This window comes from Leptospira abararensis (assembly GCF_016918735.1).
GTDB lineage: Bacteria > Spirochaetota > Leptospiria > Leptospirales > Leptospiraceae > Leptospira_A > Leptospira_A abararensis.
Window position 1 is genome coordinate 1 of sequence record NZ_JAFFPR010000009.1, and the last position, 57,671, is coordinate 57,671.

Genomic DNA, 57,671 nt, shown 5'->3' on the forward strand with positions numbered 1-57,671 from the left:
GTCATTGGGCAGCTCATAAATTAGAATATCTAACTGAGTTTTCTTTGCGTCATGGAGAAGCCGTTGCCATTGGGATGGCTCTAGATACCGTCTATTCCTTTCAAAAAAACTTTTTATCCAAAGAGGATATGGACCGTATTTTGGAACTCTTAAAAAAAATAGGATTTGTCATATATCATCCCAAATTAGCAGAAAACGAAAAGCAGAATTTATTTATGGGCTTACAAGAATTTAGAGAACATCTCGGAGGAAAACTCACTATTATGTTGTTAGCTGGGATTGGTTTTCCCCGAGAGGTTCATGAAATTGATGAAACAACTTTAGCAAACGCAGTGGATTATTTAGAACAGTTTCTATGAAAACAAAATATGGTTACTTAACCTATTGTTCCAATATCCATCCGGGGGAATCTTGGGAGGACCATTTTTCTCATCTCAAAGAAAACTTACCAATCATAAGGAAATCGATCTCTCCTGATGCACCCATGGGTTTGGGCCTTCGTTTGGCAAACGAAGCATCCATAGAGTTACTAAATCCCAAAGTCATAGGGCAATTTAAAATATGGTTAGAAAAAGAAGGTTTCTTCGTTTTTTTAATCAATGGGTTCCCTTACGGAGGATTCCATGGAACAACTGTTAAAGAAAATGTCTACAAACCCGATTGGGTTACCAAAGAACGTTTTGAATATACCCTTCGTCTTTTTTCGATTTTATCAGAACTTTTGCCTGCGGGAATGGAGGGCGGAGTTTCTACACCACCTTTATCTTATCATTTTTTTGACAAAAATGATTCTGATCGCAAACTACGGATCGAATCATCAACAAAACAAATATTAGGTGTTCTTTTCCATTTGATTAAAATCCAGATAAAAACAGGCCAAATATTACATTTGGATATAGAACCTGAACCCGATGGAATTTTAGGAACTGTGAGTCTATGGGTGCAGTGGTTTTTAGATTTATTTCTTCCTTTGGCTGTTCCTGAAATACAAACCAAGTTGGGACTCACAAAGGAGGTGGCAGAACAAACGATAAAGGAACATATCCGGATTTGTTTGGATGTTTGCCATGCTGCAGTTAGTTTTGAGGAAAACAAAACGATTTTGAATCTATTGAAAAAACATTCAATTCAGGTGGGTAGGATTCAAATCAGCTCGGCTCTAAAAGCCGATTTTGTGAAACAACCAAATGAAACATTGGATTTACTTGCTAGTTTTGATGAACCCACTTACCTCCACCAAGTGGTCATTCAATCAAATGGTTCGCAGTTAGAATCATATCCAGATTTAAATTTTGCGCTACAAAGAGGATTCAAACCTTCTGAAGAATGGAGAATTCATTTTCACGTTCCTGTATTTTTAGATTCTTATGGGCTTTTGTCTTCCACCCAAAACGAAGTTTTAGAACTCTTGGATCTTCAGAAGGAATTTCTTTTTACCAATGCTTTGGAAATCGAAACTTATACTTGGGGCGTTTTACCTAAAGAACTACAAATTCCGATGGCGGCTTCCATAATTCGCGAATTACAATGGGTAAAGTCAATTCTAGAAAAATAGACAAAAGAGAAGGATTCAAATATGAAACAAACAAAATCCAATAAGTTCCAGAAAACAGTTGTGATTGATATTGTAGGACTTAGCACTCATTTGGTGGGTGATTTTACCCCTTTTTTAAAAAAATACTTAGCAAACAAAAATACTCTACTCATTGAACCCATGCTTCCTGCAGTCACTACAAGTGCACAATCAACTTATATAACAGGGAAATGGCCAAAGGAACACGGGATCGTAGGGAACGGTTGGTATGATCATGAAGATGCTGAAATCAAATTTTGGAAGCAATCAAACCATTTGGTAGGTGCAGAAAAGATATGGGAAAGGGCTAAAAAAATAGATCCAAACTTTACCTGTTCCAAAATGTTTTGGTGGTATAATATGTACTCTACAGCTGACTATTCCGTGACACCAAGGCCACAATACCATGCTGATGGAGTGAAAGCTCCCGATTGTTATTCCCACCCACCTGAACTTCGTGATGAATTACAATCGAACTTAGGCAAGTTTCCTTTGTTTCATTTTTGGGGACCAAATGCCAATATTAAATCAACAAAATGGATTGCAGATGCCACTGTCTTTGTCGATAAAAAATACAATCCAACATTAACTCTGGTGTATCTTCCCCATTTGGATTATTGCCTTCAAAAGTTTGGACCGAATCTTTCTTTGATAAAAAAAGAGCTTTCTGAAATTGATCTGGTTCTTAAACAACTCATCGAATATTACGAAAGAAATCATACGAAGATCATTTTACTTTCCGAATATGGGATTACTCCAGTACATCGGCCCATCCATATCAATCGGATTCTAAGAGAAAATGGTCTCATTTCTGTTCGCAAAGAAAGGTGGTATGAACTTTTAGATCCAGGTGCATCCAAAGCCTTTGCTGTTTCTGACCATCAAATTTCTCATATCTATTTTAATGATCCCAGTGTTAAAAACCAGGTGGTAAAGATTTTAGAAAAAGTTCCAGGCATTGATCTTGTTTTAGACAAAAAAGATCAAAAAAAATACCATCTGGAACATAAACGATCGGGGGATATTGTAACGGTCGCTGATTCAGATTCTTGGTTTACATATTACTATTGGTTAGATGATAGGAAGGCGCCAGATTATGCCCGTTTGGTGGATATCCACCGAAAACCTGGGTATGATCCTTGTGAGATGTTTATGGATCCGAAAAAGCCGGGGATCAAATTTAGGGCGGGGCTAACGTTACTCCGTAAAAAACTTGGATTCCGTTATCTAATGGATGTAATTCCCTTGGATGCAAGTTTGGTGAAGGGTTCTCACGGTTCCATTCATAGAAAAAAGGAATTTTTTCCAATTTTTGCCTCTGAAAAACCACATCCAGGAAAAGAAATTTCTGCTAATAAAGTGTACGATTTGATTTGGGATCAGATGACTTCCAAGATTTAAATGTTTGACTAGTAACCTTCAAAGACAATATTTTAAACTCAGTGTCCGCAGAAGAAATCAAAGTTGTCAATTATTCCAAAGGTGCTGCCATTGTTGTGCAGAACTCCATCAATACAGGAAACTTTTTTATTGTAAGATCTGGTCGTGTGTCTGTTGATTCCGAACATATCGTGGTTGACCATGAACTTGCTTTTTATGAAGCAGGGGATAGTTTTGGACTTGTTTCCGCCCTTACCGAACATCGATTTTTAGTGACTTTGTTTGCCGATACTGACGTAGAGTTAGTGCAAATTCCCATCAGACTTCTAGGATCCTATCTCAAAGAACGCAAAGAGTTAGCAATGAAGATTTTGGGTTTGTATTCTAGGGAACTCAGAACTTTACAAAAACATCTTTCTAAGGCAAACAAACCTGCCGATAGAGAATACCATCCAGAAAGATTGTTACTCAATGCTCGTACTTATTTGTCTTGGCAGAAACCAAATTTAGCAGTTTACTCCCTCCAAACCTTTCTTAAATGGTCAAAGGAAAATAACTCAACCGAAAATCTAACAGAGGCAACCGAACTACTTAAATCTATAGGTTCTAATTACAAACCTTTTGTTTGGGATAGTATGCAGTCTAGTTTGGAAGCTGGTGAAATTCTTTTTGTCGAAAGTGAAAAGAATAACGAGATCTACGTTGTGTTAGAGGGGAATGTTAAACTATTTGGAATTGTCCGTGGTTATGAATATGTGATCGATGTTTTGGGCCCTGGAGAAATTTTTGGGGAGATGTCGTTAATCGATAATGCCCCACGAATGGCATCTGCAATGACTGAAACAAAAAGTAAAATCCTTCGTGTCACGGCAGAAAACTTATTTGAATCCGTAGGTCCTTCCTTATTGCAAAAAATCTTCGAAAGTATTGCCAGAAGGATTTGGTTTTCGCACCAACGTTTGGTCATCCTTAGACTAAAAACACCCGTGATCCGACTTTATGCTTATTTGTATAATTCGATCCGAGACCAAGACATTCGGTTGGGTAGGAATTTGGATGAAAGCCTTGCCAACGCTCATACTATATACATTCAAATGGAAGAACTCTGTAATATGTGCGGAATCATTAAGGTCAAACAAGATACCATCCATGAATTTATGACAGACACAAATTTGGTCATCGAACCCACCCGCATTACAATCAAAAGTCGCAAACGTCTGGAAGAGAAACTTGGCCATTATAAATCAAAAGAGGGGCAAATTGTCGCCTAATTTGCCATTGAATCTATCGCCTGGGGATAGGGGCCAAAGAATGAGGTCGCCATTTTTCTAACGGACTAAAATTTGTAATGATTTTTTTCTCCCCTATGTTTTATTTCGGTGATGAAAAAATTTCTCGTGTACTCTCTCGGGGCATTCTACATAATTGCAGGAACCAATCATTTTTTCTCTCCTGAATTTTATTTGGAAATGATGCCGGATTATCTTCCCTTTCATGAACTTTTAAATGTGACCAGTGGACTTGTGGAAATTACCTTGGGTTCCCTCGTGCTTTATGAACGAATGAGGAAAATGGCAAGTTACGGAATCATTCTGCTTTTACTCGCAATCTATCCAGCTAACATCAATATGTTGTTAACTGCATTGGAAGGTAAAGATTATGGGGTTCCTATTTGGGCTTTATATGCTCGGTTGCCATTTCAATTTTTATTTATCTATTGGGCATGGCTCGTGAGGGATTTTAAGTGGTCAGAAGAAACAACCTAACAAGATTGAGTTAGATTGTTTCTTTTCATTTTTTTGAATTTATTGCCTAATTCTGTTTTTAAATACAAAGCATGACAAAAGAGTTAAAACAAAAACCAAAAGATATAACTAAAAAAGGCGGTCAGTGGACTTTTCTTTCGAACCATGCACATGTCTTGATATGTTTGAGCAAGGATCCAGAGATGCGTTTGAAGGATGTTGCCTTACTTGTTGGTATTACGGAAAGGGCAGTGCAGGCCATTGTTAAGGATTTGGTAGAGGCTCAAATCTTAGAGAAGAGTAAAGATGGACGTCGAAACCAATACATCATTCAAACCGAACAAAAATTAAGGCACCCTTTAGAATCTAGCCATCCCATTTCCGAACTACTTCGGTTAGGTAAGTAAACAGAAATTCATTTTTTGATTTTTTGATTCTCTTCAATCTTTTTGATCGTGGAAACAATCCATTGATTTGTTGGTGTAGGAATTCCTAATCCACTCGCAATTTTGACCACCTCCCCATTGATATAATCAATTTCTGTCTTTCGACCATGATCCAAGTCCTGAACCATGGAAGTTCGGATTCGATAGTATTTCAAACCAAGAAAAATAAGGATCATGTGACGAATCCAATTAGGTAAAGCACCCACACCTCCTCCTAATTTTTGAATGGGGAATGATCCTGGAACAATTTGTTCTGTAATGTTCATATGGTTCATTACTGATTTAATTTCGGTTAGTGTTTCTAATGCTGCCATTCTAGAATTTTTACTTAGAAATAGTTCTCCTAAACTCAATTGTTTGGAGGCAGCAAGTCCATTAATAATCGAATTGATTGCCAATTTATGCCAACGGTAGCCTACCAATTGGTCCGTCAAAACCAATGGTATATGAGGTGAGAGGAGCTGGTTCCAAATCGGATCTGGTATTGTGTTAGAAACTTCACCAAGAATTAAGCTACCCACATTTGCTTGGTAATAGGTTCCGTCTGGAAGCATTTGGGTATTCCATCCAACCACTCCACCTAGGATTTTATTTTTGTCGAAATCCAAGTTTGATTCTGGAATCCCGTTTTGTATCAATATCCATTTCCCATTGGGTTTTAGAAATGGTTTTGTTTCTTTCAAGTAACCTTCTAAGTTCTGATTTTTGCATCCAACAAAAATAAAATCAAAACTCTCTTTGTTATCTTGATTCATTGTTAGGTGATTTTTAAGGTCTATGGTAATTATATTTCCTTTAGGTCCCTGGAACCTTATGGGATTAGAATGTAACGTTTGAAATCTAGTTTGGTTTTGGCAAAGGACTCTAAAGGGAATCTGATTTTTATATAATGCCTGAATGATGGTCACCGAAACGGAACCAATCCCAATGATTGCAATAGAGGGATAAAATGTAGTCATATCTTTGAAAAGTCTAGAGCTCTTGGTGGAAAAATCTTCTCTTTTTTGTTGACGGTACTTCGTTTGGTGATAAAAAACTCAGTTATAGTTGCAGGGGGCACGATGAAAAAATTTTTCACTCGAGTTTTTGTTTTAGTGTTAGTTGGATTTGTATTTGGAAATTGTATTTATACAGAACTCCGGTCTCCAGGCTTAGCTGCCAATATGACACAGTATGTTATGACATCGGAGGATTATCAAATCCTTGGACCCGTTGAAACCCAAGGAGAATTTGTTTCTTGGTTCCTACTCGTATTTACTGGAGAGACTGGTTATAGTGAACTTTTGAAACAATCACGAGAGAAAGGTGGGGATGACATTATCAATTATCGTTTTGAAGTCCGTCAAAAGAGCATACTTTTGGTTGTATGGAATCGCGTGATTTGGAATGCTTCTGCTCTCGCTATAAAGTATAAGGATAAAATCAAAAAATAAACGATACTTTTTAAATCGCAAATTGGGTAGGATTTGAAAACGGGAGGGAGTTTATTTCCCTCTCAGTGTAATGACCAGTTTTACTTGATCTAATTTTTTTCCTGTCTTATTAAAATAACTCTCTTTGAGTTCTTCTAGAACTTTTGTTTCTAGTTCTTCGTTCATTTCCACGTCTGTGATTTCCCCTGTCTCTTCATTGAGAGCATGGTGATGGGGACCTATATTGGAATCAAAATGTGTAACACCACTTTTTAATTCCAATGTCCCAAGCATTCCCTTCTCGGCAAAGAGTTTGAGGTTATTAAAAATGGTCGCCCGTGATGCATGAGGAAAGTGGGAATTGACCAAATGGAAAACTTCTTCCGCAAAGAGGTGTTGGTGGCGTTCTAAAAGCAAGTGCGCCATTTCCAATCTTTGTGAAGTGGGTCGAATCCCATGGGATTCGAGGAGTTCCTTGGTTTTTTGGTAACTTAAGTCCATTTCAGTTTCAGCTTCTCTGTATGCCTTTTTTTGTCAATAATTAGACTAAGTCTAAAAAATCATTTACTTAGAATCAGTATTGATTCAGATAAAATCTAATCTCTGATGGAGGAAGAAAGCCCCAAAATAGAAGTGAGGCTGAGCAGGGATCAGCGGGTTTGGATCTCTGGCACCATCGAAGGGATCCTAGGCTCTGTAATCAGGGAAGGAAAAAAAAGGAAACAGACTTTCTTCTTGTCCTGAATGGTGGAATGGTCTCTTTTCTAGAGAAAATCCCTTTCCTTTTGCCAAAACAAAATAAGTTCATTCAGATGAAAACAAGAGGAAAACCCCCTTACTTTTAAGATATAACCTAATGAATGTTAATCAATAAAAACGATTGCTAAAAAAACTGGATGTGGATTTTCAAAGCCAAAACTAGGGTGGGGAGATGGTAAACGACCAACACTAAAAAATTCTTGCACTTCTGAAAGTATTCTATTCAATCCTTTCGGTGTTCTCTAGTGATTATATGAAACATCATGATTTCTTATTTTTTTTCCAAAGAAGTTTTCTTTTCCTTGAGATGGGCCAATGAAACTCGTTTGGGTTTTGCTATTCCTTTTTAGTCTATCACTCAACGCAGAGGTGGTCTCTTTAGAATCGGGATGGACATTTCAATTGGAGGCAGAGACAGATTCTAGGCCAGTGTTAGTTGGTGTTTCTTTAGTAAGTCAAGGATACCGAGTTCCTATTCGTGGAAAGTATCGATTAAAAATTCCCATACCCATTTTTCCTGAATACTCGCAGGCCATCTATATGGATCGAATTCATTCCGCAGACCAAACTTTTTGGAACGGAAAAGCCATTGGTTCGACAGGAAGTTTTACACCCGACTATTATCCCTATTGGCATAAGGTTCGTTATTATGAGATTCCTATTTCTCTTCTGAAACAAGGGGAAAATGAACTAGTTGTAGAAATAGAATGTCGGGAAACACAGTTTAGGTGTGGTTTGTTTCGATCGATTCCTCTCTTTGGTTCTCAAGATGAAATTAAAGACAAAATGGTTTTTGAGGATGTAAATCAAATTCTCATTGCGGCATTATTTTTTGGAATTTTTCTTCAACAAGCCATTGGTTATGCCTTAAATCGATCCTCGAAATCCGGGCTATATTTGGCGGGAACTGCTATCTTTTTTGTGGGTTGGCGATTACCAGTTCTGAATAAAATCCATTTTTTAATGATCCATCCTGAAGTTTTGGTGAGATTATTATTTTTTTGTCAGTTCATTTTTCCCGTCTTTATTATGTTATTTGTCCATACTCTCTTTGATAGACGTATTACAAAACTAGCGGTGATTACTTTTTTTCTCGATACTGTTCTTGCTTTCATTCAATTGTTTCCTATGGATCCGGATAGCCGATTTTATTTGGTATATATCTGGTATGTCCTACTTGCAATTAAGGTTCCTATTCTTGTGCAACTTTTGGTAAGGAACTATAAAAAAACAGCCGAAGCAATTGTAGTTTCGTTAGGTGCCCTTGTGGCAACATTCTTTGGAATTGCAGATGTCATTACTGATGTTCTGACCGGAAAAAATGCTTATTTAACACAATATGGAATTCTAACTTTTCTATTTGCCGGAGTTCTTGCCATCGCCTTACAAAGTGCTAGGACCAGAAGAGAATTACGTAATCTAAACGAATCTTTAGAAATGCTTGTTACTCTTCGCACTCAGGAATTACACAAACAATATAAATTGTTACATGATGATTTGGTAATGGCCGCAGGATTACAATCAAAGTTAATCCCCCCCATGGAATTCAAACACCATACTCTGAGCGTAGCCTCTGTTTTTATGCCAATGGAGAAAATTGGAGGTGACTACTTTGATTACTATATTCATGAGGATGGCTCCATTAGCTTTTTATTATGTGATGTTCTTGGGCATGGGATTGCAGCAGCTCTTATAGCCAGTATGTTAAAAGTTAATTTTTTAGAGATTGCACCAAAAGAAAAAGATCCTGCCGTTTTTTTATCTGAATTAAATCTGAAAATGTTACCTGTGGTTGAAAAAAACTATATTACAGCAGTTGCGAGCCATTTTGATTTAGAAAGATCGGTAATGAAATATTCGGTGATGGGCCATCCAAGTCCTTATTCTATGAATGTTGTTTCTAATTCCCTGGCACCTCTTAGCGGGAGAGGACCTATCATGGGTTGGAAAAAAGATGTTTTGGTAGAAACCTTCTCTCGGGACCTGAAATCTGGAGATCGTTTCTTTTTTTATACGGATGGGATTACTGAGAGCCAAAATAAAAATAGGGAATTGTACGGAGAATTGCGATTGAAAGAACAGCTAACAGCCGGCTTGGATCTTTCTCTTTTTGAATTAAATGAAAAAATCAAAAAGGATATTCGAAATTTCGCATTTCGTTTGTCAGATGACGTAACATACTTTACGATCGATATCAAATGAAAGCCTTACTTGACAGATTGGGAATTCGGTGGTTACTCAATTTGGGCGTTACTGAACATTTGGGATTAGAATCCTCTGTTCGTGTACAACTTTCTAACTTAATTGCTATCTTGGGAATTTTTTCTAATATTCAGTATTCTATTTTCTTTTTTATTGCGGGTGCTCCCCATTACCAAATCATGAATGTCATTCATTGTTTTGTGATTTCAGCTTTAGTTTTAGTTTTGTACTTAAATACAAAAGAAAGATATTCTCTTTCACGGATTATATTGGTTTTTACAATTTCTGTTCCTTTGTTTTTTGTTTCGACCATTAGTTTTGGCACTTCTGGTGGATTCTATTATTACTTTTTAATGTTCGCAATTGTTCCCTTTGTACTTTTCTCTTATGAGGATAAGTGGTGGATTTTGTTTGTCTTTTTAATGAATACCTCTTTTTATATTTGGTTCGAGTTTTTTGGAAGTCCCGGTGATTTTATTAAAGGAACCCTTTTGTATCACAAGGCAGTGCAGGATATGTTCCGAATCAATTCTGTGGTTTCCTGTTTATCTTTTGTTGCATTGTTTATGTTTTATTTTTTAAGAAACATCAATCGAATCCAAAAAGAAATGATTCGAATCAATGATCATAAAGATCGTATTTTTTCTATCCTGGCCCATGATTTAAAAGGACCCATAGGAACGATGAGTAACTATTTAGGTTATTTAACGAATTCCTTACCCGAAAGAGAAGAGTTGGTTTTTGGTTTGAAAGAACTTAAAAAAAGCACAAACCAAACTTATTTAGTATTAGAAAATTTGTTGGATTGGGTTCGAAATGAAACCAAAAAAACTCAATACAATCCTTTGAATTTGAATCTCTCTACAATCATAAAAAATGCAACCGATATACTAAATATCCAAGCGAAGGACAAAGAAATATCTTGGGAAACAAAAATTTCAGAAGATCATTGTATCTATTGTGATGAACGAATGACGGCTACTGTTTTGCGTAATATCTTATCCAATGCAGTAAAATATTCTCATCCTAAGGGTAAGGTTTCGATTGAGGCAGAACCTCATTCCCATTTTATGGAAATTCGATTTCAAGACCGGGGAGTGGGAATGTCCGTGGAGCTTTTAGAAAAAATTATGGAAGGGAAACGATTTCCTTCTCGATTCGGTACGGTTGGTGAAAGAGGAACGGGCCTTGGTTTACTTGTCTGTATGGAGTTATTAAAAGAACAGGGAGGCTCCTTACAAGTCATTAGTAAACTCGAAGAAGGAACAAAAATTATTGTCCGTCTTCCTCTCGCACGTTAAAATCATTTCTTTTTTTTAAACTTCTAGTCCAATTTTTAAGTATGTGGCCTTCCTCTTATTTTCGTTGGTTAACCAAATCTGTCCCGACAGGGGCTGTAGAAATTTACCCTAAATTATCAGATTCCTATGAAACGAATCTTCCAAATGTATTTATCATCGGAGACCTAACGGGCCTTCCACTGTTGAGATTAGCGGCGGAAAGTGGAGTGAAAGTTTGGAAACACATCCGGGAAAAGAAAACCGATTGTTTGGATGCAGTGATTATTGGGTCCGGTCCTGCTGGTTTGTCTTGTGCCTATGAAGCAAGTCGTTTGGGAAAAAAATATGTCTTACTCGAAGCAAACCTTCCCTTCCAAACCATTCAAAGTTATCCTAAACAGAAACCAATTTTTGCTGAACCTAAAAACTTAGAGACTCGTTCCAAAATTAAAATTCAGGATTCCACCAAAGAAGATTTGTTAGAATATCTGAGTGAGTTATTGAAAAAAGAACCGATGGAAATACAGACCGGAAAACGAGTCTCTTCCATTCAGTTTGATGGTTTTCTTTATACAGTAAAAACGGAAACAGGTGAATCTTATCTCACCAATTCGGTAGTCATCGCTATTGGAAAATCTGGTGATCCGAAACGGTTGGGTGTGAAGGGTGAATCTAATCCTTCTGTTTTCTACCGTTTGTTCGATCCTTATGATGCAAAGGGGAAGTCTATTGTGATTGTTGGCGGAGGTGATAGTGCCGTGGAAGCTGCGATCGCATGTTCTCATTATGCGAAAGAAGTAAACTTGGTTCATCGGGGCAAAGTGTTCCAAAGACCCAAGGAGGAAAATCTAAAAAGTTTAGAAAAAAAAGTCCAGGAAGGAAAAATAAAAATTCTAAGAGAAGCCGAAGTAACAGAAATCTCCGAACAGAATGTTTTTGTGAAAACTCACCAATCATCCGTTAAACTTAAATCCGATTTAGTTTATATTTTGATCGGCACTACACCACCCATTTCTTTTTTAAGAAAAATAGGAATCAAAATTCAAAATGAAAAATCATTTTCTGATTGGGTGGGATTCGCTTCTCTTTTTTCATTTGCAGTCCTTGCGTATTTCGGAAAGGCATCTTTTTATGGGCCGGGATGGTTTTCTCCATTGGCCACAGCTTTTCTTTCAGTTTCAATTCTTTCTTTGTTATCGTTTGGTTATTTGAAGTGGAAACAAGGGATAGGATCTTTTCGGCCATGGAATTTTATCAGAAACAGCTATCTTCTTATGGCTTTCTGCTATTTTATTTTTGTCTATTTAAGCGCGACATATTTTGGTTATACGCTATTCGATAAGTATCCTTCTTTCCACTATACTATGTTATACTCTCTAACCATTTTGGTTTTTGGCATTCGCAGGATTTTGGTTCGAAAAACGGAATATATTTTTTACCAAACACTTAGTTTAATTTTTGTCCAAATTTTCTTTTTGTTTTTATTGCCTGAGCTAATATTACCTGCTCTTGGGGATTTTGGTTATTTAGGAAATCCCGATGGATACATTCGAACAGAAATTTTTCCAAATGATGCTTATTGGAAAGCCTACGGTTTTATATTGGCTTGGCCCCTGAGTATGGGAGTTTTGTATGATGGAGGGATCACAAACTTTTGGTTAGGTTATGGAATCCTATTTAGTTTTGGATTCATTCCGTTGTTGGTTTATCGATATGGTAAGGGTGCCTATTGTGGCTGGATTTGTTCTTGCGGGGGCCTTGCGGAGACATTAGGCGATGAACATAGACAAAAAATGCCCCATGGAAAATGGGCCTATCGGTTAGAACATTCTGGACAATATATCCTTCTCGTTGCCTTTTTACTCACTGCCTTGAAACTAATCGGTGTGTATGGTAAACTCAGTGATCCAAGTTTGGCGATTAGTGAGTCCCTTGCTGATTCCATAAAATGGATTTATGACATAGTTGTAGACATTGGGCTTGCTGGTGTGGTAGGGGTTGGTTTTTACTTTCTCTTTTCTGGACGGATATGGTGTCGTATGTTCTGTCCATTGGCATCCCTTATGCATATTTATGCTAAGTTCAGTCGGTTTCGAATTTTTTCTGATAAAAAGAGATGTATCTCTTGTAATATTTGTACAAAAAATTGTCACCAAGGAATTGATGTTATGGGATATGCTAACCGAGGTATTCCAATGGATAGCGTACAATGTGTAAGATGTTCTGCTTGTGTCTCTCTTTGTCCTACCGATGTATTGGAATTTGGACAGTTGACTTCCTCTGGGATTCATTATGATTCTCTCCAAGCAAAGCTACGGAAATAAAATTTGAATTCGCTAAGGGAAGATATTGAAACTTTATATTGGGAGGGGGTCAAAATGGCAACTCCAGACTTTCTCTCTTCGGAATTTTGGTATCAACATTCAGACCTTCGCAAAGTTCTAAACAATTCGAATAAGAAGAATTATGTTTTTGCATTAGGGAAAGCAGCCTATGCCATGGCAATTTCGTTTCAGGAATATGTTTCCGTTGATCAAGGTTTTATTCTCACAAAGTACAAACATCTTCCCGAAGAGATCAGATCCAAAGGGCAAATGGGAATCTGGAAATGTAGAGAGGCTTCGCATCCAATCCCTAATGAACATTCCGAGTTGTATTCACGCGAAGTAATGCAAGATCTTTTAGGTTTGGATGAAACCCACCAATTGATTATTTTGTTATCAGGGGGTGGATCCAGTTTATTTGAGATTCCAGAACAAGGATTTTGCTTAAATGATTTGATCCAATTAAATCAGGATTTGTTAAAAAAAGGTCTTTCTATTCAAAAAATCAATGCAGAAAGAAAAAAATATTCTGCAGTAAAAGCAGGAAAGTTATTAAAACAACTGAATCCAAATTTAAAAACATATACTTTTGCAATATCAGATGTGTTAGGTGATGATCCAAACATCATAGCTTCCGCCCCAAGTTATCCGGGAAGTGAATATTATATTATGGGAAATTTATCTGCTTCCCTTGTCGGTATACAAAAAAAAGCAGATTCTTTAGGTTATGAGGTAAGGATTCTTTCTGATTCTTGGGACCAGTCAAGTGAAGTTACTGCAGAACTTATGTATAACGAATTGATCAATGCAAAGAAAATAGATAGTAAACAAGCGATACTAATTGGCGGAGAATTGGTTTGTTATGTAAAGGGGGATGGACTTGGAGGACGTAACCAAGAGACAGCACTGCGTATGGCCATTCTTAGTAAATCGATAGAAACAGATAGGGAGTGGCTATTTTTATCCTGTGGAACCGATGGAACAGACGGACCCACTGATGCCGCTGGTGGGATTGTCGGAGGAGAGACTTGGGAGGAAATGAAGGCAAAAGGTTGGGATGCAGAGAAAGAATTAAAGAATTCCAATTCTTATCCCATACTAAAAGACACGAATGCCCTTCTTTTTACAGGTGCTACTGGAACCAATGTAAACGATCTCTTGATTCTTTTATTAGCGGAAAGGAATTCCTAAGTTCCGATTTTGTCCAGACCAGTAGATTTGAAAAATTGGATTTTGCCATCGACTCCTTCCTATTTTGGACTGAATCAATTCTTCATCCACCTTCTTTAGTATGTTTACATGATCTTTTAAGAATCGCCATTGGATCTCTTCTTTTTTCTGCAGGGGAAGATGTTCTTTGGAGAGATTAAAAACTGATTCTTGTAATCCAATCAAAGCCGGAACTAACATCGATCGTACGGCTTGGTAATCAAAATTGGATTTTCTTGCAATTGATTCGTGTAACCACCATAAGGTTTCCGAATACGATTCATTAGATAACAAACTTGAGGAACCCACGAAATTTTTTGTTCCAAAAAAGAAAGGTTTGAATAAACTCAAACAAGGAGTGGAAGTTCCTGTATAAAACACCCGGAGAGGATCTTGGTTGGTTTCCGAAGTATCCCATTCAACGATAAGGCTACCGTTGGTTTGGTTGGGAGTGGTTGGTCCTGTTGCATGCAAACATAGAGACTTCATCGAAGAAGAGGAAGGTTCGAATTCATCAATCTCAATGGAATGTGTTTTTAAAGTTTCCATTGCTTCTTTGGTTGTATACCGAGAGTTTTCTTCTTCTAAATTTCCAGCTGTTTCTTCGTGTAATTTTCTTCTGTCTTTACAATGGCTCATATATGTATAAAACTGATCACTGAAATGGTCTTTAAAAGAAAACTCACGATTGGAATTTTTTCTCAGTTTATCAATTAGGTTCGGTGAGGAGTATTCAAAGTCAGAACCAATAGTGAGACCATTGGAGATCGCATAAAATGTATCTATTTTTTTTGCTACCCAATAACGGTCTGCCGTTTCTAAAACATAACCATCTGTGCGATCTGCTATAATAAAACTATTATGATAGAAAAAAGACTTATTTTCATACCCACCGCAAGCGTCCTGTCCGTAGTTTTCTAATAATTCTGTGATGAGAAACAATGCATCTCGGGCAGACTTACACCGCTCCAGTCCTAACCGAATTAAATCCATTCCCGTTAAACCATCGTTTTTTTTAGGTTTTTTCAAATGGGTGAAAACGGCTTCGTTTCCTATGCATAATCCAAACTCATTCACACCCATTTCTGCTCCCCACATATGGAAGGGTTTACTTAGAAACACTTCATAAGTAACGGGAGTTTGCGGAATTTCAATATATGTTGTGCGTAACTGGGATCCTTTCTCATATTCCATACGAGGAACGTGCAGTATAGATTGTGCTTCGTTTGGTTCTCGGTCAGAGTTTTTGGCAAAGATTCTTTTTTGTGTCTTGGTAAATTTTTCAGTGGCAAGAGAGGTATCGCACATTCTAGAATGTTAATCAGATTTCTTTCAAAAAACAAGACCAAATCAAATAAGAATATGCATTCGATTCCAAAACAAATTTCAGAATACATCCTCATGGGGCTAACCCAGGAACAAGTCAGAAAAAACCGTAAGCAGTATGGTGCCAACGAAATCAGCTCTTCCCAAAAAAAAGGAATCTTTCAGATGTTATTGGGAGTGGTCACGGAACCAATGATTTTGCTTCTCATTTCCATAAGCATCGTTTATTTACTTTTAGGCGATCGTGGAGAGGCGCTCTTGTTATTGTTCTCTGTTGTGGGGATCATAACGATCACATTTTACCAAGAGAAAAAAACAGAAACTGCAATCTCTGCTTTACGTTCCCTAGCCAGTCCCAGGACCAATGTCATTAGAGACCAGCAAATCATTCGTATTGAAGGCAAGGATGTAGTATTTGATGATTTACTGATTTTGAATGAAGGAGACAGAATCCCTGCGGACTGCGAACTCGTTTCTGATCGAATGTTTTCTTGTGATGAGTCACTGCTAACGGGAGAATCAGTGCCTGTAACCAAATCACAGTCAAATCCAGTATTTTGTGGTTCGTTAGTTGTTAGTGGAGAAGGGGTTTGTCGTGTTAAGGCAGTGGGAAACCTCACTGAGATTGGTAAAATTGGTCGTAAGATTGCAGATGAGGCTATTGGTAGAACTTTACTTGAGGTAGAGGTGGCTCGATTGGTTCGCAATTTATTTATCGTTGCCGCTTCCTTATGCGTGATTCTTGCTCTCTATTTCGGAATTGTCAAAAGCCAATGGTTACAAGGTCTACTCTCAGGCCTTACACTTGCCATTGGACTTATGCCAGAGGAACTTCCTTTAGTGATGACCATATTCTTTGCATTAGGTGCATTTCGTTTGAGTACAAAAAATGTTTTGGTGAGACGTTCTTCTATTATTGAAACATTAGGTGCCGCGACTGTTCTTTGTTCTGATAAAACAGGTACGATCACTCAAAATAAAATGAAAATTGGTATTGTTGTAACGAAGTCGGAAACTGTTGCATTACAATCTGATTCTCATCTTTCTGAAGAAACCAAAAAAGTACTTCATATTGCTTATTGTGCCTCCAAACATCCTAGTTTTGATCCAATGGATATTGCGATCTCTGATTGTTTGACTTTATACCATGAAAGAGAAGAGTCCGCTTTACTATCGGTTCAAGATTTTCCTTTAACGCCAGACCACTTAACAATGGTTCGTGTTTTAAAGGAAGAAGATGGTTTTGTTAGTTACGCAAAGGGATCACCGGAAGCAATCTTTGATTTGTGTCAATTTGATTCTTCTGAACTGAAATTTTGGACAAATAAAACCGATGAATTTGCAAAACAAGGGTTTCGGGTGCTCGGTGTTGCAAAATCCAGTTCTCCTCTAAGTGAGATCCCCCAGGAAAGAAAACAAATTCATTATTCATTTTATGGCCTATTGGCATTTTTAGATCCAATTCGAGAGATAGTTCCTTTAGCTGTCAAAACTGCTTACGATTCTGGGATTCGAGTGATTATGATCACCGGAGATTATCCAGAAACAGCAAAGAATATTGCTGATCAAATTGGATTAAAGCATTCTCACTTAGTATATACAGGGAAAGAATTTTCCAGTTTAAGCGAAGAGGAGATGCAGAGAGCAATTCGAGAATGTAATATTTTTTCAAGAGTTAGTCCTGAAGACAAATGGCGGATCGTTCGCATGTTAAAAGCGGATGGTGAGATTGTTGCCATGACTGGCGATGGTGTAAACGATGCCCCTGCATTACGTACAGCAAATATTGGTGTGGCAATGGGAGAAAGGGGGACCGATGTCGCTCGTGAGGCGGCCGATATAGTATTGTTAGATGATTCATTTTCTTCCATATTAGAATCTGTTCGAATCGGTCGGCAAATTTTTGATAACTTAAAAAAAGCCTTGGGTTATCTTATCGGGGTTCACATTCCCATTGTAGGAATTACTTTTTTCCCCATTCTTTTCGATTGGCCAATCATTGTTTTGTCTGCAATCCATATTGTATTTATGGAAATGGTGATCGATCCCACCTGTACCATTGTTTTTGAAAGGGAATCTGTTGAATCAGATTTAATGAAAAGAAAACCAAGGGAAACCTCCGAACCACTTTTGGATCGGGAATTGTTTATCAACTCATTGATACAAGGTGCATTTTCCTTAATATCCGTTGTATCCTCCTATTGGATCACCGAAATCTTTCTAAAAGGAACATCTTCATCAAAGGTAGTGAGCACGGCGAGCTTTGTTACATTAGTATTTTCTAATTTATTTTTAATCCTAGCCAACAGGTCACTCCATGAGTCCATGTGGAGTCGGATGCGAATTGCAAATCCAATTATACCGTATGTCTTTGCTGGAACTATTGGTGTATTGGTTTTATCTATGTATTTACCCGGAATGAATGCAATGTTTCGATTTGTGCCTCTCAATTTTACTCAATTTTCCTCAGCGATCTTGGTTGCATTTGTGGGAGTTTTGTTCTATGATATGACAAAAGTTTTAGTTTCAAAATTACTTCGTGGCTGACATGGACGGAGTCTGTTTCTAAACTTAGCAAAAGCTTATGATAGAACTCTTCTTCCCTAAAAAGTATTCTGCCCTTTGTTTAAAATCTGCCTTTTTTGGTTTTTTTGCCCACACTGGATTTGTGCGTGGGCTACAAGAAATTGGTTTCAAACCATCCGTGGTTACAGGTTCTAGTTCGGGTGCTATGATCGGTGCCTTGTTTGCAACGGGTCGCGAGATGGTGGAATTTGAAGCTTTAGTTTTGGGATTACAAAAGAAAGATTTTTGGGAAGGAAATTCTCTGACTATGCTTGGTCGATTGTTACGAAAGGGACTGAATGGTTACAGTGGGGTTTTGACAGGAAAGGCTACCCGTAAGATTTTGTATCCTTACCTTGGGAATAAAAAATTTTCTGACCTGCCCATCAAACTAGGAATTGCTGTTTCTAATCTTTCCAAAAATAAACGCGAATTGATTACCGAAGGAAACGTTCTCGATGCGGTAATGGCTTCGATTGCCTTCCCCTTTTTATATGAAGTTCAAGAATTCCAAGGCCAAGAGTTTTTAGATGGCGGCATCGGAGATGGCGAACCAATCAAAGAACTGATTTTGGATCCAAGTATTGATCGAATAGTCATTCACCAGGTGAATAACCACAGGCCCGTAAGTCGAAATACCATGAAACGTGCATTAGATGCTTCCGTCCAAATTATTGAATCGGAAACAGAGGACTTAAAATCTTTACTAGCAAAAGAAAAAGGAAAAAAACTAATCCGATTGGAAACAAACACTCCCTATTTATCTCCGAATGACTTTTCTAAAGGTAAGTTTGCACTTGCGGAAGGGAGAGGAACCGCCTACCGCAACAAGGCAGAGATTTTAGGTGATTTGGAATTACCTGTATTTAATTTTTTTAATCAGTAACTAAGCCAATGGACATTCAAAAGAAACTCAATGTTTTGATTGTTGAAGATTCTCTTGCTTCTTATAAGGCTATAGTATCTGTACTTCAAAATTTTGGGTTTTCTATTTTTGCAGAAAGAGCCGAATGGAAATCTGAATTTGAGCAAAGAATCAAAGACGAAACTTGGGACATTGTTATTTCTGATTTTTACCTTCCCGATTTTGATGGTCGATATGTAATCACTAGAGTCAAAGAAATCTATCCCGATTTGCCAGTGATTTTAATCACAGAATTTCTTCCAGAAGAAGCCGCTTCTGAATTTCTTAAGTTAGGTGCGGCAGAATTTTTGCCTAAGTCATCTATTATTAAATTACCGTTTGTTGTGAATCGAGAGTTAGAAGCTTACCGATTGAAAGTTTCTCAAAAAAAAGCTTGGGATATGTTGGTTCACGGGGAAGAACTTTTGACCCGTTCGCAAAAAATTTCTCACCTCGGTCATTTCGAAGTTATTTTTCCCGAAAACAATACCTTATGGTCTTTGGAATTATATCGAATTTTAGGTTTTGACTTCGGAGAAATTCCCCTCATGGATAAGGTGTGGTCACTTTTAGAGGAAGCAGAACATGATCATATAAAGGTCGTATGGGAGGATCTTCTAAAAGATAATCATTCCAAAGAAATGATTGTTACTTTGAATACTAAGGTTGGAAGAAAAAAAGTTAATCTTTGGTTGGAGGCAGAGAGGTTCGAAGATTCGAGGTTTCGCATATTTGGAACCATTCATGATATATCCGATCTTTCTGAACTAGAACATTCAATAGAACTCAACGAACAGTTGTTTAAAGGCATTTTTAATAATTCATCACAAGCAATTTTTCTTTTGGACCTACAGGGTCACGTGATTCGTATGAATCGTAATGCTGTATTGTCTTTTGAACGAGATGAAACGGATGTTCAAGGTTTGGAATTAATTCGTTCAATTTTTTCAAATTCTGATCAAGAATCGATAAAAAAATTAACCTATGGAATGAAACTTGCGTTGAAAAACCAAAGTTTCGAAGTTTTTGTGAGTTATAGTTTGTCCGACGGAAGAGAAAAATACTTTGATTGTGACTTTTATTCGCTTACAGATCCTTCTGGGAAAATTTTATATATCGTACTCGAGGCAAAGGATATTACTGAAAAAATTGTATTGGAAAGAGCATACGCGCAGTCGCAAAAATTGGAAGCACTTGGAACATTTGCCGGTGGGATTGCCCATGACTTTAACAATCTTCTCACACCTATGTTGGCTTATGTTTCTTATTTGAATGCGGAATGGTCTAGGAACGAAACAAACGAAGCGATCCAAAAGTCTTTACCTGCCATTGAAGGAATTTCAAAATCTTTAGATAGAGCTAAAAATTTAATCCAACAGATCTTAACCTATTCTAAAATTGATAATTCTATATCCAAACAACTAGACCTTCGAGAACATCTTTTACAAGTTTTAAAAGAAGTGAGGGTAGTATCCTCCAATCAAATCGTATTGTTTACTGATTTAGGCAACGAACCTGCTTATGTGAATGCAGATCCAATTCAGATTTTTCAAATTCTTTCCAATCTATATGAAAATGCTGTCTTTGCGTTGCAAGAAACTCCGAATCCAAAAATTACAATTTCTCTATCAAGAGTTTTATATGAAAAGTCTGAGTTACTACATGTGGGTTTTATGAAGAACACGGAGTATTGGAAATTGGGTTTTACTGATAATGGTTCTGGAATATCTCCCGATATTGTCGAAAAAATCTTCGATCCTTTTTTTACCACTAAAGGTGGCAAAGGAACGGGACTTGGACTTCCCATCATATATGGAATTATGGTAAAGATGGGTGGGACAATTCTTGTGAATTCAAGTCTTGACAAAGGAACTGTGTTCGATTTATATTTTCCCGCTTGGAGGACGATGCTTTAATCAATTGACAATTTCTTTTTCTAAAGAAATTGCCAATATTGTAATGTCATCGTCAGAGCGTTTTGACTTTTGAAATTTTTCCACTTCGGTGATGACATGATCACAGATAGTCTGTGGATCATTCTTAGCCAAAGTTTGCAGTAAGTTAAAAAATCGTTCTTCACCAAATAACTCTCCAGTGGTTGCATTTCTTGCTTCAATCACACCATCAGTAAATAATACTAACGTTCCTGAATTGGGAAGGGGAAGTGTTTTCTCAATCATCTGTGATTCAATGTACTCATTGATTGCTCTTCCATACGTAGTCAAATGTTCTAGATTCCCATTTCGGTCTAGGTAAATCATGGGATGGTGTCCGGCATTAGCAATCTTCATGATTTGGTTTTCGGGATGTAAATAGACAAAAAAAGCACTTAAAAAATGCCCCGAAAGGGAACTGAGTAAGGATAAACGAATTCGTTCCGCAGCATAAGCTGGTCGATCCAAGGAATCGTCCCAAATCTGTAAGGAAACTTTGGTCATGGATGCAATCATTGCTGCCGGAATTCCATGTCCAGAAACATCACATAAAAACAAACCAATCTCATGATCTTTTACAATGATTTGCACAAAATCGCCGCCTATATCGGATGCTGGTGAATAACGAAATCCTAAAGCATGGCCGTTGGCATGGGTTCGTTTTTTGGGCAAAAGACCGTTTTGTAGTTTTTGCGCAATTTTCAATTGTAAGTCAATTTCCTGTTTCTCTTCTGTTGCCTTTCTGTAATCAGATACTTTTAAAACTAAGGCCATAGATAAAAAGAAAACTTCTATGGCTGAACCTAATGGAAGCGAGTAAGAGGACAAATGAATTGGTCGAATCAATCCTTGGACTGTTAGGGAGTTTAAGGCACCTCCGATAAGAATAGAGCCGAAAGCAAATAAGAAGAGAATTACTTCTAGTTTCTTTTTGCTTTTGAAAAAAGCCATCATAGAAATCGATAGCGCAAGGGTTATCGGAATAATAACAAGTGTTACGCCTAATTGAATAAAGTTTCTAAGTTCTAAGAAAAATATTGAAAATATTAAAGAAATAAATAAGAGAATAAATCCTTTTGTTAGTTTAGTTGCTTTTGGAAAATTTTTTTCGGTCTCTAGAAATTCGATGGTGAATAAGAGTCCAAATACGGAAGTCAAATAGATAGTGATTGGGAAAAGATAATTTTTCCATGTATGAGAATTCCCAAGCTCTATATACTGCATAAACCCAGTGGAAAAAGAATTGATTAAGAGAACTGTTGCTAAGTAAAAGAAATAAAAGAAAAATTTCCTGTAACGTAAGGTATGTGCTAAAAACAAACTAAACAGAAACATCATAAATCCCGCACCAAAGTAGGCGGCAAAAAATATATCCTGTCGTTTGGAAAAAGCGATAAAACTTCTTGAGTTATAAATTGAGACAAAATTGAAGATTGGGTTGGCCGAACTTATCTTTACATAGATGGTTCTCGTTTCATCTGGTGATAGTGTGATCGGGAAAGCGGGAATATGAGAATAAATGGGTTTATTTTTTTGGAGAACTTGTTCTCCCGACCATTGAGTCATCCAATTTCCTTTCACTTGCGCATGGAGTTCAAAAACATCTACCACTGGGCTTGAGAAGTGTAAAAAGAATGTATGGGGTAAGTCTCCATAGTGGATCAGTGTGATCCTTATCCACAAAGGATCTTTTAGGCGAGGAAAAGAAATCGTCGCTTTGGGATTGGGCCTCCAGATGGTGTCCTCTCGCAAAATCCGATCTAAGCTCGATTCTCTTTCGGGAACCACCACATATTCAAAATACTTTCCAATGTCCCGGTAGTTTTTGGATTCTTCTATGGATAAGGGATAAGACTGAAGGGAAGAATTCAAAACTAAGCTACTTACCAGAAGAAAAAGACAAACAAAGAAATTTCTCCCAAGAAACGCTGTTTTCTTCTTTTCTCGATTCTTTTCCGAGTCTGCAGTCCTCCCTAGAGAAAAAGCAGGGGAAAAAGGGAAAAAAGAAAGCCAGTTTCGAAGCATTCGCACTATCATAGGACGAGGATTGGAGAGAGAAAGTGATTTTCCTTAAAAAAACTTGTAAGAAGAACGAAGAATTGGCAGTCTAACGATCAGAGTGCTAAAATAGGGGAAAAGCTATGAAACAGTATGATTCCAACGTCCAAGGAGCTTTGGACATTGCGCAAACGGAAGCGATGAGAAGACAAAATACAGAAATCACTCCTTACCATTTGGTCTGGGGGTTTATGACTCTGCCGACTTCAGTTTCGGGAAAAACATTAATTAAATATAAATCTACCGTGGATGAATTTTTAAAGAAGCATGCGCGGGCATCTGGAGAGATTCCTTTCGATTCGCTCAGAACTTCTCCAAAACTGGCCCAGTGGTTCACTATGGCATCGTCAAGGGCAGCAGAAAATGGACGGGAGGAATTGAAAGAAGCAGACTTCTTGAAGTTTTTACCACAAGTGTTACCAGAATTAAAAATCAATTATGAGGACTTACAAGTAAAGGAAACGGATGAAGAGGTTCCCAATTTTCTTGTGAATTTGAATGATTTGGCTCGCGAAGGAAAACTCGATCCTGTCATTGGGAGGAGTAAAGAAATCCGTTCTGTGATGGAAATTTTAGGCCGACGGTCAAAAAACAATCCTGTGTTAGTCGGTAGTGCGGGTGTTGGAAAAACAGCCATAGTGGAAGGCCTTGCCGAACAAATCGTTAAGGGACGTGTCCCCGATGTATTAAAAGGAAAAACAATTTATTCTTTGGATATGGGTCAACTCATGGCAGGAACAAAATACCGTGGTGAGTTTGAAGAAAAGTTAACAGCTATGCTTCGTTATATCAAAGGCCAATCAGGAGAAGCAGTTCTTTTCATTGATGAAATCCATCAATTGGTAGGTGCAGGAAAAACAGACGGAGCCATGGATGCTGCCAATCTTTTGAAGCCGGCTCTTGCTCGGGGAGAATTACATTGTATTGGAGCCACCACCCAAGATGAATTTCAAAAGTATATTTTAGGTGACCAAGCATTAGAAAGAAGATTCCGTGCGGTTCCCGTAAACGAACCAAGTAAGGAGGATGCGATTGAAATCCTTATGGGAATTCGTGATAAACATGAAATCCACCATGGGATAAAAATTTCCGATGAAGCCATCTATGCCTCGGTGCTTTTATCAGACCAGTACATCACTGATAAATTTTTACCAGATAAAGCTATTGACTTAGTCGATGAAGCGGCCTCTGCCTTAAAACTTTCTGCAGAAGCAATGCCTACAGAACTTGTGGAACTAGAGAGCGAAATTCGCTCTAAAAAAATCTATGCCCAAGTGGAAAAGAAAAACGAAGAGATCTTAAAGGAAATTGAGGGACTAGAAAAAAAATTCCAAAAAGGAAAGGAAGTTTGGGAAAAGGAAGTCAATTCTTTGAAACAAATTGCTTCGATTAAAAATAAAATGGATCGAGTGAAGTTTGATTTGGATGCAGCGCAACAAAGAGCCGATTATACAGAAGCATCAAGGTTAAAATATGCAGTTTTACCTGAACTAGAAAAAGAATTAGGAAACTTTCAAAACAGTTGGATTTTAGAAAGAAATCATATAGCAGCTGTGATCGCTAGGCAAACAGGAATTCCTGCAGACAAGATTTTGAAAACAAAACAAGACAATCTCCTCCATTTGGAAGATGACCTCAATACAGTAGTTTATGGGCAAAAAGAATCCATTCGCGAGATTGCTGATACGTTACTCACATCCTATGCAGGAATATCTTCTGAGTCTAGGCCCCTTGGATCTTTTTTACTAAAAGGACCGACTGGAGTGGGTAAAACAGAAACCGCCAAAGCGATTGCAAAATTTTTATTCGATCAAGAAACTAATTTGGTTCGTTTGGATCTCAGCGAGTATTCTGAAAAACATTCTGTTGCCAAATTGATTGGTGCGCCGGCGGGATACGTTGGTTATGAAGAAGGGGGAATCCTCACAGAAGCAATTCGAAGGAAACCATATTCAGTGGTTCTTTTTGATGAAGTGGAAAAGGCACATCCCGATTTTTCCGATATCCTACTCCAGATTCTGGACGAAGGTAGATTGACGGACAATAAAGGTAGAACGATTAACTTTAAAAATACGATCTTAATCCTGACAACAAATTCTAAAAATATAGAAGCGGATTTCAAACCAGAGGTACTAGGAAGGTTAGATGCCATTTTGACCTATCATTCGTTAGATTCTTCCATTATGGAAAAACTAATCGAAAAACAACTCAGGCAGTTGAATGAAAGGTTAAAAGTGAAAGGGATTGTGATTGAACTTTCGGAAAGTACGGAACACATTCTCAGAGAACAAGGATTTGATCCAAAATTTGGAGCAAGGCCTTTGGGCAGTGTTTTTAACCGAGTTGTCAACCGACCTTTGGCAAAAGAAATTTTATCGGGAACCATCGGTGAAGGTAGGTTTCGAGCTGATTGGAACGGAGAACAATTACAATTTGCAGTCATTCCGGAAACAGTCGGATCAAAACGATAAGTTTTACTGATTTGGCGAAATTGTAGGATCAAGACAAAATTTTTTAGATTTTAACCAAGAGACACACGACTATAGTTCAACTATGGTTGTGTGTCTTTAGTCTAACGATTACTTTATGTCAAATCTTAAGATCACATCCACCTTAGAATCCAACCAATCGATCTCCGTTCCTCAGTTGGGACTTGGTGTTTGGAAATCCCGACCCAAAGAATGTTTGGAAGCTGTCAAATCAGCTTTGTCACTGGGTTACCGGCATATTGACACCGCAGCTATTTATGGTAACGAAGCCGATGTTGGGACTGCCATCAAAGAGAGTGGAGTGAGCCGCAACGATATATTTCTCGTTACAAAACTTTGGAACGCTGACCAAGGGTATGATACCGCCTTACGTGCGATAGATGTATCATTGAAGAAATTAGGGACAGATTATGTAGATATGTATCTGATTCATTTTCCCGTTTCTGGAAAACGGAATGAATCTTGGAAAGCTTTAGAAAAAATAAAAGCAGAAGGCAAGGCAAAATCCATAGGTGTCAGTAATTTTATGGTACCCCATCTTGAGGAACTTTTAAAAGAAACGGGAACGGTTCCTGCGATGAACCAAGTGGAATACCATCCCTTTTTACAAGACACAAAACTAAAAGAATATTGTATCCAAAAAGGAATTTTACTCGAAGCCTATAGTCCGCTTGCTCATGGACAAAAGTTGGAAGACTCCCGTATCACAAAACTAGCGAATCAATATAAAAAATCAAATGCGCAAATTTTGATTCGTTGGTCTTTGCAAGCAGGCCATGTAGTCATTCCAAAATCAAAAAATCCAGAACGCATTCGAGAGAATGCGGATGTATATGATTTTGTTTTATCAGAAGCAGATATGAAGGAAATTGCTGGTTGGAATGAAGATTTTCGAACTTGTTGGGATCCCACTACTGTAGAGTAATGGAAATCCCAATTCTAATCTCGATCTTAGACTTTTTTTATTTCTTTTCGAAGACGAGGACAGCCGACTGACGGTTGTCCTTAGTACCTAAATAACCATAACCAAAAGGAAAAGGTAAGGCTGTATCATTTGTCATCTCACTAAGATTTTTCAGTTCTGGTTGGACGTCAGGGACAACTGCCCCAGATAAATTCCAAGATTTTTCATACCTTCCAAAAATTTGCCGTTTCCAGCTCTCTTCTGGAAAAAACCGAATCGGAAAACCGGACTCATCTTGAACTACAAATTCTGCATTTTTTAGCAGGAGATCACGGAATAATTTTCTTTTTTCCCCATGAAATAAATACTCCGCTGATTTTGTGAAAATTCCTACTTTCCCTAGTTCTGAAAAATATTCGTATAATCCGTCACGAGCAACCCCTTCGTTACCAATTAAGAATATTTTAAAGTAAGTTAGTGTTTCATGTTTTTTTAGTTTAGTGTCATAGAGTGAGATTGTGAATCCTTTATAAGTAATTCCTTTCCCAACGATTTCTTCTTCTTTGGAATCTAGGATTTCTTTTCCCATTCGTCGAAGAAAGGCAACAAAAACAGGATAGGCGCCGTTTAATTCCTTTTTTTTAGTTTCTTCCTTCATTTTTCGGTAAGTGAAATAGTTTCTTCCCGCTAAGTGATCCGACAGGTTTCTAATTCCTTGTTTTACGATTTGTTTTTCTTTATCAGTTAGCGACGTATACTGGTTGGGATAACCTGGATCTTCCAAGCCGAATAACACATAACGATCACAATCGGGATAAAACGAAAATAGATTCAAAACATCGATTCCACTAAAAGGATAAATGACTGTTTTGACTTTGGGCCTGTAATTTTTTCCTTTGAGATATTGAATGATTGTATCCTTTCTCTTTGTTAGTTGATTCCAACTGAGATCCATTTCCTTTTTATGGAGTGGATCGGTTTCACTTAGTCCTGCCCATTCATCGTAAACTTCTGTTTCACGGTATGCAGTTTCTGTTTTTTTTTCTTGGATTTGGCATTGGAGGGAAAAAATAAATAGGAAGAGAATGATTTTTTTTGTCATAAGATTCGGAAGGTATCAGGGCCAATCTGTAAGAAGACCGTTTCCAGACATCCTTTTTCATAGAAGGACTTCGATTTTTCTTTGTGTAAGCGGAATTCGCTTCGTTTGATTTGGCAAAAAAAAACCGGCCCGGGAAACCCCGAACCGGTCAATGGTTCCTAAAAAGAAAGCCGTGTTTGTCTATTCTCCGACAGCAACATCTCCGTCTGCTTCGGTGGAGAAACTAACTGGTTGTTTTGATTTTGTTTCTTTAGTTTCTTTCGGATCCCTTTCAATGGATTTCACTTCTCTTGTTTGGATCTTTGCTTGGTCCACAAGAGGAAGTCCATTGAGGTCTCGCACTTGGTTTTCAATTTTGAATGCAATGTCTGGGTTTTCGAGAAAGAAAAGTCTGACTTGTTCTTTTCCTTGTCCAATCTTCTCTCCACCATAGGAATACCAAGAACCTGCTTTTCCAACGAGGTCATGGCGAACGGCAAGATCAATGAGAGAACTTTCTTTGTTGATACCGGTGGCATACATGATATCAAACTCGGCTTGGCGGAAAGGTGGAGCACATTTGTTTTTCACCACTTTCACGCGAACTCGGTTTCCCACAGGTTCTTCTTTTTCTTTCAGAGTCTCAATACGACGGATGTCCAAACGGATCGAAGCATAGAATTTTAAGGCGTTCCCACCCGTAGTGGTTTCTGGACTTCCAAACATCACACCGATTTTCATACGGATCTGGTTGATAAAGATAACCGTGGTATTGGATTTAGAAATGGTTCCTGTGAGTTTTCTGAGGGCTTGGGACATGAGCCGGGCTTGCAAACCCATATGGGAATCTCCCATATCACCTTCGATTTCCGCTTTCGGAACGAGAGCGGCAACCGAATCGATGACAATGAGATCAATCGCATTAGAGCGAACCAAGGATTCACAAATTTCGAGAGCTTCTTCCCCATTATCCGGTTGGGCTACTAGAAGGTCGTCGACGTTCACGCCCAGTTTTTTGGCGTAAGAAGGATCGAGGGCATGTTCCGCATCGATAAAGGCGGCAATCCCACCTTTTTTTTGCGTTTCTGCGATCGCAGAAAGCGTGAGTGTTGTTTTACCAGAAGACTCTGGTCCATAAATTTCTAGAATTCTTCCGGAAGGAAACCCGCCTATCCCCAAGGCGATGTCTAGATCCAAAGAACCTGTGGATACTACGTTCATTTCTGACATACGTGTATCGGCGCCAAGGCGCATAATGGAACCTTTACCAAATTGTTTTTCGATTTGGCCTAGGGCAGCGTCAATGGCCTGCTTTCTTTGGTCGGTTTCTTTTTCTTGAGCCTTGTCAGCTTTCTCTTTTTTCATGAATCAAACGTTCTCCTAAAATCGGTGTTCCGAAAGACTAGGTAGGGGAATAAGCCGGATGGTTTTAAAAAACTTACCTGACCGACTCTTTCAAGGATGAACCCATCCCTTCCGAATTCCACTCTTTTTCTCTTCCAGATTGACTCCAGTATGCATGAGACCTGGGACAAATGAGACGAGGGAGGGAATTTTTTCTGGATTATGTCTTTTTTTTCCGTTTTCAACACTAAACAAAATGTAAGTACTTGTATAGTATTTTTTTGCCCTAGGAGAAAGAAAACTTTGCCGATATTCTTTCTGTATGACCCTGCCAGCTCTTGAAGTCCAAATCCCCGACCATTTCCCACAAGCCATGGCTGAACTCTTTCGCAGTTACCGGACTTATTTAAAGATAGAAAAAAATTATTCGGAACATACTCTTTTTGCCTATCTGCGTGATTTGAAATTTTTCTTTGAGTTTTGTTTGAAAGAAGAAATCGATATCTTGACAGTCGATGTTTTGGATGTGCGGGCCTACTTTGCAGATTTGAAAGCAACAAAGAAACAAGACAAACGAACCCAGAGTCGTAAACTATCTTCACTGCGCACTTTTTATAAGTTTTTATTCCGAGAAGAGAAAATTGGAGCCAATCCCATCTTGCAGGTAAGTTTTCCGAAAACCAAAAAGAAGTTACCTAAAAATTTTACACAAATTGAAACGGAAGACATTTTGGATTACGAAGATGGAGAGAAAGCAGAAGTTTTAGGTAAACGAGACAAAGCCATTGTAGAAGTATTGTATAGCACGGGGCTACGTGTGTTTGAGTTAGTGAATGCTAAGTTAGGTGATCTAAATCATGAATTAACTTCCCTAAAAGTAATGGGGAAACGACGTAAAGAACGTTTTGTCTTTATTGGTGACGAAGCACAAGTTGCGTTAAGAGAGTATTTAGAAGAAAGGGGCACCGCAGGCCCTGAAGAAATTTTCCTTAACCAACGTGGTGGAAAATTAACAACCCGAGGGATTCGTTATATTTTATCCGAACGTAGAGTGGTGATGGGAATGGAAAAAGCTATCACTCCGCATAAATTTAGACATACCTTCGCTACCGATTTATTGAATGCGGGAGCCGATATTCGCGCGGTACAGGAATTACTCGGTCATGCTTCTTTGTCGTCTACCCAGATATATTTAAGCGTATCAAGGGACCGTTTGAAGGAAGTGTATCGGAATGCACATCCTCATGCGAAGAAATAGGGATTGGATTTAGTTTCCGCGCGGATATAATCTCCCCGCCCTGAATTGGGTGGGGAACTAGACCCGCCACCCAATGGCTTCCTTCTATCACAAAGCCACATTTTAAGAAACTAAATTCCTTATTTTCGTCAAAAATTTTCTTATAAGTTCATAGTTTGGACTGTTTTATGAAATAATTAAAGTTGACTATAAAAATATTGTTAGCTATAATTATGTATGCCTCAGGGTTTTGATAAACATTCGGATCCACTGATTTCCTTTCCACTGAAAGAAATCAAATTTGCTAAAACTCGAACCAATTTAACCTTTGCCTTCCTAAAAGAACTAGAGTTAAAATCATTTGAAGAAATCAAAATCAAAGAACTCTGCCGAATAGCTGAGGTATCAGAACCAACCTTTTATAATTATTTTCCAGAGAAGGGTGATTTGATCCTGCATTATATCCAAATTTGGAGTTTACAGGTCTCGGTGTTTGCTCTTGAGAAAAAATTGTCCGGATCTGGACTTGGGATGCTTTCTGCCTTATTTCGTTATACTGCAAAGGAATCCAAAAAAAACCCGAGAATCCTTCTGGAAATCATATCCTTTCAGGCGAAAACTCGTAAATCCTTACAACAACAAAAACTCACAAAAGCCGAACGAGCGTTACTCTTTCCTAAGATCGTTGGTATTGAAGATTTGGATGCTGATGGGGTCGAAGGAATCATCCGGAAGGCATTATCTGTCGCTGCCAAAAATGGGGAACTCCCAACATCTACTGATTGGAAATTTTTTTCTATGGCAATCGCATCTTGTTTTTTTGGAGTTCCCATTCTCTCTTTTCAGTTGAACCAAAACTTAGAAAAACTTTGGCTTAATTCTCTGTATTATTTGTGGAGAGGAGCTGGTGGAAAAATAAAAGAATGAAATTTATTAATAATAAGTAAATTAAGATATATTTATATAAGGGAATTATGATAAAATTTTTAGATCAAAAGTGGTTTTTGTTATGTCTTGGTGGGGTTTTTCTTGGCTTTACAGGGATGAATTGGAACATACCTATCTTTGCTTGGATAACCCTTATTCCTTTTTTACGTTACATTCGATTAGGGTATTCCATTCGAACACTACTGATTGCACTTATTTTAATTCAAATTGCATCCACCATGCGGATTGTTTCGGAACCATTTCACATTGGGATAGCTATCCTCTCGGGTATCCAAGGTGGTATTGTATTTACTTTCCTACTTTGGATTTGGAACCAAGGTAGGAAAAGATTCCCCAAACAGATTTCATCTAGTTTAAGTTTTGCCTTTTTATTCACCATTGTGGAGTGGGTGGGTGGTTATGGATCCGAGTTAGGTGTTTGGGGGATGTTTGCTAATAGTCAAATCAACAATTTGATTTTGATACAATCTGCCTCCTTATTTGGAGCCACGGGGATTAGTTTTCTTATTTATTTAGTGAACGTAAGTATCGATCAATCCTTATCTGAATATATTTCTGAATCTAAAATCTCAAAGTCTTCACAATTTTCTTTATTCACCTGTTCTTTACTTTTAGTGGGATTGTCTTTTTATGGAACAGTTCGTCTTACCATTCCCATCGAAGGAAATTCCATTAAAGTAGGAACTGTAACTTCCAAAATGGAAATCCAAACCATTTGGTTGGATCCTGACCAGAATCAAAAGAATACCGACCTTATTTTCCAAAGAACCCAACAGGCAGCAGAGGAGGGTGCGAAGGTAGTTGTTTGGAATGAAGGAGCTGTAATGATCCATCCTAAGGATGAAGATTCGTTTTTAAAAAAAGTATCTGCTTTAGCTAAAGAAAGTGAAATCGAAGTGATTGCTGCCTATATTGTCCCACTCAAAGAAAAAGATTTCTTTATGGAAAACAAATTGCATTGGATCGGAAAGGACGGATCCACTCGCCAAATTTATTTCAAACAATTCATTCCACCAGGTGAGCCAGTTTCCCATAACCCTTCCGAAATCAGAGTCATTACAACCGAATGGGGAAAGATGTCTGTAGCTATCTGTTATGATTTTGATAGCCTCCAACTAACAAAAACACATTCTGATTTAGGAACAGGAATCACTTTTATTCCTGCTTCTGACTGGAAGGGAATCAATCCTTTCCATACCGAAATGGCGGTCCTTCGTGGAATCGAAAATGGAACTTCCATCGTTCGCTCTACCCGTGGGGCTCTTTCGGGAGTTTATGATGCTTATGGTCGTGCCAAAGGAACACTCGATTATTACGAGGAAAATGATGGAGTTCTCGTCGCTTCTGTACCAACAACCGCCGTTCCTACACTCTATAGTAAGTTAGGGAATTGGATGGTTGGTTTGGGATTTCTCTATTTCATCGTTTTGGGTCTGTCCATTTTTGTGTATGTACTAAAAAACAGGAACTAACAGAGATTTGTGTAACAGAGAGGGATTTAAAGTAAATTTTAATATTAGAAAAATTCTAAATATTTGGTTGAATTAAATTTCATTTTTGGCATCATTTGTAGTCTGTGAATTCCCAATGCCCCCGTGTTGGAGTTCTCAAAGGATGTTTGATGACTTTAGTCGCTGATAAATCCATTTTGTTAGTTGAAGATGAAGCGATTCTCGCCATGTTTGAGAAAAACCAATTGGAGCAGGGGGGATATGTTGTAACCCATGTAACCAATGGAGAAAATGCCATCCAACTCATCATTCTTGAGGGTAAACCCTTCGATCTCATCCTAATGGATATCGATTTGGGGCGAGGATTGGATGGAACGCAAACTGCTACAGAAATATTAAATCATAAAGAAATTCCAGTTGTTTTTCTCTCTTCTCATACAGAAAGAGAGATCGTAAAAAAAACAGAAACGATCACATCCTATGGTTATGTAGTAAAAAACTCCGGGTTTACTGTACTTGATGCTTCCATCAAGATGGCATTCAAACTTTTTGAAGCAAACGAACTAACCAAAAGCAAAAAAGAACATTTAGAAACCGTATTACATTCGATAGGTGACGGAGTCATTGCCACGGATAGCGATGGTAAAATTATTCGTATGAATCCCATTGCTGAGAAATTAACAGGTTGGACACATGATGAAGCGGTTGGACTTACGATAAGCGATGTATTCAAAATTGTGAATGTAAAAACACGTAGTTTGGTGGAAAATCCAGTAGATATAGTACTGCGAACCAATTCTATTGTTGGCCTTGCCAATCATACAGTCCTTCTTTCTAAGGATGGAGCCGAATATCAAATTTCTGATTCAGGATCTCCCATAAAAGATCTGAATGGAGATACAAAAGGAGTTGTGCTCGTTTTTCGAGATATTACGGCAGAATACAATGTCCAAAGTCAAATTGCTAAACAAGCCAATATGTTAAATAATGTATTGGATGCTGTTATCGGAACGGATTTTAATCATACAATTAATTATTGGAACAAAGCTGCAGAGAAAATTTACCTTTGGAAAGCGGAAGAAGTGATGGGAAAATCCGTTTTAGAAGTTTTAAAAACAGACTATCTACAACTGACTAGCGATCAAGTGATTGAAAAAGTTAATTTGGAAGGTAGTTTTATTGGTGAAGTGGTTAAGTTTGCAAAAGACGGAAGTCTCCGTAACATCGAAATCAACCAAGTACTTTTGAATGATGAAAGTGATTTACCTATTGGTTATATTACTGTCGGTAGAGATATTTCCGAACGTTTGAATGCTATGAATCGTATTCGCGAATCGGAGGCTAAACTCACACAAATCATTGAATCTGCAATGGATGCAATCATCAGCATTGACCAATCCAAAAAAATCATTCTCTTCAATGGTGCTGCTGAAAAAATGTTTGGATACCAATCCACGGATGTAATCGGCCAAGGTTTAGATCGTTTGATCCCTATGGATTTCCGTAGCCAACATGACAGCCATATCGATTCGTTTTCTAAAACGGGTGTGAGTCGAAGGGCCATGGGTGCTCTCGGTGAGATCCGAGGTCTTCGTTCCAATGGGGAGGAGTTCCCAATTGAAGCTTCTATTTCTCAGATTTCTGTGAAGGGAGAAAAATTATATACGGTAATTTTAAGAGATGTAAGTGTCCGCAATTTTTCCGAATCCAAAATTCAAAAGTTATTACACGAAAAGGAAAATATACTCAAAGAGATCCACCACCGCGTAAAAAACAATATGAGTTCCATCTTTACCTTGTTAACTCTTCAAGCAAGGTCTCAGAGTGAAACTCCCATTCAGACCATTCTCTATGAGGCTGCGGGACGAGTTAAAAGTATGATTGTTTTATACGATAAATTATATCATTCTGAAACAGACAATACTGTATCTTTACAAGATTATTTCCCGGCTATCTTTAACGAAATTGTCAGTATCTTCCCGAAAAATGTAGAAGTGAAGATGGATATCCTCGAAGAACCAATCGAGCTAAACGCAAAACTTCTTTCTTCTTTAGGTATCATTTTGAACGAACTCATCACCAATTCAATGAAACATGCCTTCAACGAAATCACTAATGCTGAGATCGGTTTAAAAATCTTTCGTGAAGGTAAAAAACTATATTTAGAATATTCTGACAATGGAGTCGGAATTCCTGAATCCATTTCCTTGGAACACTCGCCAGGGTTTGGTCTCCAATTGATTGGTATGCTTGTGGATCAAATTGAAGGTAAAATTAGCATCGTTAGAAATCCATCTTCTAAATTTCTTTTAGAACTGACTGTTTGATCCATTTTTCGATATCTTTAAAAATATTTAGATTTTAAGACAGTTCAGTCGAATTCTTGTTTACCAGACTCAGGTGTGAGTTCCTATTCTCACATGGGCCAACTCCAATTCTATGTTGTATTATGTTATGCAATTCCAATCCTTGTGATTCTATTTCCCATCGGACTTTCTTTCTCTTATATTTTCAAAATTACTGGCCTTGATCGATGGTCCAATCGCATCAATAATTATCTTGGTTATTTTTGGTATCGTTCTTTTTTCTTACTCACTGGTAGAACGTTACATTTTGAACAGGGGAATTGGGATCCCAATGGCAATAATCGTTTTTTAATTTGTAACCATACCAATGCAATGGAAGTTCCCTTAATCGTAGCTCTTCCTTATTTGTCCAAATCTAAAGATGTAAAATTATCTTATTTAGGTGGAGATATCATTCAAAGATATAAAATCATTCCTCTCATGATGCACAAAACAATTGTGGAGGCTGTAATTTATTCTGAAAAAAAACCAAATTTCAGAAACTTCAAAACAGATGTGCTTAAGGTTTTAAAAACAAGATCAATATTTTTATATCCAGAAGGGGAGAGAACTTTTACCGAAGAAGTCAAACCTTTCCAAACAGGGGTGATGAAAATTGCCTATAAATTTCATGTGGATTTGGACGTTTTTGTTGTGAGCGGAATGATGGGTTATTCTGATCTTGAAGAATATTCCCATTTAAAAAAATCAAAAACTGTGTATTTCCATTTTTGCGGATCTATCAAAGCCAAAGACTATTCTACTTTTGAAACCTATTTAGCTGCAGCCGAAACTTTGATGAAAGATAAAAAAAAGGAAATTGAAGCCCTCGAAAGGTCCGCTGTTCCTGTATAGCAGCGAACCTTTGTTTGCTTACTCTTATTTAGGTAAGGTTTTGGTATAGGCTACCAGTTGGTCGAGGGCAGTTCCCCATCCATCCATAAATCCCATTTCCTCGTGTTGTTTTTTCGTTTCTGGGTCTTTGTGTTTTGCTATGGCCTTATACTTGGTCGCACTGCCCAGACTCTCCATTGTGACAAAGGCAGTCATAAAACTATTCCCCGAAGGTCGATACCCAGGAAGTAAACTATCGGTAAAAACAAGTTTCTTTAAAGGAACAACTTCCAGAAAACATCCGTTATTTGGAAAATGTTTCCCTTCCGGTGATTCCATCATTGTGTAAAACTCTCCACCGGGTTGTAAATTGATTCTACAATCAATGGTTTTCCACGGAGCGGGTGTAAACCAATGCATTAATTGTTCTGGTTTTGTCCACGCGTTCCAAACCAATTCCACTGGCACGTCTACAATTCTCTCTAACATCAAGTCCAATTCGGGATTGAATGTTTCTTTCGATTCGTTACTCATATTTTTTTCCCCTTTGTTTTTAATAAGAATGAGTCCAATTGATTCAGTCTTGTTTCCCATAATGATTTTTGAACCTGCAACCAAGATTCCATGACTGAAAATGGATTTTGATTGAGATAACAGATTCGCACCCTACCTACCTTTTCGGTGTAGATCAGTTGAGCAGATTCTAAAATATCTAAATGTTGCATAAAGGAAGGCATTGCCATAGAAAAAGGGGCAGCCAAATCACTAACACTTGCCGGACCCATACCCAGTCGTTCAATGACTTGCCGTCTTGTTGGGTCAGACAAGGCCTGCAAAACAACATCAATATTGTAGGATCTTTTTACCATATTGGCATAATATCAGATTATGATACTTAGGTCAACACCTAAGTATTGGATTTTAGCGATTTTGAAAAGTTGGTTTTCGTAAGAGAATTGATTCTATTTGATGGATAGGTAGATGACAATGGAATTCCCACCAAACGAGGAAATTAGTTCCAATTCTTTTGAAATTTTCCACCTACTTAATTTTCTTAGATGGACAGCCATCATTGTATTGGTTGCATTGTTTGTTGGATCTGCCTCTGCACTCTTTTTAGTTGCATTGGATTCGGTAACCGAAATTCGAGAATCAAAACCTTGGTTTGTTTATTTTCTTCCTCTCGCTGGATTTGGAATTGGATGGTTTTATTTTCATTATGGAAAGAATGTTCATAAGGGAAATAATTTGTTATTAGAAGAAATTCATTCGCCCACCTCCATCATTCCGATTCGAATGGCTCCTTTTGTTTTTTTCGGAACACTCATCACTCATCTTTTTGGTGGATCTGCAGGAAGGGAAGGGACGGCAGTGCAAATGGGCGGATCTATCTCCCACCAATTGGTTCGTCTGTTCGGTTTAAATCCGAAGGAACAACAAATATTGATTATACTAGGTATGAGCGCAGGATTTGCCTCTGTATTTGGAACTCCCTTTGCTTCCGCTATTTTTTCTATTGAGGTGATTCGGGTAGGAAGCTATCGTTGGAAATTGTTTTTTCCTTCCTTAGTTACAGCCTATTTATCGCACTTAGTTTGTTTGGCCTGGGGAGTTAGTCATTCTCATTATCCAACAATTCCATTCGATGTTAGTGTAACAGTTATTCTTTGTTTGGTGGTTATTGCAATTTCTTCTGGATGGATTGCCAAATTATTTAGTTGGCTTGTACATAAACTATCGGAATGGTTTTCTCGATGGATAAAGTATCCTCCCTTACGACCTTTGTTTGGAGGTAGCATTCTTGTTGTTTTATTTTTGATTGGACTGAAACCTTTTTATTTTGGTTTAGGACTTCCGACCATTCAAACTGCCTTTATCGAATCTTTGCCATGGGAATCTTTTCTTTTTAAGTTACTCCTCACTGCCATTACGATTGGTTCTGGTTTTAAGGGAGGGGAGGTGACCCCCCTATTTTTTATCGGTGCCAGTTTGGGAAATATTTTTGGATATTTTGACCCAGCTCACCTAACACTTTTTGTTGGGATTGGCTTTATTTCTGTATTTGCGGGAGCCAGTAATACACCACTTGCTTCTGCGATTATGGGAATGGAATTGTTCGGCTGGGAGTCGGGAATCTTTTTCTTTTTCGCCTCTCTCATCTCCTACGTTTGTTCCGGCCACAGTAGTATCTACTCTTCCCAAAGGATAGGCAGGGCTAAATTTTTTAGTCCTGCTTCCCATGTTGGAAAAAAAATTTCCGAGCTGAAGGAATAGTTTGAAAAGGGTTTTCCTTAGTATTCCTTTCTTTTTCAGAATCCCATGTTAGGGACTTGGGTTTTACCTACCCCCTTTGCTAAGTTATAGTAGGAGCGGTAAACTCTTGTTTATTGGCCTAATTCTGATTGCTTCGGTTACATTCTTGTGTCAATTTCTATGGTTCCGAGCAAAATTTGCTTTAATTTCCTGAAAAATAGATTTTGTTTTTACAGAATTGAAAATGGAATTATTCTGAGTTGTTTCTCTTATTACGGGGATCAGTTGGAAAAAAATATGAAAACTACAATTACATTACTTACCATCTTCTTATTATCATTACAATGCAATCGGTTCCAATTTGGATCGAATCAAACAAACGACCAAACTGCCGGTGCCGTTATCACTTTCCTACAAGGAGATATAATCATTACTTCGCAAGGAAAGGAATCCAAGGCAAAGATCGGTGACGTGGTCCGCCCTGGAGATCGAGTCCTTACCAAATTAGGCAGGGTGGATTTACAAACTTTTAGAGGGGAGGTGATCCGCATCAAAGACAATTCCGATGTTTTGTTTCGAGACATTTCTGGGGAAAACCGACCGAATACAGACATCCATTTGTGGGCAGGAAACCTTCTCGTAAAATCAGTAAAACTAAAATCGGGACAAAACCTATCCGTCACATCTCCGACCATGGTCGCTGGAGTTCGCGGGACGGTATTTTCTTTTGAATTAGAAAAAGGATCTGTACCTAAAGTTAAAGTATATGAAGGAGCAGTTGCTGTTGTTTTTAAAACTTCTCCTAAGTTAGTTGAGATCAATGAAGGACTTTCTATCGAAAATTACAATCGTTTGGTGAAGACCTTAGAAGAAAATGAAGTGGTTTTAGAGCCGGGAGAACGATTGGAAGTAAATCCTAATTTAAACGAACTTGTGTATTTGATTAATGCGAAAGTTGCTGCCAATGCGCTCACTGACGAACAATTGGCAGGTTTTACCGATTTTGATAGTGGACTCACCAAAGCAGAAAGTATCGTTTCTCCCCAAGAGAAAGCAGAAGCTGATACTCTTGTTTCCATAGCTCCCGAAACAGTCCAAAAACAAATCGAATCACGAAATAATGGATCGGAAGCTGCCGTTGCCACCATTGAAAAAGAACACGAAGAAAAAAGATCGGAAGCATTGAACAAAATTGCATCGGATGCAGTAAAGACGGGTTTGGACAATGAGGAAGAAATTCACAACCATTACAGTGTTCTAGAGACGATTCACAAATCCAATGGAGATGTGCTTTCTGGTGCCGTAGTGGCGCAATTAGGTGATATTTTTATTGTTCACTCCACGAAAGGTGTATTCCAATTAGCAGTGGATGATATTGAATATGTTGAGTATAAGAACTTTAAAGTGAAAACTAAGCTTAAGAAATAATTAAGACAGAAAACTTTTACAAAAGAACTCTTAGGTTCGAAAAATAAAATCGAAACCAAAAAACAAAGGGGATTTGCCATTGCAGATCCCTTGCTTTTTATTCGGTTACTTTGTCAATAAATAACGGCGATCACCTTATTGGATTTATATCCGAAACTAGGGTTTACCTCCCTGACATTGGTTCTGTTGGTAAGCTGCTCTAATGAGACAAATTCCTTTCCCTACCGTTTATCAGCGAATTCAGACTAGTAAATCTCCCCAAAAGATCGATTTATGTGTTAATAGCTCCGTATACTTTGTATCTTAAGTTCGGATTTCAATCTTTAGATACGGGAATATATTTACAAAAAATTTAATCGGCCTAAGATCGATCCTTATGAGTATACGACAAAGGGTCTCTTTATCCATCGCAGGGATTTTATTTATAGGTTTTGTTGTTTTAACCACCTTTCAAATCTATCGCACCGCTTCAGACCTCAATGCGGAAATCAAAGAAAATTCAAAAATCACTTCTGAAAAATGGTCCTTTGAAATTCAAGAACACCTAAATGCAATGATGGGTGTTATCCGAGGATTTCGTTTTGCTTTGTTTTATACATCTCCTCCACGTGAATCAATGATTAGTAGTATGAGAGAAATCTTAGAACGTAACGATGATATCTTTGCCATTTGGCTTTGTTATGAACCCAATGGTTATGAAGGAAGGGATTCCGCTTTTATAGGCAAACCTGGCCATGACAAAACTGGAAGATTCATACCGTATTTACACCACACACCTGATGGGAAAATCAATTTAGAAGCGCTTGTTGATTATGATAATCCCAATGGGGCAGGTGACTACTATCTTCAAGTAAAAAAAACCAACAAAGCAAAAGTATTTGGGCCTTATGAATATATTGCAGGTGGGAAAAAAATCCAAATGATCTCACTTGTTGTTCCTATCTACCCCAAAGGTGTATTTAAAGGTGCCGCTGGAATTGATTTGGATGTAAGTACGCTACAGGAAAAAATCGGGGACACTCGCCCTTTTCGCGGACAAGGTCATATCGCTTTTTTGTCTTCTAACGGAACTTATGTGATGTATGGACAAGACCAAACTAAACTTGGGAAAAAAATTGAAAACCCTGATCATTTGAAAATTTATTTAGAAAAATTAAAATTGGGTAAAATGTTTACAATCCAACATGAAGGATACACTCATTATTTTTCACCCTTCCATATTGGAAAAGATCCACAATTTTGGGCATTACAAGTAAGCATTCCTGATTCGATCTTTAGCGATCAAATTTCTAAAGTAATTCTTAGTTCAACTTTGATTTCCATTGCCATTCTGATTGTTGTTCTATTTTTCCTAAATTTTGTTTTTAAAAAACAAATTAGTTTACGTTTGAAAAAAGCGATGGAGTTTTCTTCTCAGATTGCCAATGGAAATTTAGCAACGGATGCCGAAGAGATCAACCAAGATGAAATTGGAAGTTTGTTACATTCGATGAATCGAATGAAAAATAGTTTAGTATCCATTATTGGTGATATCAAACAAACAGTGGATAAGTTGGGACTGCAATCCAATAAAATGGCTTCAACTTCTCGAAATTTATCCGATACCTCGCAAACCCAAGCTTCTGCAGCCGAAGAGTCTTCTGCTGCAGTTGAAGAATTATCCGCTTCGGCAGATAATGTTGGTAAGTCGATGGAAGAAGCCGTTGTAAAAATGAAAGAGATCGATAGATCAGTCTTAACTCTACGCGAAGAAGTTCAAAATATTAATAAAGAAATGGAATACCTTGCTAAATTTGCTTCGGAATCAAGGGAACATGCGGTTGTTGGTGAGACAGCGATGAATGAATCTACTCGTGCGATGGAAGATATTGGGGAAAAGGCGGAACGAATCAGCGAAGTTTTGGATATTATTACTGAAATTTCTGAAAAAACAAATCTATTGGCTCTCAATGCCGCCATTGAAGCCGCTCGTGCGGGAGATGCAGGTCGGGGATTTGCTGTCGTTGCCGAAGAGATTGGAAAACTCGCTTTACAAACAGGGGCATCCGTAAAGGAAATTGGAGATCTTGTGATATCCACAAACTCTGCGGTAGAGAATGGAAACAAAAAAGTTACGGAAGCCGCAGAAGTTTTGAACCTCCTCAATAGCCGAGTGAAAGAATTTGAAACCTCTGCTACAAGAGTACTCGGTTCTGTCTTATTGCAGGAAAACAATGCAAAAGACATTGCAGAAAATTCAAATTTACTTACCAATTTAAATTTACAAATTGAAGATGCAGTTTTTGAACAAAAAAGGGCAACCGAAGAGATTTCCAAAACCATTATTAGTATCTCTAATGGAACTCAAGATGTAGCTACTGGCTCCGATCAATTAACAATCGTTGCAGCAGAAATTGCCTCCCAAGCATCATACCTTTCCACTCAAGTAGAAAGGTTTAAATTAAAATGAAGTCTATCGTTTGGAATGGGAGCCTGATTTTTATGTTCCCATTCCGTTCGTATTAGTTTTCACTAAACCAATTATCTTCCATTAAATCGCAAATACAGTTTGGAATGTAGCCATAGTGGCAGTGGGACTTAAGTCGTATCTATGGAGTGGGTCTGGTTCATTCGGATTGTTCTTTTGGTTTCTGATGGCATCTCCGGCACGAATCACAGTCGCTCCAAACCAGAAAGATACATTTTCAAAGGGAGTGATGATATATATAAAGTCCACTTCAGTGGCCACTAGTTTTCCTAAGCTTGGTTTGGTTGGATTATAGGCTTCTGTATTGAAATAATCTTCAGTGGATGCTGTTTCTCCTGTGGCTTTACTTCCAGCTACATAGTTATTATTATCATAATACCCATCTTGTAATTTCACTTTATAATACCAGTGGGGGTTGATGATAAAAGTTCCATAGTTCGAAGTTTCATATTTTAAATGTAATGAGTAGTCTTTACTATTTTGCCAAAAAACAAGTCCTGAGTTTCCGTTCCCTGCAAAAGGCAATGAACCCCCAGCCATACGTCTGGTTGCAAATAGGGGATTGTATGTGGCGACACTGGAATCATTACGATTCGGATCTCCTGAGGCTTGCACATATTGAACGCCGATACGAAATTCTTTTACCGGGGTGTATCCTAGTTGAACCGCCACAATATTTGCTTTGTATCGCACGGCTTCTGATAAAGGCGGAGATTCTCCTGTTTTCTGATTGGTTGTGTAAGCGCCTTTTTGATTTAACCAATCAGGTGTGACTCGTTCCCCATTGAATCCTGTTTGCCAAGCGGCCTCCACCATCCAGTCAATTCCTGTTGTGTCGGGGAGCGCATTGTTTTTAGTTCGGTTAGTCAATCGAAAACCAGATGTATTCAATTGGTCATCACCACGATAGTTTCTCGTCTCCGATAAAGGGGGAGGGTTAGAAGCTCTTCTTTGTTGTTTAAATAAACTATAGTTGTATAAATCGATTCCGAGCCAGTCAGCTGCCTTCCAATTGTAATGAAAACCTCCATAGTAAGAGTCTCCAATGCCACCTAACTTAGAAGAGTTGTTTGATACAATTCCATTTGAATTGTTTTCTGCTCCAATGATAGATCCAAATGCATCGAACGTATGATTGCTAATTTTTCCCGTAAACCTTAGAGCATCAAAGGAGTTACCGTTCAAACTGTCATTTCTTGATCCAAGGATACGCCCGTCTCCAAACTCAAGGATTTGTCTTCCCGTCCTCAAACGAAAGGCTTGATTTGTTGTTTTTAAATCCAAAAAGGCTTCGCGAAGACCTGTAAAATTATTGAGAGCAATTTCTCTTTGTTTGGTTGTATCGACAGTATTTCCTGCATTAGATATGGCAGCATATTTCTGTTCTGCATTTCCGCTGGATAAAACTTCGCCTCCCCAAAGTCGGACATCTTGTAATGTAATTTTGAAAAGAACATTCTCATTGATATCACCTAAGATATAAAATTGAGTTTGGTTCAATGCATTGTTTCTGTTGTCGGGAGTTGATTTGTCAAAATCCGTATTATGGAAAGAATCTACTTTGGGTCGAATTCCAAATCCCACGCGAAACTTATCAGCAAACCAAAGTCCTTTGTTCTCTTGGATGGCTTTTCTTTGTTTGCTAGTCACTTGCAAACTTCGCAAGTATTCTCCGGAAAGATTTCCGATTTGCGGGCTTATATACCCTTCCTTCTTTTCTTCTTTAGGTGGGGGAGGTTCAGTAGCTACTTCTGTTTTAGAATTGGCACTTGGATCCGCCTGCGCATAAATCGCTGTTTGGTTTATGGCGACCATAAGGAGGATAATGAAAAGGGGGTATGATAAGTTGGATTTTCGGATTAGATGGCTCATAAGTTAGGCCAGTAGCCAACGACCCATCCAAGATTGCAAACAAAAAATCAATATAACATACAATAAATCCACAAAAACAGAAAAATCGTGTGAGTTTAGTTCGCTAAATGTAGAAAACTCACCTGTTTTTGCAAAGAATGGCCTCTTCCTCCTTGCTTTTTGCCTGCCCTCTTTGGCATTTTTTAGGAATGGTAAAAACCGATTTCCCATAGGGCAATAAAAAAGGCCCACAAATGTGGACCTCTGCATCATTAGGTGTTAGAAAGGAAAACTGTTTTCTTCAGTTAGGTAAGTAGCCCCTCAGAGGGAACTGACTTACCAAATCCAATCCTAATCTTATTTGTTTTAATCTTTAAGAAAAGAATCTCTTCTCCACTTCATCTGGAAGTTTTTGTCCTGTGAGTTTGGCTCTTTGGACAAGTTCCCAGAAATAACGGTAAGTTGCACGGTCATGTAAGTCGCCGTCATGTTGGATCGGTCCCCATTCTGCGTCTTGTGCTTTGATGAGAATGTCACAAGCAGTTTGTGTTTCCGCAAAGTTCGGAGCCATTGCATCCAATATGGATTGGATTTGTGCAGGATAGATCGACCACATACGTAAGAAACCAAATTCATCATGGGCACGTTTTGCATCAGCATAGGTTTGGTAGATATTTTTAAGGTCGAGTGTTACGTTATGAGCTGGAATCACACCATTCATAAGAGCGGCGGCGACTAGGTTTGCTTTACCACGACGAAGAAGTTCGTGATCAAATTGACCAGGAGATTTCATACAAGATGCCGGAATCGCACCATGGTGGCCGGAGATAAAATCCATAAGTCCGAAATCCAAAACTTGCAACCAAGGTAATGCCGCAATTTCGAATACATCATTTAAGGCACCGTGAGTTTCAATTAAAACGTGGATGGGAATTTCTCTTTTGATTCCTGCTTTTTTGCAAGCATCTTGGATGTAAGTGATTTGTTCTTTCACCTGACTTGCTTTAGTCGGCTTTGGAATTGTGATGTAGGCGAGTACATTTCCAGCTCCAGGAACAAGGATGTCTACGTCACCGCGCCAATGTTCGTTGGTATAATCATGAATCCGAACACCGCTCATTTTGTGTTTGTTCAGTTCAGAGTTTTGAATGCGAACAATCATCTCTGCGTGTTCTTTTTCCTTTCCTGTTTGGGCACCGTCTTCGCAGTCCATCGTGATATCAAAAAGTCCACCGAGTTTATTTTGTAACTCGAGAGCTTTTGTGATGAGTTTTTCAGATCCAGCGAAGTGTTCACAAGCAGGGATGATAGGGAAAGGTTTTTCTCCTGCAAAGAGAGCTGATTGCGGGTGAGTCAGTGCCATTTAATATACCTTTTTCGGATTTTTTTACCAAGTTTTGTGAATTTTGCCTATCGTCCAGGAAATAATAGCAAAATCCGAGGTGGGTGAAGTTCACACGAAACACAGTTACTTTTCAACTTCCCTTGCGAGTTCCCAAGAGTTTCCTTTTCTGGGGCGAACCCTCTCGTTCCTCGGGGCCGGGCCAATCCGGGCTACGCCTTCGGCTCCGGTCGAAAATTCGACTTCCCCTTCTTGTCCCTTTCGCGATACTGACTATCGATTTGGATCCGAACGATATTTACACACCTGCCGGTGGTCCGCCTCCCCAAAACCCGAATGTAAAATTTCTCTATGAAAAATGGGGGGAAGTTGCCATCCGAAAACTCGTCTCCGATTTTTATGACCTTGTTGCCACCTCCGAAATTCAGTGGATGTTTAAAGGTGACTGGAACCTTGCGAAAGAGAAACAAGCTGATTTTATGATACAAGTATTAGGTGGTCCCAGTTATTACATAGAAAAATGGGGTCCGGCGCGAATGCGGATGCGCCATTTTGTTTTTCCTATTTCCGAAAAAGAAAGGGCTGTTTGGTTCCGCTGTTACGATGAAGCATTACAGGCGTTTGATTTTGAACACGATGATAAAATCGATTTTTTATACTTTTTAGACGGCTTTAGTGGGTGGATGGTCAATCGTAAAGACTCTACTGATAATTCATCACAGTAATTGATACACTAGATTGATCGGGAAGTTAGTAGGCGATTCAGTTCAGAAATCTTGAATACAAAGATGAATCTTAAGCGAAATTGACTGCCCTTGGCCGGAAGATTCTAAAATCAGAAGAAAAAATGCAAATCAATTTGTATGGCAAAGTCAAAATAGAATTTTGTCTGTTTGAGTATTTGGCTAGAAAACAGGTGTTTAGCTATGGTTTTCTAGAAGTTTGAGTATCACTGCTTTTTGTGCATCCAGGCGGTTTTCTGCTTGGGTGAAAATAATAGAACGATCACTTTCCACCATTTCCCTTGTGATTTCATAACCAGCATGGATTGGCATATCATGCATTACTTTTGCTTTTGTATTTTTCAATAGATCTGCATTTACCTGATAGGGCATCATCAATTCGATTCTTTCTTCTTTTTCCTTTTGAAACTTTGGATCATTGAAATATTCCATATCCACCCAAGTATCAGTATAAACATAATCAGAATCAGAAACAGCTTTTTTGACATCGGTTTCCCAAGAGATGGTTCCTTTTTTCTTAGCTCTTTCTATGGATTGTTTCACGATTGAGTCTTCAGATGCAATAGGTGTTACTAGAGTTAAGTGAATACCAAGGGCTGCCGTAATTTCAATTAAAGAGTTTGCAACATTATTATGGACACCAATATAACATATACTTTTCTTTTGCCAATCCTTAGGCGAGTCCATAACGATTGTTAGTATGTCTGCAAGCGACTGGCATGGATGAAATAAATTACAACAACCATTGATCACCGGCACAGTTGAGCCGGATTTTAATACCAATAGATCTTCGTGTTTTTTTAGTCTCGCCATAATGATGGCTACGTTACTGGAAAGGTATTTCCCTTCAAAATCAATATCAGATAGGAGAAAGTTGGAGGCCATCCAATCGAGGAAAATCGCATGCCCACCAAGTTCGGTCATACCCGCCTCGAAAGATACCCTGGTTCTCGTAGATGTTTTTTGAAATAACATCGCAAGAGATCTGCCGGCCATATGTCCGGAAAAATAAACGCGATTTTTCTTTACATAGACAGCAAACTCAAGGAGTTCCCGGATTTCTCCATCGCTCCAATCTTGCCAAGAGATCAGGTGTTTGACTTGGGACATAGCTTCCCCAATAATATCGGATCAAATCGGAAGCAAATCGAGAGATTCTGGTGAGAATCTAGCCTTGAATCCTGATTTTTTTGCTTTTTAAGCTGCGGATTCCGCCATCGACCTAGCAATGATAAAATTGGGAAGGATCAGCTCTTCTGAAAATTTAATCCCGAATAGGATGCCTTGTTCCGTTTCTTTCATCCAAGCAATTTTTCCCTTAAAGGAAATTCGTGATCTCGTTAAGTCACTTTCAATGATCCCTGTAATCAGATCTCGGTCTTTCAGCAAGATATCCTTGTCCAAACTTCCGCTAACTCCGAGCTCTGAAATATTTCCAATCTTCGCAAGAAGGAATTCTGGTTTGTCATTGATTGAAAAAAGTTTTAAGACCAAATCATCCCAATCCAAAGATTCAATTCGATCGGTTCTTCTTGTATTCAACATATACAACTCCTAAAGGTCTACAGGAACTATAAGCATAAATCGTGCCAAGAGCGAAAGGGGACTGGTTTTTCCTCTTTGTCACTGCCATAAAATGCGGAAGACATCCATTTGCCCTAAATTGCTGATTCTGAAGCCCAAAGAGGAGTTGGAAATGAATTAGGACCGTACAAATTGTATCGAACTGATACAATTGAAATGATTCTAAGTTTAGACTGGATTTATATTATTTCTAACTTGCCGATTCCGAGTAAATTTTAGGACTATTCCAAATATATGCTCAAACAAATATTTACACCTTTTCTACTTTCCTTTCTACTCGTATCGCTCGCAAATTGTGGGCCTTCTCCCGAAACCAAGGATTTGCAAGTAAAAGCCAAACAAATCATTGGTGCCATACCTGCAAAAATGCCTGGTTCCGAAAATGATACAGAGGCACTTATTTCCCTTGGGAAAAAACTCTACTTTGAGAAAAAACTTTCCCTTAATGAAACTCAATCTTGTAACTCCTGCCACAATGTGGAAGGAAAAGGCGCCGGAGTGGACAACCTTTCAACTTCACCAGGTGCTTTCGGTAAAAATGGAGATAGGAATTCTCCTACAGTTCTCAACGCAGGATTTCATTTTGTTCAATTTTGGGACGGTCGTGCCGCAGATTTGAAAGCACAAGCAAAAGGTCCGATTCTCAATCCAGTGGAAATGGCCATGCCTTCTGAAAAGGAAGTATTAAAAAGAATCAATGAAGACGCGGATTATCCAGCTTTATTTGCAAAAGCATACCCAAATGAAAAAGTAGCGGTCACTTATGAGAATTTGGCGGGAGCCATTGCTGCATTTGAAAGAACTCTTATCACATCTTCAAGATTTGATGATTTTATCAATGGGGACCACAAAGCGATTTCAAAAGAAGAACAAGAAGGTTTCAAAAGTTTCCTTGCTGCAGGATGTACCTCTTGTCATTCAGGAAATTTACTTGGTGGGAATTCTTACAGAAAGATTGGTCAGGTAAATGAATATAAAACTGCAGATTTAGGTTTATATAATGTAACTAAAAAGTCTGAAGATAAGTTTTTCTTTAAGGTTCCTGCGCTTAGAAACATTGCTTTGACCGGGCCATACTTTCACGATGGACAAGTCAAAACTTTGGATGAGGCAGTTCAAAAGATGGCTTATCACCAATTGGGTATGAATTTGTCTGAGGAAGAAACAAAGAAAATTGTGACTTTCCTTGGCACTTTATCTGATAAAACTCGCACGAATTAATTCTTTACATTGATTTAGAATTTCCTTGGATTCCTGAAACAAATTCTAGTGATCCAAGGAGGTACTTCACGAATCACGCTGTCTCCGTTCCGCCAGTTGTCCTTCCATGGGAAACCTTGCGAGCGACTCAATTAATCTAACGAGAGAAAAATATACTTTCCGGACGAGAATTGGACGAATAATTGGACTATGTCCCAATCTTTCCGTGACCAACTTTTCCTTTGGATGAAATCTTACGTCTATCGCTACTCAGAAGCTCCCTTCCGGTTGGCTAGTGGGCTGGAATCACACCACTATTTCAATTGTAAGGAAATCACCCTCCATCCTGAGAGGCTTGCTGTTCTCGCTGAATGTTTTGTGGAAGAGATCATTCCGAGACTGGGAATTGAATTTCAGGCAGTCGGCGGACTGACTCTGGGAGCAGACCCACTTGCTTATTCCATCGCCTTGTCCTATCAGAGAAAAGGAAAACTCATTTACCCACTCGTTGTGAGAAAAGAAGCCAAAGGTCATGGAACGGGGCAACAAATTGAGGGTTTTTGGAAGGAAATCAAGTCTTGTTTGGTTGTCGATGATGTAATTACTACAGGTGGCTCGACTTTAAAAGCAGTCCAAGTTTTGAGAGAAGCTGGTATTTCTGTTACAAAGGGGATCTGTATTTTGAATCGAGAAGAGGGTGGAGCAGAAAACTTAGAAAAGTCCGGCATTCAAATGGAATCGATCTTTCGTAAAAGTGAGTTTTTTTAATGAGTATACAAAAAACATTTCTGTATGATGTAAGTTTATTTAGAAATAAGTTATTAAAAAGAACCTGGGCAGTAATCTCCCTGTTTGTTGTTTTTGTTGCGTATAACAGCCTACAGGTGCCTCCTGCAGGTAGGATACAATTTTTCACAATCTTTCTTCCTTTATTGGCATTATTCTTTTGGTTTTTAAGGAAAAATTTTTTAAAACAAATCGAAATTCTTTCTTCGGGAAAAATTGAAATTGATGGCGGATCCATCAAACAATTCGATTCAAATGGAAATTGTGCCACAATCCGAATTAAAGACCTAGAGCAGATCACAACAGATAAGTTTCGTGGGTATGATCGTATTGTCTTGGAAACAAAAGAAAAAATTCACCCGATAGTGAATATTGGAAATCAGGAAGAGCTCGTGGCATTTCTCGAAAAAGAAACAGGGCTTAAACGAATCACTGACCTCACGGAAGATAGGATGTGGAATATCAAAACTCCCGTCTATTTTTTGCCAAGTATTTTGATTTTGATTGCTACTTATACGCCGGCGATTCGGGAAAAGTTTCCAATTCTTTCCAATGAATTTTTGGGTCTGTTTTTTAACGTAAATTTGATCATTTATCTTTTGTATTTACCCGAAAAACAAAATCATACCATAAGCCAGTTTTCGTTGAAAAGAAGAATGATTTTTATCAGTTTAGTCGTGTTTTTCTTTCAGGTTTATATCCAGTTGGATAAATCAGGTTGGCTTAAAAACTAAACTTAGTTTTCTTGTTTTGATCCCACACTTTGCCTGAGCATGTTTAGTTTAGCTTGGGCATATCTTCTTAATTCTATCATTTCTGTTGAATATCTTTTTAACAAATTATCTTGTTCCATTCTGTTCTCCATTAATTGGAGAGTATCACGAACATACTTAATATCTTTTTCGTCTTTTAGTTTACCGGATTGTATCAATTTTTTTACAACATCAAATTCGTATTTTCTAAAGTGAACACGTAACAAGAACTCTGTAGAAAAATTTTCTTTCGCCTTGACCCAGTTTTGATCAATTTTTTCTTTTGGGCCTTGTTCTTTTAGTTGGTCTACGGCTCGTTTCGTTGGGTCTAATTCGCGAACGGAAGCTGCATTTGCTAATTCTTCAGCCGCATTAACTTCGTCTTTGAAAATTTCCTGGAGTCTGTTCCTTCGCCATTGGTCAGTATATTCATAACTTTGGGCTGTTAACATTCTCTGAAATTCTTCTAGCATCACCGAAACATTGATTGAACGGCCAAGAGGAGTATTGTTGAACTCTTTAATTTTTGGGAAAAGTTCTCTTGTGATTTGAAATGCAGATTTTCTTTTGTAATTACTTGCTTCGTAGAGTTTTTCGAGTGTGTCTTCTGAGTGTTTTTTGAGTTCGTTCAAAATGAACGGTTCTGCAAAAACATAAGCATCCTCTCCATAAACAAATAAATTTGTATCTGGAGCCACTACTGATACAATAAAAATATAATGACTATCTCTAAGAGCTGTAAGTAACTTTCGCAGATCTTCTTCTGTTCTAGATAATTGTGAGGACCATACTCGTAAATGTGTATCAGAAGTCGGAATTTTTTCTCTAGATTCGAGGTTCTCTTTTCGAATCATCTCTGCAAGTTCCAAACAAACCTTGATACTGCCAGCCATGAATAGAAGTTATCGGTAGTGCTTTTTCGGTAAAGAATTATTCATATTTCAATTCTTTCGAAATTGTCATCTGTTTTAGAAAATAGAAAGGTACTAGACAAATGGCCAATGTGACCAAGGGGATCATTATCGGTAGTTTTACTACAAATGAGTGTGGGTATTGGAAATCCAGTATCCACCCGAAGGCATTTCGATTGATTCCAAAAATAACTATTGGTGATAGTATTAGGCTGTTCAGGATCCCAGAAAAAATACCAAAAGAAACAAGAAACAATGCTTGGTAATAAATCATTTGAAAAAGTTGGTATGAATCCATACCGATTGCTTTTAATCCAGCTAACAGTTGTGATTTTTCCCTTACAAAGTAGACTAGGGAGGTTGTAAGTGCGAGAATCGAAATGATTAGCGCTGAAATCTTTAAAGTATCTAAAATAGAAAATACTTTGTTCATTCCTTCTAAATATAGGTTTTTTAATTCCACTTGGTCTATAAATTTTAAATCAAATTCGTTGGCAATGGTTTGAAGCAAGGCTGTCGTTTCTTTTTTTGAAAGTTTAGGGCTTTTTGTAATTCGAATTGAGTTTAGGAATTTAACTCTGAAATTTTTATGAAAGTAGGAGTAATCCATCATGATGGTTCCCCGTTCTGAAAAAAAATGGTCTTTTTCATCTTGGACTTTCATCGGAACTCGAGAATTCAATTCTGTATTTACGATGATCGTATCACCCTTACAAATCTGATCTAAAAAACATAGGTTTTTGGAGACAATTAAATCATTTTTATTATAGATATTGGGGAAGTTTAATACATGTAAGGTGTAATATTTTCCGTTTACAATAAATTTGGAATCAACATAAAAAGGTTCTATAGAAGAAAAGTTCGGATCCTCTGTCATAACCTCAAAAACTTTTACGGGAACTCCAGGTTCACCTGAGTTCAATTTTTTTTCGTTAATCAGGGAATAGTCAGATTTGTTTTCTTCACCCACCCACCGAACTAATGATTGTTCATAACTATCAGTTAAACTTGTGAGGGTGAGAACAAGAGAGGTTGATAACATGATAGTTGATGCAGTAAGTCCATGTTTCCAAGGTTCGGCTTCTATTTCTTTTAGTCCAATTTTGATACTCGGTAGGAATTTGAATTTTGAGAGGATTTTGTCTAAATGGTGAATTAAGTAAGGTAAACACAAAAAGTTTAATAACACAAATCCAAATATCACAAACCCAACACCCATCATTCCCGGAACCACTTGTTTTGCAAAGCTAACTAGTCCAATGGACATTCCAAGAAGAACAAAGAGAATGGAAATACCTAAGGTTTTTCGATGAGAAAGTCCAAGAAAAAAATTGGGTTTTTGTTCATCTCGTTCGCGAATCAATTCAATAGGAAGGATCTGGAAAGTTTTATATGCATTATAAGCAGAGGCGAGTATAGATCCAATCACCGAAATAAAAAATCCGAAAAGAAGGATGAAAGAAGGGATTCTGCGATAAGAATTGATTTGATTTGTGTCTGTAATCGTGTTAACGGTTGTTAAGAAGTTGGTGTTCGCAATAAAAATTCCAAAAAGGATTCCTAGAATGCCACCCAATGCTCCGATGACGATAGCTTGGGTTAAAAATAATATAAAATTATTAGTTTTACTGGATCCGATGGATAATAAAATTCCGAATTCACGTTTTCTGGATAAATAGAGTCCAGTGAACATATTGGAAACCATAAAAAAAGAAATTAAAACAGAAACTAGAGAAACAATAGTTAGGTTTATTTTTAAAGAACCTAGGGCGATCCCTGCCCGCTCTAAAATTTGATCCTTTGATTCATAAGTCCAGTCTTCAGAATTAAGCTCTGGTATTCTTGAAATAGGAGTGTGATTCTCCTCTTGGACCAACCATATGGAAGTGATTCGGTCCTCCTGGTTACATAAGGTTTGAAGTCTTGTGATATCCATTACTAAAAAGATACCTTCTATGGGTAGAATTTCATAGTTGTCCTTCAGTAAGGGTATTTCTTTATCGCAGATAGATAGATTTAACTTATTTTCCTGGTTAGTTAGTTTATTGGCAAGGGCTTGGCTAATGAAGTATTTAGGTATTGTTGATTGCTTTTGTTTTGAGTGGCTTAGGGAAGAGGAAATTAAAATATCTTTTCCTATGATGGGGATACTCTGTATTTGATCTTTTGTTACGGTGAAGCTTCCTTTTACTTGTAATTCCGGTTCTATACGTAAATTCTCATAAACATTTGTCTCTACTTCCTTTAGAAAGTTTTCATTGGCTCCGTGATTTTGGTTGTTTGCTATATACCTTCCTATAAATTTTTCTGACGAGTATCCAACCATTTGATCGAGAACACTTTGTTCGGCCCGCCAAGCATTGATTTGGGTGCTTACAAATAAGGCAATTCCTAAGCTAATTCCGATGATGGATAATAGTGTTTTAGTAAGATTATCTTTAAAATATCCGAATATAAAGGAATAATAAATAAATTTCATTTGTTCAGAATTTTTCCGTCTAACATTCGCAAGTTAACATCTCCTGATTCACCGATTTGTTCATTGTGGGTAACAAGAAAAACAGATATGTCCAAATCATGGACACATCGATTGAATAATTGCATGACCATTTCTGAGGCCCTTGAGTCTAGGTTTCCCGTTGGTTCATCCGCAAGGATTAGTTTTGGTTGGTGGATGATGGCCCTTGCAATCGAAACTCTTTGTTTTTCGCCTCCGGACATTTCTTTGGGAGTAAAATCTATTCTGTGACTTAAGCCAACGAGAGAGAGTGCTTCCTTTGCTTTGGATTCAGCAACTGATTTTGATGTACCTGAAAGAAATAAGGGTAAAGAAACATTATCCATCGCAGAAAGATAAGGAAACAAATGAAAAAACTGAAAAACGATGCCAATTGTTTTTCGTCTATAAAGTGTAAGCTCTTTTTCACTAGCACCGGACAGGTTGTTTCCAAATACATTAATTTGTCCTGAATCTGCTGATTCAATGGCTGAAAGAATGTTGAGTAACGTTGACTTTCCGCTCCCTGATGGTCCCATCAAGGTAACGAGTTTTTTCTCAGCGATTTCAAATGAAATGTCATTCAATACTGGGAAAGCGGCCTCACCTTGGTAAAAGGTTTTATTTAGATGTTGGATTTGGATGACAGATTTTGAGACTGATTCTTTTTTTTCATTGCTCACGAAAAATAACTTCCCATATATAAGACAGTCGAGAATATCAAGATTAAGGTAAAACTGATTGATAGCACGTATATTTTTCATCCTACTTCTGTCAGTTTTAGTCATCGGCAAGTCACAATCGTGGTCGTCGGTTGCGGAGTTTACCGAGTCTGGAGAAATTTTTACTTGTGAGAAAAATTTCGAAGAACCTCCGGGGGAAGAAGAGAATTTTTTATACATTCCTTCTCTTCCTGTATATATCTCTGTCTTTCAATCTTATTCTTTTCTCATCTCTGCCTCCCTTGCTCCTAATATAATCTCTATTAAATTCCCGGATCGTCGGGGATCGCCCAACCTTACATAACACACTTATTTCTTTAAAATTTATTTTTTGAGGTAGTTATGTTAGAGGATGAAAGAATTTCAATCTTCAGATCGATATTAGTGGGTATATCTGCGCTTTCGCCGCTTGCTATATTCTTATTTTCTAATTATGATGTTTTGTCTGTGGACTTTCCCATTTTGGTTGGTCTTGTCATTCAGGCATATATCGGTTTTTCATCGTTTATGTTGGTTCAGTCTTATGAGCCAAAGGAAAAAAACAAAGTCACAATCGGTTATATCATCTTTTGGTCAGCGCTCGGTGTTTGTTATTTGGCGGGTAAGTCGCTTATCCTCCCAATAGCTTTGGAAGTTACGTCATTTTCTACCATTCTGATTTATTCTGGAACTGAGTTTGGGAAAAAACAAATTGAAAGTTTAGGTTCCTTACTTTTGGCATCTGGGATTTCTGCATTATTTTTGTCCGCCTGGGTGATGTTACCTGATGGTGACAATGTGGGTATCATTTTACTGCTCATCGGCCTGTTAATTAAGTCTGGATTTTCCGGGTTCCATTTGTGGATCCCGAAAGTAAATGAAGGAGGGCCATCACATGCATTGGGAGCCTTTGCTGGTGTGTTGGAAGTATTCCCACTATTACTTTTTTACAGATATGTCCTTCCCAACCAATTGGATCCAATCATATACCAAGTTTTGTTTCCGTTAGCAGCACTCGGAATTTTTTTCGGTGGCATCACCAGTTTTTTTCACAAAGATCCAAAAATATCATTGGCTTATAGTTCCGTTGAATCGATTAACTTTCTCTGGTTGTGTTTGATCATAGCAGGTATGTTTCAATTTTCTGTTGATTCTGAACTCATGAATCTCAGTAATTCATTCCGAATTTTGTTTTTCTTAAGTTTATTTCATCATTCCTTTTCGAAAACATTTCAATTGTTCTCCATTGGTATGGTAGCAAGACTCAAAAATTCAAGCTCCAGTGATGAACTAAAAGGGATTGGAAGACTACTTGGGATCTCTCCCTTGTTGCTTGGAGCAGGTACTTTTAGTTATGCGGTCCTACCGGGGACTCTTGGATTTGTTTCGGAAGCAACTTACTTTTACTTGAATGCTCGCATCTTGGATATGCCCATTGGTCGTTCGGTTTTTCTTTTGCCTTCTATGATCTTTATCTTTTTTGGAATTGTCCTTGGTGGATTCACTCACATCAAATTATTTATGAGTTTGTTTTTGTCTACACCTGGTAAGGATATCAATATCCAACCGTTTAGCTTGCAAAAGAGAAGATGGGTCACCATTTCTTTGTTTAGTTTGGCTTTAGTGATTTTTATCTTTCCATTGGTTGTACCATACTTTGTTCGTTTGCCGATGTTAAGTCCTTTTGTGGATCCACAACTAGTGGATTGGTTTTGGACTTTAGCATTCGTATCCTATGTGACAATTGGTGCTATATTTATCTTCCGTTTGTATGATCATTATCAATTAAAACGATTCGGAAAACCAAAAACCAAAAACTGGGATTGTGGAGGAGGTTACAGTGGTCACGAACTTTCTATACCTACTTCCGTATTCTCTTTACCATTAAGAAATTCACTTGGTCGCTATTTTTTAAATAAAACTGGCGAATCGAAAGTAGATTCCTTTCTCATCAGGGGTATTACTTCCGTTTTCAGGTTGGGTATTGGGCTTATGTCTGCCACAAATCATCCAAAGGAAGAGGATGTGAGTAAATACCTGGCAATTTCCTCTATGTTTCTGATCTTCATTTTTTCACTGCTCATTTTGGGTGACTTCGGAGGTCTGTAGATGAATTCATTATTGTATTATTTTTATTTAGTTGTTCTTTTTGTTGTAATGCCTTTTCTATTAACGGGGATTATACGGAAAGTCCGTGCTTATGCTCAAGGAAGGCGTGGCCCAAAATTAATTCAGTTTTTTTGGGAAGTGGATAAATCGTTAAGAAAAAATCCAATTTCGCACACAAACATTTCCGATTTTACGCATTTGGCACCTAGGGTTGCATTGTTTTCGGCATTGATGATTTGGAGTGTGGTTTTGTTTGAATGGGCTCCATTCATCCTCATCCCATTTTTCCTTGCGCTTTACCGGTTCGCATACGTAAGTTTTGCGATGGAAGGGGCTTCTTCTTTTGGAGGGATGGCATCGGGAAGAGAGATTTTACTTTCTGTAATGGCCGAACCCACTTTTATTTTAATGATCCTTGCTGCCCAGTCCCATATTGAAATTTCTGTAAGCCCCCAAGGGGCCCTGATCGGTTTACTCTTTCTTTCTTTGTCCTTTATTGCAATTCTTGCAGAGCTCGCCAAGCCACCGTTTGATGACCCAAGAACTCACTTGGAGCTAACAATGGTTCATGAGGCAATGATTTTAGAGGCTTCTGGAAAACAATTGGGAATCTTTGATTTGGCAAGTTCCATTAAACTTTCTACACTTCTTGTTTTTCTTGTGAAGTTGGCACTCGAACATTCCAAGTTATTTAAAAATGAAGTTTTGGATAGTTTTGCAAGAGAGCTCATGATTGCACCTATGGTCATACTCCTTGCGATCATTCTTGGGTTTTGGGAATCAAATAGTGTTCGCAGAAAGTGGACTTGGATCCCTGAGTTTATGGGTTTAACATTCATTGCGATTTTAATATTAGGCACTTTGGTTAAATTGTCTTAGGGGTTATCATGATATACGATTTTATATACTTATTATTGTTACTCACCGGTGTAGTTGTTTTGGTAGAAAACCGGTTGAGTCGGATTATTTTTTTCCTAAGTGTACAAGGATTTCTTTTGGTTTTCCCTGTGTTGCAAACACATGAAGGAGATTGGAAACATGCCATCTCCCTAATTGTGATGGTAGTTTTGTTTAAGGGAATTTTAACGCCTTGGGTTTTGAATTGGACAGCAAACAAATCCAAGATGAACGAAAGTACGGCTCCTCGTTTTGGATACCTTGCCACTTTGTTATTTATGGTTCTTGGTTTGGTTCTTGCGGTAAAGATTACGGAAGGAGTTTCTGTTCTTTCTATTCCGGTTCATAAAATCGGACTCATTTATGTAATTTTACTTGTGTATGTAGGTATTCTTTGTTT

Annotated in this window: 46 protein-coding genes (1 of these 46 running past the window's edge); 31 read left to right on the forward strand and 15 right to left on the reverse strand. The window is 38.0% G+C overall.

Annotated features, from left to right (window positions below):
* The 6 genes from JWG40_RS02595 to JWG40_RS02620 all read left to right on the forward strand — a co-directional run.
* On the forward strand, positions 1-359 hold a 359-nt coding region (locus JWG40_RS02595; RefSeq protein ID WP_456298537.1), incomplete at its 5' end, for a 3-dehydroquinate synthase family protein.
* Positions 356-1,555: a metabolite traffic protein EboE gene (gene eboE, locus JWG40_RS02600; RefSeq protein ID WP_205284317.1), complete on the forward strand. Its 1,200-nt coding sequence runs from the start codon at positions 356-358 to the stop codon at positions 1,553-1,555. The genes JWG40_RS02595 and eboE, both read left to right, overlap by 4 nt.
* Positions 1,556-1,576: 21 nt before the next feature.
* The gene (locus JWG40_RS02605) at positions 1,577-2,974 is read left to right on the forward strand and encodes an alkaline phosphatase family protein (protein ID WP_205284318.1); all 1,398 of its coding nucleotides are present in this window, start codon (positions 1,577-1,579) and stop codon (positions 2,972-2,974) included.
* Positions 2,975-3,015: 41 nt separating this feature from the next.
* On the forward strand, positions 3,016-4,224 hold the full coding sequence (locus JWG40_RS20075; protein ID WP_205284319.1) for a Crp/Fnr family transcriptional regulator: 1,209 nt from the start codon (positions 3,016-3,018) through the stop codon (positions 4,222-4,224).
* 111 nt (positions 4,225-4,335) lie between these two features.
* A complete protein-coding gene (locus JWG40_RS02615; RefSeq protein WP_205284320.1) occupies positions 4,336-4,719 on the forward strand; it encodes a DoxX family protein in 384 nt (127 codons plus the stop codon).
* Positions 4,720-4,790: 71 nt separating this feature from the next.
* Positions 4,791-5,105, forward strand: a complete 315-nt coding sequence (locus JWG40_RS02620; RefSeq protein ID WP_205284321.1) for a winged helix-turn-helix transcriptional regulator — start codon at positions 4,791-4,793, stop codon at positions 5,103-5,105.
* Positions 5,106-5,113: 8 nt separating this feature from the next.
* Here JWG40_RS02620 and JWG40_RS02625 read toward each other — a convergent pair whose 3' ends face one another.
* Positions 5,114-6,103, reverse strand: a complete 990-nt coding sequence (locus JWG40_RS02625; RefSeq protein WP_205284322.1) for a ketopantoate reductase family protein — start codon at positions 6,101-6,103, stop codon at positions 5,114-5,116.
* 102 nt (positions 6,104-6,205) lie between these two features.
* Between JWG40_RS02625 and JWG40_RS02630 the strand changes: the two genes are divergently transcribed.
* A complete protein-coding gene (locus JWG40_RS02630) occupies positions 6,206-6,577 on the forward strand; it encodes an LIC11742 family lipoprotein (RefSeq protein WP_205284323.1) in 372 nt (123 codons plus the stop codon).
* Positions 6,578-6,628: 51 nt separating this feature from the next.
* On the opposite strand, the gene perRA is transcribed toward JWG40_RS02630, so the two are convergent.
* Entirely contained in the window at positions 6,629-7,057 is a 429-nt protein-coding gene (gene perRA, locus JWG40_RS02635; protein WP_205284324.1) for a peroxide-responsive transcriptional repressor PerRA, read from the reverse strand.
* A gap of 573 nt (positions 7,058-7,630) precedes the next feature.
* Between perRA and JWG40_RS02640 the strand changes: the two genes are divergently transcribed.
* The 4 genes from JWG40_RS02640 to JWG40_RS02655 are packed head-to-tail and all read left to right on the forward strand — an operon-like array spanning position 7,631 to position 14,312.
* On the forward strand, positions 7,631-9,517 hold the full coding sequence (locus JWG40_RS02640) for a PP2C family protein-serine/threonine phosphatase (RefSeq protein WP_205284325.1): 1,887 nt from the start codon (positions 7,631-7,633) through the stop codon (positions 9,515-9,517).
* The gene (locus JWG40_RS02645) at positions 9,514-10,818 is read left to right on the forward strand and encodes a sensor histidine kinase (RefSeq protein WP_205284326.1); all 1,305 of its coding nucleotides are present in this window, start codon (positions 9,514-9,516) and stop codon (positions 10,816-10,818) included. The genes JWG40_RS02640 and JWG40_RS02645 overlap by 4 nt, the downstream gene beginning before the upstream one ends.
* A 41-nt stretch (positions 10,819-10,859) precedes the next feature.
* The gene (locus tag JWG40_RS02650; RefSeq protein ID WP_205284327.1) at positions 10,860-13,121 is read left to right on the forward strand and encodes an NAD(P)-binding domain-containing protein; all 2,262 of its coding nucleotides are present in this window, start codon (positions 10,860-10,862) and stop codon (positions 13,119-13,121) included.
* A 54-nt stretch (positions 13,122-13,175) separates the two neighbouring features.
* Complete coding sequence (locus JWG40_RS02655) at positions 13,176-14,312, forward strand: glycerate kinase type-2 family protein (protein WP_232369125.1); 1,137 nt, start codon at positions 13,176-13,178, stop codon at positions 14,310-14,312.
* Here JWG40_RS02655 and JWG40_RS02660 read toward each other — a convergent pair.
* Positions 14,292-15,638: a C69 family dipeptidase gene (locus JWG40_RS02660; RefSeq protein WP_205284329.1), complete on the reverse strand. Its 1,347-nt coding sequence runs from the start codon at positions 15,636-15,638 to the stop codon at positions 14,292-14,294. The two genes, JWG40_RS02655 and JWG40_RS02660, sit on opposite strands and share 21 nt — an antisense overlap.
* Before the next feature lie 54 nt (positions 15,639-15,692).
* Between JWG40_RS02660 and JWG40_RS02665 the strand changes: the two genes are divergently transcribed.
* The 3 genes from JWG40_RS02665 to JWG40_RS02675 are packed head-to-tail and all read left to right on the forward strand — an operon-like array spanning position 15,693 to position 21,041.
* Complete coding sequence (locus tag JWG40_RS02665) at positions 15,693-18,203, forward strand: cation-translocating P-type ATPase (protein ID WP_205284330.1); 2,511 nt, start codon at positions 15,693-15,695, stop codon at positions 18,201-18,203.
* Between the two features lie 37 nt (positions 18,204-18,240).
* On the forward strand, positions 18,241-19,107 hold the full coding sequence (locus tag JWG40_RS02670) for a patatin-like phospholipase family protein (protein WP_205284331.1): 867 nt from the start codon (positions 18,241-18,243) through the stop codon (positions 19,105-19,107).
* Positions 19,108-19,115: 8 nt separating this feature from the next.
* Positions 19,116-21,041, forward strand: a complete 1,926-nt coding sequence (locus tag JWG40_RS02675) for a hybrid sensor histidine kinase/response regulator (RefSeq protein WP_205284332.1) — start codon at positions 19,116-19,118, stop codon at positions 21,039-21,041.
* On the opposite strand, the gene JWG40_RS02680 is transcribed toward JWG40_RS02675, so the two are convergent.
* Positions 21,042-23,084 (reverse strand): SpoIIE family protein phosphatase, encoded by a 2,043-nt coding sequence (locus JWG40_RS02680; RefSeq protein ID WP_205284333.1) that lies wholly within the window; start codon positions 23,082-23,084, stop codon positions 21,042-21,044.
* A gap of 116 nt (positions 23,085-23,200) precedes the next feature.
* Here JWG40_RS02680 and JWG40_RS02685 point away from each other — a divergent pair, with 116 nt between their 5' ends.
* Positions 23,201-25,588 (forward strand): ATP-dependent Clp protease ATP-binding subunit, encoded by a 2,388-nt coding sequence (locus JWG40_RS02685; RefSeq protein WP_205284334.1) that lies wholly within the window; start codon positions 23,201-23,203, stop codon positions 25,586-25,588.
* A gap of 115 nt (positions 25,589-25,703) precedes the next feature.
* Positions 25,704-26,531, forward strand: a complete 828-nt coding sequence (locus tag JWG40_RS02690; protein ID WP_205284335.1) for an aldo/keto reductase — start codon at positions 25,704-25,706, stop codon at positions 26,529-26,531.
* A gap of 37 nt (positions 26,532-26,568) precedes the next feature.
* Here the strand turns inward: JWG40_RS02690 and JWG40_RS02695 are convergent, their stop codons facing one another.
* Together JWG40_RS02695 and recA are read right to left on the reverse strand one after the other, a co-directional pair.
* Positions 26,569-27,612 (reverse strand): hypothetical protein, encoded by a 1,044-nt coding sequence (locus JWG40_RS02695; RefSeq protein WP_205284336.1) that lies wholly within the window; start codon positions 27,610-27,612, stop codon positions 26,569-26,571.
* A 180-nt stretch (positions 27,613-27,792) separates the two neighbouring features.
* Positions 27,793-28,956 carry a recombinase RecA gene (recA, locus tag JWG40_RS02700; RefSeq protein WP_002988250.1) on the reverse strand — a complete coding sequence of 388 codons (1,164 nt, stop codon included), beginning with the start codon at positions 28,954-28,956 and terminating at the stop codon, positions 27,793-27,795.
* Positions 28,957-29,257: 301 nt separating this feature from the next.
* Between recA and xerA the strand changes: the two genes are divergently transcribed.
* The 5 genes from xerA to JWG40_RS02725 all read left to right on the forward strand — a co-directional run bounded on the left by xerA (position 29,258) and on the right by JWG40_RS02725 (position 35,771).
* Entirely contained in the window at positions 29,258-30,193 is a 936-nt protein-coding gene (gene xerA / locus JWG40_RS02705; RefSeq protein ID WP_205284337.1) for a site-specific tyrosine recombinase/integron integrase, read from the forward strand.
* A 216-nt stretch (positions 30,194-30,409) separates the two neighbouring features.
* Entirely contained in the window at positions 30,410-31,099 is a 690-nt protein-coding gene (locus tag JWG40_RS02710) for a TetR/AcrR family transcriptional regulator (RefSeq protein ID WP_205284338.1), read from the forward strand.
* Positions 31,100-31,149: 50 nt separating this feature from the next.
* A complete protein-coding gene (locus tag JWG40_RS02715) occupies positions 31,150-32,592 on the forward strand; it encodes a nitrilase-related carbon-nitrogen hydrolase (RefSeq protein ID WP_205284492.1) in 1,443 nt (480 codons plus the stop codon).
* 149 nt (positions 32,593-32,741) lie between these two features.
* The gene (locus JWG40_RS02720; RefSeq protein ID WP_205284339.1) at positions 32,742-34,898 is read left to right on the forward strand and encodes a PAS domain S-box protein; all 2,157 of its coding nucleotides are present in this window, start codon (positions 32,742-32,744) and stop codon (positions 34,896-34,898) included.
* A 93-nt stretch (positions 34,899-34,991) separates the two neighbouring features.
* Complete coding sequence (locus JWG40_RS02725) at positions 34,992-35,771, forward strand: lysophospholipid acyltransferase family protein (protein ID WP_205284340.1); 780 nt, start codon at positions 34,992-34,994, stop codon at positions 35,769-35,771.
* A gap of 24 nt (positions 35,772-35,795) precedes the next feature.
* Here JWG40_RS02725 and JWG40_RS02730 read toward each other — a convergent pair whose 3' ends face one another.
* On the reverse strand, positions 35,796-36,284 hold the full coding sequence (locus tag JWG40_RS02730; RefSeq protein ID WP_205284341.1) for an SRPBCC family protein: 489 nt from the start codon (positions 36,282-36,284) through the stop codon (positions 35,796-35,798).
* Positions 36,281-36,619: an ArsR/SmtB family transcription factor gene (locus JWG40_RS02735; RefSeq protein WP_205284342.1), complete on the reverse strand. Its 339-nt coding sequence runs from the start codon at positions 36,617-36,619 to the stop codon at positions 36,281-36,283. The genes JWG40_RS02730 and JWG40_RS02735 overlap by 4 nt, the downstream gene beginning before the upstream one ends.
* A gap of 118 nt (positions 36,620-36,737) precedes the next feature.
* On the opposite strand from JWG40_RS02735, the gene JWG40_RS02740 reads away from it, so the two are divergent.
* The 3 genes from JWG40_RS02740 to JWG40_RS02750 all read left to right on the forward strand — a co-directional run bounded on the left by JWG40_RS02740 (position 36,738) and on the right by JWG40_RS02750 (position 41,880).
* On the forward strand, positions 36,738-38,024 hold the full coding sequence (locus JWG40_RS02740; RefSeq protein ID WP_205284493.1) for a chloride channel protein: 1,287 nt from the start codon (positions 36,738-36,740) through the stop codon (positions 38,022-38,024).
* A gap of 276 nt (positions 38,025-38,300) precedes the next feature.
* Positions 38,301-39,431 carry a FecR family protein gene (locus tag JWG40_RS02745; RefSeq protein WP_205284343.1) on the forward strand — a complete coding sequence of 377 codons (1,131 nt, stop codon included), beginning with the start codon at positions 38,301-38,303 and terminating at the stop codon, positions 39,429-39,431.
* Positions 39,432-39,807: 376 nt separating this feature from the next.
* Positions 39,808-41,880, forward strand: a complete 2,073-nt coding sequence (locus JWG40_RS02750; protein ID WP_205284344.1) for a methyl-accepting chemotaxis protein — start codon at positions 39,808-39,810, stop codon at positions 41,878-41,880.
* 81 nt (positions 41,881-41,961) lie between these two features.
* On the opposite strand, the gene JWG40_RS02755 is transcribed toward JWG40_RS02750, so the two are convergent.
* Both JWG40_RS02755 and JWG40_RS02760 read right to left on the reverse strand, forming a co-directional pair.
* Positions 41,962-43,770, reverse strand: a complete 1,809-nt coding sequence (locus JWG40_RS02755) for an alginate export family protein (protein ID WP_205284345.1) — start codon at positions 43,768-43,770, stop codon at positions 41,962-41,964.
* 352 nt (positions 43,771-44,122) lie between these two features.
* Positions 44,123-45,112 (reverse strand): HpcH/HpaI aldolase/citrate lyase family protein, encoded by a 990-nt coding sequence (locus tag JWG40_RS02760; RefSeq protein WP_205284346.1) that lies wholly within the window; start codon positions 45,110-45,112, stop codon positions 44,123-44,125.
* Positions 45,113-45,372: 260 nt separating this feature from the next.
* Between JWG40_RS02760 and JWG40_RS02765 the strand changes: the two genes are divergently transcribed.
* On the forward strand, positions 45,373-45,816 hold the full coding sequence (locus tag JWG40_RS02765; protein ID WP_205284347.1) for a globin domain-containing protein: 444 nt from the start codon (positions 45,373-45,375) through the stop codon (positions 45,814-45,816).
* A 195-nt stretch (positions 45,817-46,011) separates the two neighbouring features.
* On the opposite strand, the gene JWG40_RS02770 is transcribed toward JWG40_RS02765, so the two are convergent.
* The gene (locus JWG40_RS02770; protein WP_205284348.1) at positions 46,012-46,944 is read right to left on the reverse strand and encodes an ornithine carbamoyltransferase; all 933 of its coding nucleotides are present in this window, start codon (positions 46,942-46,944) and stop codon (positions 46,012-46,014) included.
* 87 nt (positions 46,945-47,031) lie between these two features.
* Positions 47,032-47,379, reverse strand: a complete 348-nt coding sequence (locus JWG40_RS02775; protein WP_205284349.1) for an LEPBI_I2431 family sigma-54 regulated protein — start codon at positions 47,377-47,379, stop codon at positions 47,032-47,034.
* Between the two features lie 273 nt (positions 47,380-47,652).
* On the opposite strand from JWG40_RS02775, the gene JWG40_RS02780 reads away from it, so the two are divergent.
* The 3 genes from JWG40_RS02780 to JWG40_RS02790 all read left to right on the forward strand — a co-directional run bounded on the left by JWG40_RS02780 (position 47,653) and on the right by JWG40_RS02790 (position 50,138).
* A complete protein-coding gene (locus JWG40_RS02780) occupies positions 47,653-48,639 on the forward strand; it encodes a cytochrome-c peroxidase (RefSeq protein WP_205284350.1) in 987 nt (328 codons plus the stop codon).
* A gap of 189 nt (positions 48,640-48,828) precedes the next feature.
* The gene (pyrE, locus tag JWG40_RS02785; RefSeq protein WP_205284351.1) at positions 48,829-49,386 is read left to right on the forward strand and encodes an orotate phosphoribosyltransferase; all 558 of its coding nucleotides are present in this window, start codon (positions 48,829-48,831) and stop codon (positions 49,384-49,386) included.
* Positions 49,386-50,138, forward strand: coding sequence for a hypothetical protein (locus JWG40_RS02790; protein ID WP_205284352.1), 753 nt, complete (start codon positions 49,386-49,388; stop codon positions 50,136-50,138). Before pyrE ends, JWG40_RS02790 begins: the two co-directional genes overlap by 1 nt.
* 2 nt (positions 50,139-50,140) lie before the next feature.
* Here JWG40_RS02790 and JWG40_RS02795 read toward each other — a convergent pair whose 3' ends face one another.
* The 3 genes from JWG40_RS02795 to JWG40_RS02805 are packed head-to-tail and all read right to left on the reverse strand — an operon-like array spanning position 50,141 to position 54,247.
* Positions 50,141-51,049, reverse strand: coding sequence for a hypothetical protein (locus JWG40_RS02795; RefSeq protein ID WP_205284353.1), 909 nt, complete (start codon positions 51,047-51,049; stop codon positions 50,141-50,143).
* Between the two features lie 37 nt (positions 51,050-51,086).
* Positions 51,087-53,546, reverse strand: a complete 2,460-nt coding sequence (locus JWG40_RS02800) for an ABC transporter permease (protein WP_205284354.1) — start codon at positions 53,544-53,546, stop codon at positions 51,087-51,089.
* The gene (locus tag JWG40_RS02805) at positions 53,543-54,247 is read right to left on the reverse strand and encodes an ABC transporter ATP-binding protein (RefSeq protein WP_205284355.1); all 705 of its coding nucleotides are present in this window, start codon (positions 54,245-54,247) and stop codon (positions 53,543-53,545) included. Before JWG40_RS02805 ends, JWG40_RS02800 begins: the two co-directional genes overlap by 4 nt.
* 381 nt (positions 54,248-54,628) lie before the next feature.
* On the opposite strand from JWG40_RS02805, the gene JWG40_RS02810 reads away from it, so the two are divergent.
* The 3 genes in view from JWG40_RS02810 to JWG40_RS02820 are tightly spaced (at most 8 nt apart) and all read left to right on the forward strand, a layout consistent with a single transcriptional unit that may run on beyond the window.
* Positions 54,629-56,374: a proton-conducting transporter transmembrane domain-containing protein gene (locus tag JWG40_RS02810; RefSeq protein ID WP_205284356.1), complete on the forward strand. Its 1,746-nt coding sequence runs from the start codon at positions 54,629-54,631 to the stop codon at positions 56,372-56,374.
* A complete protein-coding gene (locus tag JWG40_RS02815) occupies positions 56,375-57,253 on the forward strand; it encodes an NADH-quinone oxidoreductase subunit H (protein WP_205284357.1) in 879 nt (292 codons plus the stop codon).
* Positions 57,254-57,261: 8 nt separating this feature from the next.
* On the forward strand, positions 57,262-57,671 hold the 5' portion of the coding sequence (locus JWG40_RS02820) for a formate hydrogenase (protein ID WP_205284358.1). It continues 202 nt past the right edge of the window; the window shows 410 of its 612 coding nt (coding positions 1-410); it begins with the start codon at positions 57,262-57,264; the stop codon falls past the right edge of the window.

Bases quoted from the DNA above. Each gene is read 5' to 3' on its own strand.
- JWG40_RS02675 (WP_205284332.1), top strand. From the start codon at position 19,116: ATGGACATTCAAAAGAAACTCAATGTTTTGATTGTTGAAGATTCTCTT.
- JWG40_RS02725 (WP_205284340.1), top strand. From the start codon at position 34,992: ATGGGCCAACTCCAATTCTATGTTGTATTATGTTATGCAATTCCAATC.
- JWG40_RS02680 (WP_205284333.1), bottom strand. From the start codon at position 23,084: ATGCTTCGAAACTGGCTTTCTTTTTTCCCTTTTTCCCCTGCTTTTTCT.
- JWG40_RS02735 (WP_205284342.1), bottom strand. From the start codon at position 36,619: ATGGTAAAAAGATCCTACAATATTGATGTTGTTTTGCAGGCCTTGTCT.
- JWG40_RS02685 (WP_205284334.1), top strand. From the start codon at position 23,201: ATGAAACAGTATGATTCCAACGTCCAAGGAGCTTTGGACATTGCGCAA.
- JWG40_RS02745 (WP_205284343.1), top strand. From the start codon at position 38,301: ATGAAAACTACAATTACATTACTTACCATCTTCTTATTATCATTACAA.
- xerA (WP_205284337.1), top strand. From the start codon at position 29,258: ATGACCCTGCCAGCTCTTGAAGTCCAAATCCCCGACCATTTCCCACAA.
- JWG40_RS02790 (WP_205284352.1), top strand. From the start codon at position 49,386: ATGAGTATACAAAAAACATTTCTGTATGATGTAAGTTTATTTAGAAAT.
- JWG40_RS02640 (WP_205284325.1), top strand. From the start codon at position 7,631: ATGAAACTCGTTTGGGTTTTGCTATTCCTTTTTAGTCTATCACTCAAC.
- JWG40_RS02800 (WP_205284354.1), bottom strand. From the start codon at position 53,546: ATGAAATTTATTTATTATTCCTTTATATTCGGATATTTTAAAGATAAT.
- JWG40_RS02645 (WP_205284326.1), top strand. From the start codon at position 9,514: ATGAAAGCCTTACTTGACAGATTGGGAATTCGGTGGTTACTCAATTTG.
- JWG40_RS02615 (WP_205284320.1), top strand. From the start codon at position 4,336: ATGAAAAAATTTCTCGTGTACTCTCTCGGGGCATTCTACATAATTGCA.
- JWG40_RS02770 (WP_205284348.1), bottom strand. From the start codon at position 46,944: ATGTCCCAAGTCAAACACCTGATCTCTTGGCAAGATTGGAGCGATGGA.
- JWG40_RS02780 (WP_205284350.1), top strand. From the start codon at position 47,653: ATGCTCAAACAAATATTTACACCTTTTCTACTTTCCTTTCTACTCGTA.
- JWG40_RS02670 (WP_205284331.1), top strand. From the start codon at position 18,241: ATGATAGAACTCTTCTTCCCTAAAAAGTATTCTGCCCTTTGTTTAAAA.
- JWG40_RS02760 (WP_205284346.1), bottom strand. From the start codon at position 45,112: ATGGCACTGACTCACCCGCAATCAGCTCTCTTTGCAGGAGAAAAACCT.
- JWG40_RS02730 (WP_205284341.1), bottom strand. From the start codon at position 36,284: ATGAGTAACGAATCGAAAGAAACATTCAATCCCGAATTGGACTTGATG.
- JWG40_RS02755 (WP_205284345.1), bottom strand. From the start codon at position 43,770: ATGAGCCATCTAATCCGAAAATCCAACTTATCATACCCCCTTTTCATT.
- JWG40_RS02620 (WP_205284321.1), top strand. From the start codon at position 4,791: ATGACAAAAGAGTTAAAACAAAAACCAAAAGATATAACTAAAAAAGGC.
- JWG40_RS02660 (WP_205284329.1), bottom strand. From the start codon at position 15,638: ATGTGCGATACCTCTCTTGCCACTGAAAAATTTACCAAGACACAAAAA.
- JWG40_RS02690 (WP_205284335.1), top strand. From the start codon at position 25,704: ATGTCAAATCTTAAGATCACATCCACCTTAGAATCCAACCAATCGATC.
- recA (WP_002988250.1), bottom strand. From the start codon at position 28,956: ATGAAAAAAGAGAAAGCTGACAAGGCTCAAGAAAAAGAAACCGACCAA.
- perRA (WP_205284324.1), bottom strand. From the start codon at position 7,057: ATGGACTTAAGTTACCAAAAAACCAAGGAACTCCTCGAATCCCATGGG.
- JWG40_RS02720 (WP_205284339.1), top strand. From the start codon at position 32,742: ATGACTTTAGTCGCTGATAAATCCATTTTGTTAGTTGAAGATGAAGCG.
- JWG40_RS02815 (WP_205284357.1), top strand. From the start codon at position 56,375: ATGAATTCATTATTGTATTATTTTTATTTAGTTGTTCTTTTTGTTGTA.
- JWG40_RS02810 (WP_205284356.1), top strand. From the start codon at position 54,629: ATGTTAGAGGATGAAAGAATTTCAATCTTCAGATCGATATTAGTGGGT.
- JWG40_RS02795 (WP_205284353.1), bottom strand. From the start codon at position 51,049: ATGGCTGGCAGTATCAAGGTTTGTTTGGAACTTGCAGAGATGATTCGA.
- JWG40_RS02750 (WP_205284344.1), top strand. From the start codon at position 39,808: ATGAGTATACGACAAAGGGTCTCTTTATCCATCGCAGGGATTTTATTT.
- JWG40_RS02740 (WP_205284493.1), top strand. From the start codon at position 36,738: ATGGAATTCCCACCAAACGAGGAAATTAGTTCCAATTCTTTTGAAATT.
- JWG40_RS02695 (WP_205284336.1), bottom strand. From the start codon at position 27,612: ATGACAAAAAAAATCATTCTCTTCCTATTTATTTTTTCCCTCCAATGC.
- JWG40_RS02665 (WP_205284330.1), top strand. From the start codon at position 15,693: ATGCATTCGATTCCAAAACAAATTTCAGAATACATCCTCATGGGGCTA.
- eboE (WP_205284317.1), top strand. From the start codon at position 356: ATGAAAACAAAATATGGTTACTTAACCTATTGTTCCAATATCCATCCG.
- JWG40_RS02655 (WP_232369125.1), top strand. From the start codon at position 13,176: ATGGCAACTCCAGACTTTCTCTCTTCGGAATTTTGGTATCAACATTCA.
- JWG40_RS02630 (WP_205284323.1), top strand. From the start codon at position 6,206: ATGAAAAAATTTTTCACTCGAGTTTTTGTTTTAGTGTTAGTTGGATTT.
- JWG40_RS02710 (WP_205284338.1), top strand. From the start codon at position 30,410: ATGCCTCAGGGTTTTGATAAACATTCGGATCCACTGATTTCCTTTCCA.
- JWG40_RS02625 (WP_205284322.1), bottom strand. From the start codon at position 6,103: ATGACTACATTTTATCCCTCTATTGCAATCATTGGGATTGGTTCCGTT.
- JWG40_RS02605 (WP_205284318.1), top strand. From the start codon at position 1,577: ATGAAACAAACAAAATCCAATAAGTTCCAGAAAACAGTTGTGATTGAT.
- JWG40_RS02775 (WP_205284349.1), bottom strand. From the start codon at position 47,379: ATGTTGAATACAAGAAGAACCGATCGAATTGAATCTTTGGATTGGGAT.
- pyrE (WP_205284351.1), top strand. From the start codon at position 48,829: ATGTCCCAATCTTTCCGTGACCAACTTTTCCTTTGGATGAAATCTTAC.
- JWG40_RS02650 (WP_205284327.1), top strand. From the start codon at position 10,860: ATGTGGCCTTCCTCTTATTTTCGTTGGTTAACCAAATCTGTCCCGACA.